The sequence below is a fragment of the Myxococcus guangdongensis genome (genome assembly GCF_024198255.1).
Taxonomy (GTDB): Bacteria; Myxococcota; Myxococcia; order Myxococcales; family Myxococcaceae; genus Myxococcus; species Myxococcus guangdongensis.
Window position 1 is genome coordinate 171,338 of the sequence record NZ_JAJVKW010000001.1, and the last position, 57,671, is coordinate 229,008.

37 protein-coding genes (1 of these 37 cut by a window edge) are annotated in these 57,671 nt (G+C 69.1%); 21 read left to right on the forward strand and 16 right to left on the reverse strand.

All coding sequences use genetic code 11. From position 1 onward, the window contains the following. The 4 genes from LXT21_RS00720 to LXT21_RS00735 form a co-directional block, all read left to right on the forward strand. Positions 1-719, forward strand: the final stretch of a protein-coding gene (locus tag LXT21_RS00720; RefSeq protein ID WP_254036156.1) for an amino acid adenylation domain-containing protein. Its footprint begins 856 nt before the window's first position; the window shows 719 of its 1,575 coding nt (coding positions 857-1,575); its start codon lies off the left edge, out of view; the stop codon is at positions 717-719. A 151-nt stretch (positions 720-870) separates the two neighbouring features. Continuing rightward, the gene (locus LXT21_RS00725; RefSeq protein WP_254036157.1) at positions 871-1,572 is read left to right on the forward strand and encodes a condensation domain-containing protein; all 702 of its coding nucleotides are present in this window, start codon (positions 871-873) and stop codon (positions 1,570-1,572) included. 229 nt (positions 1,573-1,801) lie between these two features. Then, positions 1,802-3,451, forward strand: coding sequence for a signal recognition particle protein (ffh, locus tag LXT21_RS00730; protein ID WP_254036158.1), 1,650 nt, complete (start codon positions 1,802-1,804; stop codon positions 3,449-3,451). Positions 3,452-3,650: 199 nt separating this feature from the next. Beyond that, positions 3,651-5,822, forward strand: a complete 2,172-nt coding sequence (locus LXT21_RS00735; protein ID WP_254036159.1) for an Ig-like domain-containing protein — start codon at positions 3,651-3,653, stop codon at positions 5,820-5,822. 44 nt (positions 5,823-5,866) lie between these two features. Here LXT21_RS00735 and LXT21_RS00740 read toward each other — a convergent pair whose 3' ends face one another. The 11 genes from LXT21_RS00740 to LXT21_RS00790 form a co-directional block, all read right to left on the reverse strand. Continuing rightward, entirely contained in the window at positions 5,867-6,970 is a 1,104-nt protein-coding gene (locus LXT21_RS00740; RefSeq protein WP_254036160.1) for a TIGR04552 family protein, read from the reverse strand. A 110-nt stretch (positions 6,971-7,080) separates the two neighbouring features. After that, complete coding sequence (locus LXT21_RS00745; RefSeq protein WP_254036161.1) at positions 7,081-7,578, reverse strand: toxin-antitoxin system YwqK family antitoxin; 498 nt, start codon at positions 7,576-7,578, stop codon at positions 7,081-7,083. 195 nt (positions 7,579-7,773) lie between these two features. Then, positions 7,774-8,694 carry a hypothetical protein gene (locus tag LXT21_RS00750; protein WP_254036162.1) on the reverse strand — a complete coding sequence of 307 codons (921 nt, stop codon included), beginning with the start codon at positions 8,692-8,694 and terminating at the stop codon, positions 7,774-7,776. A 248-nt stretch (positions 8,695-8,942) separates the two neighbouring features. Further along, the gene (gene gltJ / locus LXT21_RS00755; protein WP_254036163.1) at positions 8,943-11,060 is read right to left on the reverse strand and encodes an adventurous gliding motility protein GltJ; all 2,118 of its coding nucleotides are present in this window, start codon (positions 11,058-11,060) and stop codon (positions 8,943-8,945) included. Between the two features lie 137 nt (positions 11,061-11,197). Next, positions 11,198-23,473 (reverse strand): tetratricopeptide repeat protein, encoded by a 12,276-nt coding sequence (locus LXT21_RS00760; protein ID WP_254036164.1) that lies wholly within the window; start codon positions 23,471-23,473, stop codon positions 11,198-11,200. A gap of 129 nt (positions 23,474-23,602) precedes the next feature. After that, positions 23,603-25,258: a DEAD/DEAH box helicase gene (locus tag LXT21_RS00765; protein ID WP_254036165.1), complete on the reverse strand. Its 1,656-nt coding sequence runs from the start codon at positions 25,256-25,258 to the stop codon at positions 23,603-23,605. 210 nt (positions 25,259-25,468) lie between these two features. Further along, positions 25,469-26,101: an adventurous gliding motility protein CglE gene (gene cglE / locus LXT21_RS00770; RefSeq protein WP_254036166.1), complete on the reverse strand. Its 633-nt coding sequence runs from the start codon at positions 26,099-26,101 to the stop codon at positions 25,469-25,471. A gap of 105 nt (positions 26,102-26,206) precedes the next feature. Continuing rightward, entirely contained in the window at positions 26,207-28,159 is a 1,953-nt protein-coding gene (gltG, locus tag LXT21_RS00775) for an adventurous gliding motility protein GltG (protein WP_254036167.1), read from the reverse strand. A gap of 78 nt (positions 28,160-28,237) precedes the next feature. Then, a complete protein-coding gene (cglF, locus tag LXT21_RS00780) occupies positions 28,238-28,513 on the reverse strand; it encodes an adventurous gliding motility protein CglF (protein WP_254036168.1) in 276 nt (91 codons plus the stop codon). A 128-nt stretch (positions 28,514-28,641) separates the two neighbouring features. Further along, complete coding sequence (gene gltE / locus LXT21_RS00785; protein WP_254036169.1) at positions 28,642-30,102, reverse strand: adventurous gliding motility TPR repeat lipoprotein GltE; 1,461 nt, start codon at positions 30,100-30,102, stop codon at positions 28,642-28,644. Continuing rightward, positions 30,102-33,683, reverse strand: a complete 3,582-nt coding sequence (locus tag LXT21_RS00790; RefSeq protein WP_254036170.1) for a tetratricopeptide repeat protein — start codon at positions 33,681-33,683, stop codon at positions 30,102-30,104. The genes gltE and LXT21_RS00790 overlap by 1 nt, the downstream gene beginning before the upstream one ends. Positions 33,684-33,964: 281 nt before the next feature. Between LXT21_RS00790 and LXT21_RS00795 the strand changes: the two genes are divergently transcribed. The 3 genes from LXT21_RS00795 to cutA all read left to right on the forward strand — a co-directional run bounded on the left by LXT21_RS00795 (position 33,965) and on the right by cutA (position 36,056). Next, positions 33,965-34,627, forward strand: a complete 663-nt coding sequence (locus tag LXT21_RS00795; RefSeq protein WP_254036171.1) for a hypothetical protein — start codon at positions 33,965-33,967, stop codon at positions 34,625-34,627. 58 nt (positions 34,628-34,685) lie between these two features. Continuing rightward, positions 34,686-35,648, forward strand: coding sequence for an ATP-binding protein (locus LXT21_RS00800; RefSeq protein ID WP_254036172.1), 963 nt, complete (start codon positions 34,686-34,688; stop codon positions 35,646-35,648). A gap of 81 nt (positions 35,649-35,729) precedes the next feature. After that, positions 35,730-36,056, forward strand: a complete 327-nt coding sequence (gene cutA / locus LXT21_RS00805; RefSeq protein WP_254036173.1) for a divalent-cation tolerance protein CutA — start codon at positions 35,730-35,732, stop codon at positions 36,054-36,056. Here the strand turns inward: cutA and LXT21_RS00810 are convergent. Further along, complete coding sequence (locus LXT21_RS00810; protein ID WP_254036174.1) at positions 36,051-38,720, reverse strand: ATP-dependent Clp protease ATP-binding subunit; 2,670 nt, start codon at positions 38,718-38,720, stop codon at positions 36,051-36,053. The two genes, cutA and LXT21_RS00810, sit on opposite strands and share 6 nt — an antisense overlap. Before the next feature lie 248 nt (positions 38,721-38,968). Between LXT21_RS00810 and LXT21_RS00815 the strand changes: the two genes are divergently transcribed. Then, on the forward strand, positions 38,969-39,409 hold the full coding sequence (locus LXT21_RS00815) for a hypothetical protein (protein ID WP_254036175.1): 441 nt from the start codon (positions 38,969-38,971) through the stop codon (positions 39,407-39,409). A gap of 9 nt (positions 39,410-39,418) precedes the next feature. Here LXT21_RS00815 and LXT21_RS00820 read toward each other — a convergent pair whose 3' ends face one another. After that, positions 39,419-39,811, reverse strand: coding sequence for a LysM peptidoglycan-binding domain-containing protein (locus tag LXT21_RS00820; protein ID WP_254036176.1), 393 nt, complete (start codon positions 39,809-39,811; stop codon positions 39,419-39,421). 405 nt (positions 39,812-40,216) lie between these two features. On the opposite strand from LXT21_RS00820, the gene LXT21_RS00825 reads away from it, so the two are divergent. Continuing rightward, positions 40,217-41,854 carry a right-handed parallel beta-helix repeat-containing protein gene (locus LXT21_RS00825; RefSeq protein WP_254036177.1) on the forward strand — a complete coding sequence of 546 codons (1,638 nt, stop codon included), beginning with the start codon at positions 40,217-40,219 and terminating at the stop codon, positions 41,852-41,854. A 52-nt stretch (positions 41,855-41,906) separates the two neighbouring features. Here LXT21_RS00825 and LXT21_RS00830 read toward each other — a convergent pair whose 3' ends face one another. Beyond that, on the reverse strand, positions 41,907-43,100 hold the full coding sequence (locus tag LXT21_RS00830; protein ID WP_254036178.1) for an aspartate kinase: 1,194 nt from the start codon (positions 43,098-43,100) through the stop codon (positions 41,907-41,909). A 227-nt stretch (positions 43,101-43,327) separates the two neighbouring features. Between LXT21_RS00830 and LXT21_RS00835 the strand changes: the two genes are divergently transcribed. From LXT21_RS00835 to LXT21_RS00865, 7 genes are all read left to right on the forward strand, one after another. Continuing rightward, positions 43,328-44,050, forward strand: a complete 723-nt coding sequence (locus LXT21_RS00835; RefSeq protein WP_254036908.1) for an ABC transporter ATP-binding protein — start codon at positions 43,328-43,330, stop codon at positions 44,048-44,050. A gap of 42 nt (positions 44,051-44,092) precedes the next feature. After that, a complete protein-coding gene (locus LXT21_RS00840; protein WP_254036179.1) occupies positions 44,093-44,899 on the forward strand; it encodes an ABC transporter permease in 807 nt (268 codons plus the stop codon). A 31-nt stretch (positions 44,900-44,930) separates the two neighbouring features. Beyond that, a complete protein-coding gene (locus LXT21_RS00845) occupies positions 44,931-46,490 on the forward strand; it encodes a GldG family protein (protein WP_254036180.1) in 1,560 nt (519 codons plus the stop codon). Next, positions 46,487-47,944 carry a DUF4340 domain-containing protein gene (locus LXT21_RS00850; protein ID WP_254036181.1) on the forward strand — a complete coding sequence of 486 codons (1,458 nt, stop codon included), beginning with the start codon at positions 46,487-46,489 and terminating at the stop codon, positions 47,942-47,944. The genes LXT21_RS00845 and LXT21_RS00850 overlap by 4 nt, the downstream gene beginning before the upstream one ends. 216 nt (positions 47,945-48,160) lie before the next feature. Beyond that, positions 48,161-49,237: a 4-hydroxyphenylpyruvate dioxygenase gene (hppD, locus tag LXT21_RS00855; RefSeq protein WP_254036182.1), complete on the forward strand. Its 1,077-nt coding sequence runs from the start codon at positions 48,161-48,163 to the stop codon at positions 49,235-49,237. Positions 49,238-49,267: 30 nt separating this feature from the next. After that, complete coding sequence (gene hmgA, locus LXT21_RS00860; protein ID WP_254036183.1) at positions 49,268-50,605, forward strand: homogentisate 1,2-dioxygenase; 1,338 nt, start codon at positions 49,268-49,270, stop codon at positions 50,603-50,605. After that, entirely contained in the window at positions 50,602-50,970 is a 369-nt protein-coding gene (locus tag LXT21_RS00865; RefSeq protein ID WP_254036184.1) for a Rieske (2Fe-2S) protein, read from the forward strand. Before hmgA ends, LXT21_RS00865 begins: the two co-directional genes overlap by 4 nt. 12 nt (positions 50,971-50,982) lie before the next feature. Here LXT21_RS00865 and LXT21_RS00870 read toward each other — a convergent pair whose 3' ends face one another. Together LXT21_RS00870 and LXT21_RS00875 are read right to left on the reverse strand one after the other, a co-directional pair. Continuing rightward, positions 50,983-51,687 carry a metallophosphoesterase family protein gene (locus tag LXT21_RS00870; RefSeq protein WP_254036185.1) on the reverse strand — a complete coding sequence of 235 codons (705 nt, stop codon included), beginning with the start codon at positions 51,685-51,687 and terminating at the stop codon, positions 50,983-50,985. Then, positions 51,671-52,495: a nucleotidyltransferase gene (locus tag LXT21_RS00875; protein WP_254036909.1), complete on the reverse strand. Its 825-nt coding sequence runs from the start codon at positions 52,493-52,495 to the stop codon at positions 51,671-51,673. The genes LXT21_RS00870 and LXT21_RS00875 overlap by 17 nt, the downstream gene beginning before the upstream one ends. A gap of 246 nt (positions 52,496-52,741) precedes the next feature. Here LXT21_RS00875 and LXT21_RS00880 point away from each other — a divergent pair, with 246 nt between their 5' ends. From LXT21_RS00880 to LXT21_RS00900, 5 genes are read left to right on the forward strand one after another with little or no spacing between them, the layout of a single operon-like run. Next, on the forward strand, positions 52,742-53,734 hold the full coding sequence (locus LXT21_RS00880) for a hypothetical protein (protein ID WP_254036186.1): 993 nt from the start codon (positions 52,742-52,744) through the stop codon (positions 53,732-53,734). Between the two features lie 25 nt (positions 53,735-53,759). Next, positions 53,760-54,302: an RNA polymerase sigma factor gene (locus tag LXT21_RS00885; RefSeq protein WP_254036187.1), complete on the forward strand. Its 543-nt coding sequence runs from the start codon at positions 53,760-53,762 to the stop codon at positions 54,300-54,302. Next, the gene (locus LXT21_RS00890) at positions 54,299-55,069 is read left to right on the forward strand and encodes an ACP synthase (protein ID WP_254036188.1); all 771 of its coding nucleotides are present in this window, start codon (positions 54,299-54,301) and stop codon (positions 55,067-55,069) included. Before LXT21_RS00885 ends, LXT21_RS00890 begins: the two co-directional genes overlap by 4 nt. Then, positions 55,066-56,667, forward strand: a complete 1,602-nt coding sequence (locus LXT21_RS00895; RefSeq protein WP_254036189.1) for a caspase family protein — start codon at positions 55,066-55,068, stop codon at positions 56,665-56,667. The genes LXT21_RS00890 and LXT21_RS00895 overlap by 4 nt, the downstream gene beginning before the upstream one ends. 11 nt (positions 56,668-56,678) lie before the next feature. Further along, positions 56,679-57,641: a hypothetical protein gene (locus tag LXT21_RS00900; protein ID WP_254036190.1), complete on the forward strand. Its 963-nt coding sequence runs from the start codon at positions 56,679-56,681 to the stop codon at positions 57,639-57,641. Positions 57,642-57,671 lie beyond the last annotated feature (30 nt).

Here is a 57,671-nt window from a genome sequence, read left to right on the forward strand (position 1 = left end):
CCGTGCTCTTCACCCGCGAGGTCTTCCCACACAAGTACCTGCGCAGGCTCGTGCTGACGCTGCCCAGGCTGCGTTACCTCAACCTCTACGGCACCACCGAGACGAACGTCTGCACGTACCACGTCGTCACGCCCGCGGACCTCGCGAGCCCCGACCCCCTGCCCATCGGCAAGGTCTGCTGCGGTGACGAGGTCATCGTCATCCGGGATGACGGCGCGCGGGCGGCGGACGGCGAGGAGGGCGAGCTGTGCGTGGCGGGCCCCACGCTGATGAGCGGTTATTGGGGCCAGGAGGAGCACACCCGGCAGGTGCTCGGCCCCATTCCGGGCCACCCCAGGGCCTATCGAACGGGGGACCGCGTCATCCGGGAGGCCGGGGGGGTGCTGCGCTTCCTGGGCCGCCGCGATGACCTGGTCAAGGTCCGGGGCCACCGCGTCGAGCTGACCGCCGTGGAGGAGGTGCTGCTGCGCCACCCGGATGTCGAGGAGAGCGCCGTGCTGACGCTCCCAGACGAACTCTCGGGCGGAGAGCTGCGCGCCTTCGTGGTGCTCAAGGACAACGCGAGCGCCAGTCTCCAGGACCTGCGGCAGCACTGCGTGGACTACCTGCCGCGCTACATGGTCCCCACCCGCATCGACACCTGCGAATCCCTGCCGAAGACGACCGCGGGGAAGAAGGACCGCGTCCGACTCCAGGAGCACGCGCGCCAACACGCCTGAGCCGTTGTCCCACCGCGTCGGGCCTGGCCTCTGGCGGCCTCGCTCCCGCCTGGAAACAGGAGTGAGTCGCCATGAACGAGTGCGTGGGACACGTCACCGAGGCGCGGGTCGCGCGGAGCATCCGGCCCCACCTCCACCCGGAGTCAGCCTGATGCTCGTGGACCTCTGGAAGGCCTTCGAGCAGCCGTGGAACCTGGACTCGGCGCCCTCGGAGGGCTCCTCGCGCCACCGGCCCTGGGTCTTCCGGCTGTCCGGCCTGCTCGACTGGCGCGCGCTGCGCCTGGCGCTCGAGGCCCTGGAGCATCGACACGAAGTCCTGCGGACCTCCCTCACCGTGGAGCGAGGACACGTCACCCCGTGTGTCCACAGGCCCGGCGTCTTCGTCCTGCCCACCCTCAGCCTGCTCGATGGAACGCGTGACTCCGTGGCGCGAGAGGCCCGATTGGCCGAGGCCCTGCGCCACGAGGCCCGGCGTCCGTTCGACCTCCGAGGCGCGGCCCTCATCCGGGCGGCGCTGTTCGTCCTCGACGCCCGCGAGCACGCGCTGCGGCTCGAATTCCACCCCATCCTCATCGACGTCCGGTCCCAAGGGGTCCTGCTGCGGGAGCTCTCGGACCTGTATGCCGCGTACCAGCGAGGAGGCCCCGCCCCCGCCCTGCCTCCCGTGGAGTCGAGTGCCAGACCTTCCGCGAATGACGTCGGGCGCGGCCCGCTCGCGGATGACCTGCCGGCGCCCACGCGACGAGGCCCTCGCGGCGTGCCCCTCGCGACCGAGGACGTGCTCGCGGCCCTGGGCATGGCCGACGCCGCGCACAGGGCAAGGACCCTCGAGGACCTCGAACAGGTCCTTTGAACGGAGGCGGCCCCCGGGCCTCCGGCTCGACCGGAGCCCGGGCAGGCTGGAGTCGTCACCCGGGAGCCACCCGCCGGGCCCTGGGGATGCGCCAACCCCGCGGGAGCGTTGATGAATCCAGGGCCCCAGCCCCGGCCAGCCTGGTCCGGGGGTCGGCTCTTCACTCTTCGACGCCTGGGATGCGCTCCACGGTCGCATCCCACCTCCCCCCTGTTATAAAGCGCCCCCCATGCTTGAGACCGTCACCAAGGGCTTCCGCGCCGCCAAGAACCGCCTCGCCGGCAAGAGCGAGCTCACCCCGGAGCTGGTCGACGAGTCGCTCCGCGACATCCGCGTCTCGCTCCTCGAGGCCGACGTTTCCTTCGACGTGGTGAAGAAGTTCGTCGCCCGCGTCCGCGAGAAGGCCGTGGGAGAGCTCGTCCAGACCACCATCACCGATGCCTCGGGCCAGAAGCGCAAGGTCAGCCCGATGGACCACTTCATCAAGATCTGCCACGACGAGCTCGAGGCGCTGATGGGGCCGGTGGACACCGGGCTGAACCTCAAGCCCAAGGGCCAGCTGTCCGGCATCATGATGGTGGGTCTGCAGGGCTCGGGTAAGACGACGACCACGGGCAAGCTCGCCAACCGGCTGCTCCAGCAGGGCCGCAAGCCGCTGCTCGTGGCCGCGGACATCTACCGTCCGGCCGCCGTGGACCAGCTCAAGGTGCTGGGCGAGCGGCTCAAGGTGCCCGTCTACCACGAGCCCGGGGTGCAGCCGCCGGAGCTGGCGAAGCGGGGCTATGCCGCGGCCCGCGAGCAGAAGTGCGACGTGGTGCTTATCGACACCGCCGGTCGTCTCGCCATCGACGAGGCGCTGATGTCGGAGTTGGAGTCCATCAAGTCGAACGTGCACCCGGACAACATCCTGTTGGTGTGCGACGCGATGATTGGTCAGGACGCCGTGCGCACGGCGGCCGAGTTCGACCGTCGCCTGACGCTGGATGGCTTCATCCTGACGAAGCTGGACGGTGACGCGCGTGGTGGCGCGGCGCTGTCCATCAAGGAGGTCACCGGCAAGCCCATCAAGTTCCTCGGCATGGGCGAGTCGATGGACAAGCTGGAGGAGTTCCGTCCGGAGGGCCTCGCCGGCCGCATCCTCGGGTTCGGCGACATCGTCGGCCTGATGAAGGACTTCGAGAAGGTCGTCGACGAGAAGAAGGCCGAGGCGGACGCGCGCAAGCTGTTGTCCGGCCAGTTCTCGATGAAGGACTTCGTCGAGCAGATCCGCATGGTGCGGAAGATGGGTCCGCTCAAGGACCTGCTGGAGAAGTTCCCGCTCTTCGGCGAGATGACGGAGCACCTGAACCCGGACGAGAAGGAGCTCACCAAGATTGAGTCGATGTACGACTCGATGACGGTGAACGAGCGCCTGCGTCCGGACCTCATCAACACCAGCCGGGTGAACCGCATCGCCAAGGGCAGTGGTCGCAAGCCCGAGGACGTGCGCGAGCTGCTGCAGAAGTTCGGGATGATGCAGCAGGTGATGGGGACGATTGGCCAGAACCCGGGGCTTCTGGGCCGCATCCCCGGCTTCAAGCAGCTGGGTCAGCTCTCGCAGATGCGGAACATGGACCTCTCCAGCATGTTCGGTGGGGATCCGAAGATGATGGAGAAGATGATGAGCGGCGGCATGCCGGGCATGGGGTTGCCCATGCAGATGCCGCAGGTGGCGCCGGGCTACACGCCGCCCATGGGCCAGGCCGCCATGGCGAAGGCGCGGTTGATGGGCTACGCCCCGCCGTCCGCCGCGGGCGCCAAGGGCGAGGACCGCGACGCCATCAAGGAGCGCCGCAAGCGGGAGAAGGAGAACAAGAAGAAGAACCGCAAGAAGCGGTAGGCGCTCAGGCCTCCGCTGGCCCGTGAGCCAGAAGCCCGTGTCGCCCGGTGACGTCCGGGGGCACGGGCTTTCGCTTGTCCGGGGTCCAGGGCCTGGGACGGAAGCCCGGGGGTGAGACGGGGCCCGGGGGCCTCGGACGGGCGGAGGGCGTGTCATGGTAGGTGTCTGGCCTGGAACACTCTCTGCACAGCAGACCTCCATGACGAACCGACTTCGCCTGTCCGTCCCCCTCTTCGCGGTCTTCCTGCTGTCCGCCTGTATCGATGTCCCGGACGTCGCGGAGCCGGAGGACATCCCTGATGCGGGGCAGCCTCCTTCTGACGCAGGAAGTCTCCCGGACGGAGGCGAGCAGCCCGCTGGGGACTTCGAGCTCAGCGTCATGCCTACGGAGGACTCGATTCTCCAGGGCGCCACGAGGAGCTTCCAGGTCTCGCTCGTCCGCAAGAATGGCTTCAATGGGAGTGTCTCGGTGATGTTGGTGAGTCCGCCGGGAGGCATCACCGCACCCTCGGTCACGATTCCCGGTTCGAGCACGCTCTCGGCCTTGACCATCAGTGTTTCCGAGCAGGTCACGCCCGGTCCCATGACGCTCACGGTGCGTGGCATCTCCGGAGCGCTCCATCGAGACCGGAACATCTCGCTCACCATCGTTCCCCTGGGAGACCTGGCGGTCTCCTGGGTCGCCCCTTCGGCGTCTCACAGCGCCACGAATGGAGGACTGTCCGTGGAGGTCGCGGTGCAGGGCGGACAGGCCGAGAAGGTCGAGTTGATGAAGGGCGACACGGTGCTGACCACCTGGACCGCGGCGCCCTACACGTACTCCTGGGATACGACGACCGAGGCCGAGGGTGAGTACACGCTGGTGGCCAAGGCCACGAGAGCGGGGTCGACGTTCCCGAGTGTCGCGAGGACCGTGGTGGTGGACCGGACGGCGCCGAGCATCGTGAGCAGGCAGCCGGGGCACGGCGCAACGCAGGTGAGCGCCCGGACCACGGTCGAGGTGGTGTTCAGCGAGGCCGTGAAGGCGGCGACCGTGAGCACTTCGAACGTGGGCCTCACGGGCGACGGAGGGGCGTCCGTTCCTGTCACCCTGAATCTGTCGGCGGATGGACGGACCCTGACGTTGACCCCTGTTGCGCCACTGGCGGCCTCTACGTCGGTGAGCGTGCGACTTGGGACGGCGGAGCAGCCAATCACCGACGCGGCGGGCAACGTCCTCACCACGGGAGGAGTGTGGTCGTTCGCGGTCCCCTTCTGGCTCCCAATGGGAGGCGCCATCAGCGCGTATCCCGGGAACACTCCCGCGGAGAACATGGTGATGAAGGTGGGAACGGATGGGGTACCCGTCATTGCCTGGTCGGAGTCGGATGGGACCAACAAGCACATCCATGTAAGGCAATGGTCTGGACAAGACTGGCGACCACTCGGAGGACCACTTCGAGTGCACGCAATGTCAGGCGCCCACGCAGAACGTCCGGACCTTGCGATCGACAACTCTGGGCGGATCATCATCGCTTGGGATGAAGCCCTTGGGAAAGCGGGTGTCCCTCCAATTCAAGTCATGACCTGGTCGGGAACGCTGTGGCAATCCCTCACGCCACCTCCCTTCCCCAATGATTCCGACACCGAAACGACCATTCCCAAGCTCGCGGTGGACGCATCGGGCACCATCATCATCTATGCCCAAATCTATCACACCACCGCATTCTACGAATCCAAGGCATACACACTTGCAGCCAATCAGCAGGCCTGGACCCAGATAGAACTGTTTTACGGACCCGACTGGCTCAACAACAACCTCAATGCAATAACCAACACAAGCGACACCACGTTCACAGCCCACAGCAGCTACGTCGACTCGCTAGGAACTCGTGCCATCACCATCACGAAGAATCATGCATTCCCCTTTGGAGCCCCGCTCATCTCTAGCCCTACCGACGCCTATGCTGCCCAAGCAGCACTTGCCACCAATGGCGCTGGCGAGCCGCTGACGGCATGGAACGAAATCAAGGGCTTTGGGGCGTCATCCAACGTCTTCTTCTCTCGCTGGCTGGGCAGCGCGTGGCAATCTCCAGAACTCGTGACGCCACACTCGACCAACAACAGCTCTCCATCGCTCGCAATGGGGGCTGATGGTTCTCCGTTGCTGGCATGGAGTGGATTCGTCGAACCGGAACAGATGATTCTCGTCGCCAGGCGCAGCACGACCTCCTGGACACAAGTCGGCCCCGCATTGAGTGCGGAGTCAGGAGCCAGTACTCCAGCCACTCGCCCCGTGCTGGCTCTCGGAAAAGAGAATCGACCCATTGTGGCCTGGCTGGAAACGACGTCCACTGGAGCGCACGTCTACGTCGTGCAACAGAACCAGTAATTCAGCGAGGGCTGGGTATTCAACTCGCTCAGCCCTCCGTCGCCTCAGCTGTTGTCACGCTTCGGGACAACCAACCCCTGACTGAGCCGCTTGAGCACACGTTTCTTCTGGCGACGCTTATAGGCTTCGTGAGCGTTCTCTCCCTGCTCATTCAAGCGAGCGGTCTCTTGATCGACGATCTGGAACTCGACCAGGGAGATGATGACTCGGCCCTTCCGTGACCGCGCATCTTCGTGTGGAACAGGGAGATGGGCATCCATTCGGACTGGCAGGTCCACCACGAAGTTCAGCGCCCGGTAGGTATTTCCCGAGAATGAATTGCCATTCTTGTCCTCACGAGCCTCGTAGTCCTTATCGAGGTGGAGTCGATGAGTGACCTGCTCGAAGTGAGGGTTCTCCTCCAGGACGCTGCGGAAGGGGAGCAGCGTGTTTTCAGTTTGCCCAGGAACGACGAGATGAAACGGAAACAACCACTGCGTCAGGTAGTAGAGGACAGGTAACAAGTCCTCTCGGGCGCGGGTCACAATCCGGAAACGGGTCCGATCATAGACCTGCGCCGCGACCGTCTCCTTCTTGGCCAGGAGCTTGGTCACCAAGGAGTCCTGGGTCTTGATGGAGTGCGCGAACTCGACAACAGGCAACCCTTTCGCCTGCATCTCGCGAGCGACCCCTTGAACCCTCTCCGTCACCAACTCCGCGAGCTCAGCCTCGGAGATGGCGAGCCGGAACAGCAGATCTCTCCCCTCGATGTGCTGGATGACATGCATCACCTTGAGCACGACACAGGCGATCCGCCGATGCCGAACCTCCCCCTTGGCCCCGGAAGCCAGAAGGAACAGGTCATGGATTTCTGTCGGTTGGGCCACCGCGTCCGCAACGCGATAGTTGAACGTCTTCCGCAGATAGACCACCGACTCAGCCAACACACTTCGTGCCCAGGCCTCGTCGTGAGGTTGGGACAGGTCCAGCTGGCAGAGCCGTAGGAAGCGGTCGACCTCGTCTCGCGTCTGGAAGTGCATCCGACGCCAGTCGATGACAGAGCCACCCCGCAGGATGAGACGGATGCGCTCAAGCTCGCGCAAGCCCATCTCCGCCACTGTGCGAACGGGGATCTCAGGAAGGACGAGGGAGAGCAAGGGGGCCTTCACGACTGAGCTTCCTATCCGAGTCGTTCGACGCGGGAAAGCCCTGAAGGGAGCAGGCCCTCCCCCTCCCCAACGAATGGGGAAGGGGCAAGACGAAGCGTGCTGTTCCGGAGCTACCGGTCGGAAACCAGCTTGCCGGACGCGAATCGAGCCTGCGAAACCGTACGGCCATCCTCCGCGTAGATGACCTCTAGGCCATCTTGAAGGCCCTTCGCCCACGCCTGCTCCAGCTTCTTCGAGCCGTTGGCGAAGTATTCGACGCGCTTGCCATGGTAGTCATTGCGCTCGAACTCGGTCTCGCCGGTCTTCACGCCATTCGCGTCGTAGAACGTCCAACGCCCAGTCCGCAGGTTGTCCTTGAACTGCCCTTCGGACTGCTTCTGCCCATTGGCCCAGAAGTCGACGTAGGGACCATGACGGACGACTTTGTCCAGGTCCGAACTTCCTCCGTTCTTGACGCAGAAAACACCCAGGTCCTTCGTGGGCTTGCTGCCCTTCTGGGTAGTCCCGGCCGGGCACTCGAGACGAACTCCCTGACCCGCCGAAGTCTCTCCCGCAAGGGCAGGCGCGGAAACCACTGCAACAGCCAGGACAACGTGACGATAAGCCATCTCATCTCTCCTTCGCGGACGGACGCCGGACGAGCAGCGTCACCATCTATCTCAACGCAGGAAATCTTCCCTTATTCATGGCGGCCTTCACCACCCACCTGCGTTCCGGCCCCAAACGACGAGCCCCACCCCGAGTCATGGGATGGGGCTCATGCGCTACCAGCAGCTTTCAGCTGAGTGCAACGAGGCTGCGAACTACTTCTGGATGACGCCGCAGATCTCGTTACCGTCCCGGAAGTAGAGACCAATGGACAGCGTGTTGATGGCGCCCGGGCAGAAGTTCATGGTGAAGGTCGCGACCTTCCCGTTCTGGCTGGTCGTGTACTCCGAGGGGCGAATCAGGTTCACACCATTGTCCTCGGTGCCGTTGACCTTGACGTAGAGCAGGTTCTGCAGACCGGACCGCTGATCAGGGAACCGGTTGTTGCTGTTCGCCGGCTGGTAAGCCTTCACCTGGACCTTGACCGTGTCCGCAGCGCCGCACCACGGCGTCGCGTTGGTGTCCGGAGCCCAGGACTGCTTGGTGATGCTGAAGATGACCGGACCCGAGCTCGAAATCGTCCAGATGGGCTGCTTGCCACCCTGAGCAGGGTCGAAGTTCGCGCACGTGGGCGCGGGGACCTCGGTGCAGGTGCTGCTGCTGCAGAACTGGCCATAGAGGCACGTGGACTGACCCTCGCCCGAGCAGGTGGTGGGGCCGGTGTCGCCCTCCTCGCACTGACCGGAGGCGGTGTCGCACACGCGGCCGGAGCCGCAGTCATCGTTCGAGTCGCACTTCGACACGCAGACGTTGTCCAGGTCCGAGCAGACCAGGTTGCCGGAGCCGTCGCCGCCGCTGTTGCACAGCGCGTCGGTGGAGCACTGGCAGATCAGCGTGTTCGCCTGGGAGCTCGAGCCACCCAGCGCCGTACAGGTCTTCGCCGTAGCAGGACAGTCGCTGCCCGTCGTACACGTCAGCACACAGACGCTCGCGTCCGGGTGACAGATTTCATTCTCAGCGCAGTCGTCGTTGCTGGAGCACGTCGTGCCGCTCGGGTCGTCGTCGCCACAACCCGCCATCAAACCGCTCATCGCGCCAAGTGCCGAGAGCACCAGCATCATCTTACGAAGCTGCATGTTGGGAATCCCTCCGTGGATCTGCTTGGAATCGTCTGCTGGGGGGCCTCCGGCCACTGAAGTCAGGCCCCGACGTCCATTACAAGCGGTTCGGCTTTAGTCCCGCCCGTCCTGACGTGTCAACGAGTGTCGACACGCCCACGGACGCATCACCCTCGCGGAAATTCAGCCCTCACGAAAGCGAACACTCACATGGGACCTTGGCGTGACACACATGTCGCCAAGGACCCAGATTGATCCTTTCCCGCTCAGAAGGTGAACGGGAAGTCGATGGGCTCGCCCTGCTTCTTGTGCTTCGGGAACGCCCAGCTCTTGATGAGCCCCGTGATGCAGCTCGCCATGTACGTGCTGCGGTACTCGTCTGACTTGCAGGTGACGTTCGACGTCTTGCCGCTCGTCTGGATGGTCCACCGCATCACCAGCTTGCCGCTGAGCATCGGGTCCTTCTTCTTCTGCTCGTTCACGCACTTCACGATGGCGGGCTTGTTGTTCAGCACCACCTCCATGATGTCGGAACGCTGAAGGGTGTCTCGCACCCCACCCCCACCCGGCTCGGGAGGAATGTAGGCCGTGGGACGACTCTCCGACGCCTTCGGCTCCGGCTTCGACTTCTTCGTGCCGAACAGCTCGTCGAAGTCATCATCACCATCGCCCGAGGACGGCTTCTCCGCGCGAGCAGCCGGGCGCTCCTCGGTGTCCTCCCGTCGAGAAGACGAAGAAGACGAAGAGCTGGAGCCACGGCGAGACGTCGTCGGACGCTCGACCTTCGCCACCGCGTTGTCGAGCGGCTGCTTCACTGGCTCCGCCGGCGGCGGCGCGGGCACCTGCCCCGCCACGGGCTGCGCGACCACGGGAGGCGGCGTCGCCACCGGAGCCGTCGAAGGAGGCGCCGTGGGCGCTCCCGCGGCGGCAACAGCGGGGTTCGCCGCGGGCGCGGACTCGGGAGGCGGCGTCGGCGCGCCAGGCGCGGTGGCCACCACGGGCGGAGTCTGAGGCGGCGCCACGACAGGCGCGGCCGCGACAGGAGGAGGCGTCACCACGGGCGGAGGTGCCGCGGGAGGCGTGGCCGCAGCGACAGGCTGCTGGGTGGGCGGTGCCTCGGGAGTGCCGCCCTTCGACGCCAGCGCCCAGGCTCCGCCACCGAGCCCCAGCACACCGACGACGATGCCAACAATCAATCCCACCCGGCCCTTGCCGCCACCCGAAGGCGCTCCACCGCCCTGCGCATAAGCCGGAGGGTAGCCAGGGGGCGGCGCATAGGGCGCGGGCGCAGGCTGCGCGTAGTGCCCCTGCGGCTGCCCGTACGGCATCTGCGCCGGCTGGCCATAGTGCGCCATGGGCTGCTGCGGATAGGCCTGCGGTGCCTGCTGCGGCGCCATCTGCGCGGCCATCGCCGGCCCCGCGCCCATCAGCGACGGGGACGACACCGGCTCTGGAGGCGGCATCGGCACGTCGAGCAGGCGAGACTGCGACACCGGCTCACGGCCCAACGCGGGCGCGGGCGTCGGAGGCGGCTTCGACAGCGCGTCGTTCTCCTCCTTCACCAGCGAGGCGAGGACGCTGGCGGCCGAAGGCTTCCAGCCCACCGGCTCCTCGGAGGACGACGCCAGCACCACCGACTCGCCCTTCGACTTGCCCGCGCTGAACGCGGACTGCACGGGCCCCGGCTGCACCGTGGGCGTCGAGCCCGACACGGGCTCGGGCGCGACGATGGTCGGCTTCGACGGACGCGGCGCCAGCACCGACGCGAGCTCCGCCGTCTCCGACAACGGAATCCAATCGCTGAAGCCCGAACGCCAGCACAGGCTGTCCGGCCCCACCTCGCCGCGGTCCCACGCGTCCTTCACCTTCTCCACGGTGAGCGGCCCGACCTGCTTCTCGTCGATGGCCACGTACCACTCGTGCGACGAGGCCGCGGGCTTCGGCTCGTCCTTGTCGGGCTCGTCCTCGGCCTCTGCAAGCTTGCGCACCGACTCCGTGGTGGCATCGCGCGCGGCGGCCTCGCCGGCGGCTTCACCCGCCGGAATCTTGTGCGTGCCGGAGCTGAGGACCTGGTCGAAGACCGCGCCGATTTCGTCCTCTTCCACATCCGTGAAGAGGCCTCCCTCGGGCGGAGTCCCGAGCGTCGCGGGCAGCGAGGCGGAGGAGGACGAATCGGCCTCCTTGCCCTGGGCGCTCGCGCTCTCGGGAGCGGAAGAAGAGGTGGACGCGGGCTCGGACGGGGAATCCTTCCCCGCCGCGGCGCCCGCCGGGCGCACGGTGATGGTGTGGCCGCACTTCTTGCAACGAACCTTGACCCCCTTCGGGCCAACCTTGTCGTCGCTGATCATGTACTGCGCGCGGCAGCTGTCACAGACGAAACGCATCTTTTCCGCAAGCCTCGGAAATGACGGGAGAAATCCCGTCGGAATCGTAGAAGTGGCCACCCGAGGCGGTCAAGGATCAGTACCTCGACCGCCCGGTTGCTCATCAACGCGTGAACCCTTGCCGGGGTTCTACCGCGTTATCTGCGCACCTGTACCTCCACGTGTGTGCCAACAGCCACACGCAGGTGGTGCAGCTCCTCGGACGTCGCGAACACCAGCAACTCCTTGAGCTTGTTTCGAGGGACGACGCGGAAGGAGGAGCCCGTCTCGCCCTGGACCAGCCGGCGCACCGGCTCCATCTCCCCGGCGACGAAGAGGCCCGCGCGAGCGGCGGTGAGCTCCGCGCCCTCCAGGAACTGACGCACCGACTGCGGCGTCGCCGTGGGGAGCCACGCCCGGGCCGCCTTGGCGAGCCCCGCGCGGTCCACGTCCGTGAGGACCTTCTCCAGGGCCCGCCGCTCCATCTCCACGCCGTGGAGGGACTCGGCGACGCGCACATTTCCCACCACGAGGTTCAGCGCGGCCTGGAGGATGGCCTCCAGTCGCTCCGCGGGCACGTACTGCGCGAAGGCCAGCTCCGGACGCGCCAGCGCCAGTGCGCGGCCCAAGAGGTAGTACACCTCCTTCTGCCCCTGCTCCGCGAAGTACTTCCCGCCCACGCGGACACACGGCGGATGCGTCTGGAGCAGCTCCACGTTGACGAGCGGCTCCGGCGCGGGCTCGTTGGAGCGCTTCGCCATGCGCTCGCGCGTGGCCACGAGGAAGGGCGAGTACAGCTCCACGCCCTCCATGCCCAGCAGGCGCGCAACGTACCGGTAGTGGTGCACGTGGTACTCCTGCGCGCTGGCCACGTCGATGCGGTGCTTCTTCGGCACGAGCTGGTACTGCGTGAAGGGCACCGCGTACAGGTGTCCCGCCTTGGCGAAGAGCAGACCGAGCAGCTCCGCCAGTGGCCCGCGCGCCTTCGGGTGGAACAGGTGCGTGTGCCACAGCCGGTCGTCGACCGGACGCTGCGCGACCTCCTTCTTCTTCGCGTAGGGCCCGAGCTTGGAGAGGATCTCCTTCTCGTCCTCCCCCGCTTCGCCGAGCAGCCCCGAGGCGGCCTGGGCCGCGAGCCACGCCAGGTCGTAGTCCTTGCGCAGCGCCGCGAGCCGGACGAGCTGACCGCAGATCTTCCGCGCGTCGGTCGTGTGAGGCAGCGCGCGCCGGAGCGCGGCGATGGCCTCCTCCTCCTTGCCGGGCATGTTGCCGGCGAGCTCGGCGTACGCCTCCTGTACTGCGGCATCGTCCGGCAGGCCCTTGGCGGCCACACCGTAGGCGGCCACCGCGCCCTCCGGGTGCTTGAGCACCTGGTGATACAAGTCACCGAGCGCACGCCACAGCGCCATCCGCGCCACGTGCGTCTCCGGCGTCTTGGGCAGGCGGCCGAGCATCTTCGTGTAGTTCTCCTCCAGCGACTTCCACTGGCGGGCACCACCGAGCATCGCCTCGAGTGAGCTGAACGCCTCGACGAAGCGCGGGTCCAGATCCAACGCCGCGTTGAACGCCTGGCCCGCACCGTCGACGTCCTTCAGGTCGTCACGGCGCAGCTCACCCAGGGCGAACCAGACGCGCTTGGCCTTGTGCGGCTCCGACGCCAGCGCGGGGAGCGCCAGCATCCGCGCCAGCACGTCCGCGGCCTTCTGGCCCTGACGCGTCTCGCGCAGCAGCACGTAGAGCTGGTCCATCACCTCCAGCGCGTCGGGCTGGACGCGCAGGGCGCCGGTGAAGGCGTCGATGGCCATGTACGGGTCGTGCAGCTCATCGCGGGAGATGCGGCCCAGGTCCAGGTACACCTTCACCTTGGCCTCGCCCTCCAGCACGCCAACCAGCTGCTGGCGCAGGTCCGCGGACTTCTCGAACTGGCCCGCCTTGTCCATCAGCACCACGAGCGCGCGCAGCGTGGGCTCGTGACCCGGGTCGATGGCCAGCGCCTTCTCGAAGTGGTTCTGCGCGCGGTCCGCCTGGTTGAGCGCGGCGTGGATGTCACCCAGCTGCCAGTAGACCTCCACGACCTCCAGGTCCGTGAGCTCCTCGCGGTGGTGGATGAGGATGGTCTGGAAGACCTTGAGCGCCCCCTCGTAGCGGCGCGTCTGCACGAGCAGGTTGCCGTAGCCCTCGAGCGCGGGCAGGTACGTCGCGTCGCGCTCGTACGCCGTCTCGTAGCAGCTGAGCGCCTTGTCGCGCCGGCCCAGCTTCTCCGCCACGTAGCCCAGCCGGTAGAGCTGGCGGCACAGGTCCGCGGCGGTGGCCGCGTCCTTCTCCACCATCGCCTTCTCCGACAGCTTGCGCGTGACGATGTCGAGCATCCGCTCCGCGTCGGACCATTGCTCGTGGGCGATGTACACGTCCGCCAACGGACGCGCGGCCTCGATGCTGTCCGGGATGTGCTTGAGCGCCTCCTCCCAGTAGCCCGTGGCCGTGTCGCGGTCCTCGCGCGTCTCCGCGTGGTAGCGCGCCACGTCCAACAGCGCCTTGCCCTTGGCGACCGGGTCCTCGGTCTGCTCGGCCTCCTGACGCAGCGTCTGCTCGTAGCCGCTCCAGTCCTTCTCCTGCTCGAGGATGCCCTTGAGGGCGCGGAGGCTGGGCAGGTGGCCCGCGTCGATGGCGATGGCCAGCTGATAGGCATTCCGGGCGCTGCCCGTGTCCATCAGCATGTCCTCGTTGATCTTCCCGAGGCGGTAGTAGAGCTCCACCGCATCCTTCGACTGGCCGGCCAGCTCCGCGTCCTTCTGGAGCATCTCCAGCGCGAAGGGCCAGTTGCCGCTGCGCTCGTACAGCTTGCCCAACGCGTGCAGCGCGGGCCGGCTGCCAGGGTCCGCCGCGAGCGCCGCGTGGTAGCTGTTGACGGCCCGGTCCACCGCCTTGAGGTTCTGGTACTGGACGTTGCCGATGTCCACGTACAGCTCCGCCTGCTCCTCGGGGCTGACGGCGAGCGAGAGCTGCCGCTCGTAGGCGTTGATGAGGTCTTCCCAGCGGCCCTGCACCCGACGCAGGCGGATGAGGACCTTGATGGCCTGGACGTTCTGCGGATCGATGGAGAGCACGCTCTCCACGCACACGTCCGCGTTGGCCGGGTTCTGGTACTTGTCCTCCCAGATGGTGGCGCTGCGGAACAGGACGCGGACCTTCTCGCGCCAGTCGTCGCTCAGCTCCAACATCCGCTCGTAGATGGCGAGCAGGTCCGCCGGCTGGTCCAGCTTGGTGTGCAGCCGCTCCAGCGACTCCAGCGCCTCGCGGTTGACCGGGTCCAGCTCCAACGCCTGACGGTAGGCGGCGACCGCGGAGTCGTCGTCCGAGAGGTCCCTCTCGAACACGCCGGCGACCTCCACCTGGATGCGCGCGCGCTCCTCGGCGGTGGCGGCCAGGTCCCGGGTGCGCAGCAACGTCATGGCCACGTCGCGCCACGCGCGCTGCCGCCGGTACAGCGCGGTGAGCACCCCGAGCGTCTCGGTGTCCGGCTCCAGCTCCAGCGCGCGCAGCAGCGCGCTCGCGGCCTCGGACGGGTCCTCGAGCTTCTCGTCCCAGACGCGGGCAATCTCCCGGAGGATGCTCTTGCGCTGCTCGATCGAGCCGGCGGCCTCGAGCTTCTGCTCCAGCGCCACCACGTACTCACGCTCGTGGCCCCGGCGCTGGAACACGGCGGCCAGTCCGTCCAGCGCGGTGGCGTTGGTCGGGTCGAACTCGAGAATCTTCCGGAACGCCCCTTCCGCGGCCTGCGGGTCATCCAGCCGCGTGTCGTGGACTCGCGCGAGCGTCGCGTACAGCCGCTCCGCCAATGGCCCGCGCGGTAGCTCGTCCGCGACCTCCTCGTAGACGGCCGCCAGCTCCTCGTGGCTGCCCGTCTCGTCCGCCAGCCGCTCCACTTCCTCGCGGAGCGTGTCGTCCGAGGCATCCAGCTGCAGCGCGCGGCAGAGCGCCAGGAAGGCCACGTCCTTCTGCCCCAGCCGCTCCTCCTGGACGCGAGCCAGCTCGCGCAGGGCGGCCATCTTCTCCTCGTCCGTGACGAAGTGGGGCATGTACCGGTCGACGGCCGTCGCGTACGCGCGCCAGTCGTTGTACGTCCGGTACAGCTCGCACACGCGCTCGTACGCCGCGCGGTTCGCGGGGTCCAGCTCCAGCACCTTCTCCAGCGCCCCGGTGGACTGCTCGGGCTTGCCGCCCGGCCCCGCCCACAGGTCCGCCACCTCGTAGTACGTGGCGACGGCGCGCTCACGCTCTTCGGCGGCCAGGTGCACCTGCACCTTCAGCTCCAGCGCGCGCACCGCGTCGTTCCACGCGCGCAGCGAGACGAACAGCGTGTGCACGCGCTCCAGCTCGGACACCTGGTGGGGCTCCACCTCCAACGCGCGACGGGCGGCGTCCAGCGCCTCCTCGCGGCGCCCCATTCCGGCGAGCACCTCCGCCAGGCGCAGGCGCAGCGCCTTCACGCCCTCGCTGTTCTCCTGAAGCGGGATGAGGCGGCGCAGCACGCCCACCAGCTCCTCGCGCTGCTCCGTCTCGTCGTACAGCTCGCGCAGCGTGTCCAGCACCGCGCGGTTGCGCGCGTCACGGTCCAACGCCGCCTTGAAGTACGGAACGGCGGCCTCGGGCTGCTTGAGCAGCCGGTACACCACACGCCCCAGCCGCTCGTTGAGCCGCACCACCTCGCGCGGGTCCAGCGTCATCGCCAGACGGCCCTCGAGCAGCGCGCGCAAATCCTCCGGCCGATTCGCCCGCTCGTACAGCGACTCGAGCGCGGAGAAGGCCTGGTCGTTGCGCGCGTTCTTCGCCAGCAGCTCGCGGTACAGCTCGATGGAGCCGCCCAGGTCCGACAGCCCCTCGGCGGACACCTGCGCCATCTTCGCGAGGACGCGGTCCCGCTCCGCCCCCGCCACCTTCTCCGACTGGAGCTTGAGGATGGCGTAGAGCTTCTCCGACGCGGAGGCCGCCTCGTAGATGCTCTCCAGGAGTCGCGCGGACGCCAGGTGCCCGGGCTCCAGCTTGAGGATGCCCTCGTAGGCGCTCGCCGCGCGGTCCGGGCTGTCCAACCGCTCCTGATAGAGCTGCCCCAGGCGGAAGAGGTAGCCCACGCGCTCGGCCTGCTCGGTGGCGCCCGTGACGAGCGCCTCCAGGATGCCCGCGAGCTCCGGCCACGCCTGCAGCTCCAGGTACAGCCGGTCCAGCGCCACCAGCGCCTTGGCCTGCACGGCGACATGCAGCGTGCGCGCCCGCTCGTAGTACGAGACGGCGCGGTCCGAGTCCCGCAGCTTCGACTCGAGCAACTGCCCCAGCTTCAGGCACACCTGCGCCGCGTCGGCGGCCTCGGCCACGCGCGGCAGCGCCTCCTCGTACGCCGCGACCAGCTCGTCGTAGCTGTCCGAGGCATCCGTGGCGTTCTCCAGACGACGGCGCACCTCACCGTCGTTCGGGTCCTCCTTGAACGCGCGGAAGAGCGCCAGGAACGTCAGCTCCGACTCGCCCTGCGACTCGCGCAGTGTCGCCAGCTCGCCCAACAGCGCCTTGCGCTCGAAGGCATCCGTGGACACGCCCACGCGCGTCTCGATGAGCTGCGCCAGTCGCGGCACGTCGCCACTCGCGCGGAAGGCGCGCAGCAACGTCTCCACCGCGAGCAGGTTCTGCGGCTCGCGCGACACCAGCGCCTCCATCCGGCCCACCGCGCCCGGATGGTTGGGCTGCACCGTCAGCACCTCACCGTACAGCGCCAGCGCGCCCGTGCGGTCCAACAGCCGCGTCTCGCGCACCGAGGCCAGGCGGAACTTCAGCTCCAGCCCCGCCTCCGGAGGCATCAGCGCGATGCGGCGGGCCAGCACGTCCGCCAGCTCCGGCCAGCGCTCCTGCTTCTGGCACAGCGCCTCCATGCGCTCCAGGCCGGCCACGTCGTCCGGCTTGAGCTCCAAGAGGCGCCGGAAGGTCGCCAGCGCGCCCAGCGCGTCCTGGAGCTGCTCCTCCTGCAGGTGTCCAATCTGGAAGAGCACCGCCGCACGACGCGCGGGGTCCTCGGCCACCGCGAGCTGACGGCGCAGCACCTCGAGCAGCTCCGTCGGCTTGCCCTGCGACGCCACCAGTCGCACGGTGCCATCCAACGCCTCGGTGTCCGAGGGCCGCAGCTCGAGCACGCGCTTCCAGGACGTCAGCGCCTCGGAGGGCTCGCCCAGGTCCGTCTGCAGCCGCGCCAGCGCGCGATACATCTCCGCGCGCGCCGCGTCCCCCGCCTTGGGCGCCACTTCCATCAGCACCGCGCCCAGCTCCTCGGGAGCCTCGGCGCGATCCACCAGCGACACGCACAGCTCCAGCGAGCGCAGGTCGTCGGGCAGCTCGCGCAGCGCACGCGTCGCCGCCAGGAAGCCCATCTCCGCGTTCTCCAGCGGACCGGCGTACATCTCGGCGATGCGGCGCAAGAGCGCGGCGCGCTCCTGGGGCACCGCCTCCGCCGACGCGCGCGACTCCAGCATCTCCACCTGCTTGAGGTGGTTGCCGACGGCGACGAAGACAGGCTCCAGCGCGCTCGCGGCCGCGCCACGCAGCGGGCTCTCCGAGCGGGCCATCTCCTCGAGCGCGCCCACCGCGCCCGCGTGTCCCGCCCGCCGCTCCAACACGGACTGGTACAGCTCCAGCGCGCCACGCGGGTCGTCCAGGCGCGAGAACTTCAGGCGCCCCAACCGCACGCGCAAATCGGACGATTCCTCCTGAGCACCGCGCGCGTCGGCGAGCTGGATTTCACGCTCGATGTGCTGCGCCAGCTCCGCCCAGCGCTCCATGTCCGCCAGCACGCGCCCCAACAACTTGAGCGCGTTCGCGTTCTCCGGACGCAGCAGCAGAATCTCGCGGTAGGCCTGCGCCGCGAGCGCCTTGTCCGCGAGCGTCTCCTCGGCCAGGTGCGCCAGCTCGAACAACAGATTCACCTGCGACGCGGCGCTCGGCTCCGCCGCCACCTGCCGCCGCATGACCAGCGCCAGCTCTCGGTGAGCCCCGGTGCGCCGATGGACGCGGGCGATGGACTCCAGCACCGCCTTGTTCTTCGGGTCCCTGCGGCTCACCTCCTCCAGCGCGCGCACCGCGAGGTCGTAGCGCTTGAGGCGGTTGTCGTAGAGCGTCGCCAGCCGGCGCCACAAATCCCCGGCGAGCGGCTCCTGGGTGTCACGCTCGAGCTGGTCCTCGTACGCGCCAGCGACCTCCTCGAACGAGCCGGAGTCCGCCGCGAGCCGCTCCAGCTCGTCGCGCACCGACGTCTCCTGCGGGAACTCGTTGAACGCGCGCAGCCGCGCCACGAAGGCCAGCGACGTCTGCCCCAGCGCCTCGCGCAGGGTGGCGATCTCCTGGATGTGCTCCAGCCGCCGCTCCGGCGCCACGCCGGGCAACAGCACCTCCATGACCTCCACCAGCTTCCGCGTGTCGTTCAGGCCCCGGTAGACGGGCTCCAACAGGCGCGCCGCCTCGACGCGAGGCCCATCGTGCGCCATCAACCGCTCCAGGCCCGCCACCACCTGGCCATCCCCGGGCGCCAGCTCCAACAGCCGGCGATACACGGGCAGCGCCTCCGCCGGGCCCACTTCCTTCTCGAGCAACTGCGCGCGCTTGAGCAGCCAGCCCCGCCGCGCGCCATCGTCGGCCGCGCCGTCCGCGAGCTGGTCCAACACGTCCGCCTGCTCCACGAAGCGCCGCGCCTTCGCGTACAGCCGCTCCAGCGCCAGGAGCCCCTCGGGCAGCCGCCTCAGCGCCAGCGCCGAGCGGTACGTCTCGATGGCCCGCGCGTCCTCACCGGCGTTGGCGTAGGCCTCGCCCGCCTTGAGCAACAACCCCACGCGCTCCTCTGCGTCCTGGGAGAGCTGGGCCTGACGCGTGTAGACCTCCGACAGGCTCTTGGCGTTCTGGCCCTTCTCGTACAGCCGGGACAGCGCCTCCAATGCCTGGCGGTCCTGCGGCGCGTCCGCGAGCAGGTTCTTCCAGAGGCGCGCGGCCTCCTCGGGCTGGTCCAACGACTCACGCAGCTCCGCGGCACGGCGCAACAGGTCCAGCGCGGCCGAGTCGCCCTCGGTGAGCTCCACCGTGGCCGTCTCGTAGATCTCCGCGAGCACCTCGTGCGAGCCCGTCTCGCGCGCCAGGCGCTCCAGGTCGGGGCGCACACCGTCCCGGTCCAGGCCCTGCGCGAAGGACTTCACCGAGGACATGAAGGCCAGCGACGGCTGGCTCATGTCACGCTCGTAGATGCGACGAATCTCCCCCGCGAGGAGGATCTTCTCCGTGGTGAGCGCGGACTCCATCCGCGCCTCGCGCAGCGACACGCGGCGGGCATGGTCGCCCACCTGCACGAGCACCGGGTCCAACACATCCAGCGCGGCGCCACTGGCGGACACCGCCGCCTTCACCCACGCCTCGAGCGCGGCCCGAGCACCGGGATGGCCCGAGTCCTCCGCGAGGATGCGCTTGTAGAGGCCCAGCGCCGCGTTCGAATCGTCGAGCACCGTGCGCTGCAGCTCAGCCAGACGGAAGGAGACCTCGCGCCCCTGAGGGCTCTGGCCTTCCTGATTGCGGCGCAGTGCCAGCGCCCACGCCAGGTCCTGATGCCGCCCGAGCTCCGTGTAGAGCCGGTCCAACGTGGCCGCGGCCTCGCGGTTGGCCGGGTCTCGCTGGGCAATCGCGCGCCACGCCTCCGCCGCGCTCTCCAGGTCCGACAGGCGAGCCTCATGCAGCAGCGCGGCCTCGCGCAGGAACACGAGCTGCTCGGCCGGCTCCGGCGACGCGGCCGCCAGCTTCTCCAGCACCTCCGCCAGCGCGGCCCACTCCTCGCCGCCGCGGTGCAGACGCTGCAAGGCGCGCAGGCTGTCCAGGTTGCCCGGCTCCAGCGCCAGCAGCGCGCGCAGGGCCTTCACCGCGCCCGCCTTGTCGTCGAGCTTCTTCTCCTGCACCTCGGCCAGCTCGCGCAGCAGCGCCGCGCGCGCGGAGCCCACGTCGCCTTCCTCCGCCAGCTCCTCGATGATCTCCGCGTAGCTGTCCAGCGCGTCGGCGTCCTCCGCCGCCTGACGCGCCGTGGAGCGAAGCCCCGCGTCGCCGGGCGCCAATCGGAGCGCACGGGCCAGGGCCGCGAACGCCAGCTCCGGCTGCCGCAGATGCGCCAGATGCACCTGCGCGGCCTGCCGCAGCACCTGCACCCGCGCCGTGTCGTCCTTGGCCACCTCCGCCAGCACATCCAGCGTGGCCACCAGCTTGCGGTAGTCCTTGGTCCGCTCGAGCGCGGGCAACAACACGCGCGCCGCGGCCTCGCGCGCCGTGCCCGACGCCAGCATGGCCTCCAGCGCCGCGAGCGCGTCCGGGTCCGAGGGGCGCTGCAGCAGGATGTCCGCGTAGCTGCTCACCGCCTCCGCGCTGCCGTCCTGCAGGCCCTGCAGCAACTGCGCGCGGCGGAGCTTCAGGCGAGAGACCTTGTCCGACTCGCCCGCCGACTCCGCCAGACCAATCATCCTCGCCAGCGTGTCGCCCAGCTCCCGCGTGCGGCCGGCCTTTTCGTACAGCTCCGCCAGGCGCGGCAGGTGCCGGCCCTCTTCCGCGCCGTGCGAGAGCGCGGACTGGAGCGCCTCGGCGGCCTGCGCCGGTCGCCCGAGCTCCGTGTTCAGGTCCACCAACTGGAGCAGCAGCTCCAGCTTCTCCGCGCCGCGAGCGCCCTGGATGCGCTTGCGCAGCAGCTCCTCCGCGTCCGCCGCGCGGCCCGCGCGCCCATACAGGCGCACCAGTCGCTGCAGCACCGCGCCCGACTCCGGAGCACGCTCCACCGCCGCCTCGAGCGCGGCGATGGCCTCCGCCACCAGCCCGCCCTCCTCCGCCAGGCCCGCCGCCTCGGTCAGCAGCGACAGCGCCACCGCGGGGTCCTCGGCCTCGGCCGCCAGCGTGCGCAACACGCGCCCCAGCTCGGCGTGCGCCGACAAATCCCTCGCCAGCCGCAAGGCCTCGCCGCGCGATGACTCGTCCCGCGGGTCCTCGCGCACCACGCGCACGCGCGTGTCGAAGGCCGCGCGGCTGTCCGCGAGCTGCTTCTCGTGGATGCTCGCCAGGAGCGAGAACAGCCGCTTGCGCGCGGCCGCGTCCGTCGTGGACTCGAGCTGCTGCTGCAGCGCCGCCACCTGTCGCTGGTGGTCACCCGCGCGCCCGTAGTGCGCCGCCAGCGCCTCGGTGACCTCCTGCGTCCGCACGCCCGAGGCCGCCAGTCTCTCGAGGCCGCCCACCACCACGCCCGTGGACACGTTCTCCGTCAGCAGACCCAGGAACAGGTCGGCCGCGTCCTCCTGCCGTCCCAACCGCTCCGCGTACAGCTTGGCCTGGCGCGCCGTCCACTCGTTGCGCTCCAGCTGCGTCTCCGCCAGCGAAGCCAGTCTCCCCGCCAACGCCGCCGCCTCGTCGAAGCGGGACAACGCCACGCACAAGGCCTGCAGCCGCTGCACCGCGCCCACTTCATCGGGCGCCAGCTGCGTCCACTCACGGACCAGCGGCTCCAGCTCCTCGGGCGGAGCGCCCGCGGCCTCGCGCCGCGTCACCTCCGCCTCGATGCGCGCCTTCGGATCATCCGCGAGCGCCGCGGCCGCCTGCAGCGACTTCACCGCCTCCGCGGCGGCCTCGTCACCGGGCACGCGCACCAACACCTCGCGCCACGCGGCCTCCGCGCGCACCGGGTCCGCCAACGGTCCCTCCAGCAGCTGCGCGAGCTGCCGCCACAGCGTCGCGGCGACCTCCACCACCGGGGCCGCCTGCGCCGCGCGCTGGAGCGCCAGGGCCAGCGCGGGCCTCGCGTTCGCCTTCTCCGCGTGCTCCACCACCGAGCCGAGCAGCAGCGGACGCGCCGGGTCCAACTCCAGCGCCCGCGACAGCACCTCGAAGGCGCCGCGCGCGTCGTCCTTCTCCTCGAACATCAGCGCGAGCGCCTCGCAGAAGGCCACCCGCTCCGCCCTCGGCCGGGGCGCCAGCAACGCCAGGTCCAGGAGCGGCACCACCGCCTCCAGCTCCTCGTCCTCCGCCAGGAGCCGCGCGAGCTGGAAGGCCGCCAGCGCGTGCGTGGGGTCCAGCTTGAGCGCCGCCTCCAGGTGCGCGCGCGCCGCCGAGCCATCCTTGAGCTGCGTCAGGCACAGCTCCGCCAGCCGCAGGCGCATCCCCGCTTGTCCCGACTTGTCCTTCACGGTGCCCAGGTAGCGCTCCAGCACCACTACCGCGTCCTGAGCCCGGCCTCCCTCCAGCAGTTGCTCCGCCGTGAGGCTCGCCGCGTCCGCGCGCGACGGGTCCGCCGCCACCGCCTTCTCGAAGGCCGCCAGCGCGCCGGGCGCGTCGTTCAGCCTGCCCAGGCGCAGCGTGCCCACGCGCAGCCACAGGTCCACCTGTGCGCCGCGGTCCTTCACCTCGCCCGCCATCGCCTCGATCTGCTCGATGGCCGGCGCGAAGTCCGTGCCCGCGCGCGCGGCCATCTTCTCGATGAGGGACAGGCCCTCCGGCATGCCCGGCCACAGGAGGAAGCAGCGGTCCAACGCCTCCTTCACCTTGCCGGCCGAGCCCGGGTCGTACCAGGCGAACAGCTTCGCCACGAGCAGCGACAGCCGCGCGGCGCTCTTCCGGTCCCGCTCCTCCAACGACATCCCGCGCAACATCCGCACGCGGTCACGCCACGTCTGCTCGAAGCGCTGCAGCGCCCGGGTGGCCTTCTCCACGCGCGCGTTCTGCGGCTCCAACGTCCGGGCGACCTCGAGCACCCGCTGCGCCAGCTCGTGCTCGGTGGGGTCGTCCACCAGTCGCTCGGCGAGCGCCGCGTACTCCTCGGCCATGCCCGCGTCGCCCAACGCCTCGCGCTCGCGCTCCAGCGCCTCGAACGCCGTCTGGAAGCGCTCCTCGGACAACAGCAGCTGCCGCACCCGCCGGAAGATGGCCCGGTCCGACTTCGCGCGCGCCGCGCGCTGCAGACACAACACCGCCCGGTCGCGACGGAAGAGCTTCTGCTCGTAGAGGTCCGCCGCCTTCAGGTAGTGGCCCGCGCTCTCCTCGCCCTGGGTCGCGCTGCCCAACTTCTCCAGCACGTCCGACAACGCCGCGGCGTCCTGCCGCGACTCGTGGAGGCGCTTGAGGCCGCGCAACGCCGGCAGCGGCTCCTTCGCCACCAGCAGCGCTCGCTTGAGCAGCTCCTCCGCCCGAGGCGCGTTGCGCTGCCGCTCGTGCGCGAGCTCCGCCGCGCGGCACAACAGTCGCACCGCTTCATCACTGGCGACGTCGCGCGAGCGTCCCTCGTACAGGCGGATCAACTCCTCCACACGGCCGGCCTTCTCCAGGGCGGCCTCGGCTTCGACGAAGCTCCGGTCATCGGACACGCGCAGCGTGGGTCGAGCAGACGTGGGCTGTTGCATGGGGACGGCGGGCCTCGGGGGTGAAAATGGAACGCAGCGGGGGCGCCAGCCGCCGGACTCTACCGGCCGCGAGCGCCCCCGAGCAATCGTGCAAAACCCGCCAAAGGGCGGGAATCATTGGCCTTCTTGCTACTCGGCCGAGGAAGCGTCGGGGGGTACGTCCCCGTCCTCGCCCCCCGCGGACGCCTCGGTGGGCGCCGGAGCAGGGGCCGCCTCGGGCAGCGCCTTGGCCCGCTCCACGCCCGCGCTGTCATTCAGCTGGGTGTAGAGGGCCACGGCCTTGTCGCGCTGCTGCAGCTCCTCCGCGAGCTGGGCGGCGCGCGGCAGGTTGCCGAGCTTCTCGTGGAGCGGAAGGGCCTTGTCCTTGCGCCCCGCGGCCTCCCACGCCTCGGCGGACGCGGCGACGTCGCCGAGCAGCTCCAGCCACCGGGCACGGCCCGCGGGCTTCTGCTCCGACTCGGCCCGGGCCAGCTCGCGCTGCGCCAGCTCCTTCGCCTCTTCATCCAGCTTCAGCCGCTGCATGAAGTGGAACGCCTTGGGAGGAGGCAGCGTGCCGAGCACCTCCACCGCCTCGCGGCGCTGGCCGGCCGCCACGAGCAGCGTGGCCGCGCCCAGACGGTCGCCACGCTCCACCAGGCTCTTCACCTCGAGCCCGCGGATGCGGTTGGCGCTGGCCATGTCCCGCGAGCGCTCGTACGACTTGCGCGCCAGGGTCAGCTTGCCCGCGCGCTCGTAGGCGAGCGCGGCCTGGTCGAACTGACGGGCCCGCTCGTACAGGCGCGCCACGTTCTCGAAGTCACCCTTGCCCACGTAGTGCTCCATGAGGAGCTCGTAGGCACCGGCCTTCTCCAGCGTGGGGGCGAGCTGATCCGCCGGCAGCGTGCTCACCAGCTTGCGCGCGGAGTCGTTGTCCCCACCCGCCAGGGCGTTGCGCAGGGCGCTCTTGAGGTCCCCGCCCGCCTCGAACAGGCGCGTCGCGTCGGCGAAGCCGCCGTTGCGCTCGTAGAGCCGGCCCGCGTCACGCGTGCGGCCCATGGCCTCCAGCTGCTTGGCCTGCTCCTTCCAGTCCCCGGTCAGCTCGGGCACCGGGCGGCGCTCACCGGGCGCGCCGCGCTCGGGACGCTCAGCGCGCTCCCGACGCTCGCCTCGCTCCGGGCGCTCGCGACGCTCTCCGGCAGCGCCGCGCTCGGGGCGCTCACCACGCTCCCGACGCTCGCCTCGCTCCGGGCGCTCGCGACGCTCTCCGCGCTCCGGACGCGACTCGGTCCGGGCCTGCGGCGCCGCCTGGGGCTCCTCGACCTCGGGACCCGGCTGACGGCCGCTGGCGGTGAAGGCCACCTCGGCGCGCTCCTTGTCACCCGCCGCGCGCCAGACCTGTCCCACCAGGAACAGCACGTCCGTCCACGCGTCGAACTTCTCCTTCGCGGGGTCCACCGCGGGCGCCGCCGGAGCAGCCGCCTCCGCGGGAGCGCCCTCCGTCGCGACAGCCTCCGCGCCCTCGGCGGGAGCGGCGGCCTCGGCCGGAGCCTCGGGGGCCTCGACCGGAGCGGCGTCGGCGGCGGCAGCCTGCGGCGCGGCCGGCTTGGGCTGACGCTGCACGCGCAGCATCGTGGTGATGAGGCGACCGCGCGTGTTGAGGTCCAGATCATCCAGGGACTTCAGCCGCATGGGCCGCAGCGAGCGGACAATCGCTTGCAGCGGGGCCTTCTCGGCCGAGAAGTCCGTCTTGGAAAGCGCCTTCTCCAGCACGCTCAGCTCGGAGATGACCCGCTGACCCGGGCCCACGGGCCCCTCGTCGCGGCCACGCCCCCGGCCATCGCCACGGCCACGCCCCTCGCCCCTGCCACCACCAGGGCCTCCGGGACCGCCACGGCCACCAAATCCACCGCCAGGACCATCACGGCGCGGGCCCTGACCCGGCGCACCCCCGTCACGACCGCGCCCACCCTGGCGCGGCCCACCGCTTCCATTCTCCTGAGGCACGTCTATCTCCCGCTAGAACGCGTAGCGAATGTTCGGCGCCACAGCGAATCCGAACGAGCCTCCGGAAACGAGGTAGTTCCCCGTGACCTCGAGCCCCACGGAAAAGTGGCGCAACCGTGTGTAGTACTCCACTCCGGGCCCGGCAAACACAAGAATGTCGGAATCCGGAAGGAGACGCTTCGGCGAGAACATCGCATAACCCGCGCCCGCGCGGACGTAGAACCACGTGCGCTTCACCTCCTGGCTGTCGGCCAGGCCCACCAGGCGCGCGCGCAGCACCGCGCCCGGGACGAAGGTGGAGTAGTCCCCGGACACCGCGCCACCGGACTCGCCGATGTACTCGGCGCTGGTGCGGATGCTGGAGCCCATGACGAACAGGCCCACGGAGATGCGCTCACCCAGGTCCACGCCGACTTCCACCTGGGCCATGGGGCCCGAGGAGAACGGCCGGGGCGTCCCCTCGGCCGCGGGCGGGTTCGTCACGAAGAGCGGCCCGCCGAGCAGCGCGAAGTAGAAGCCCCGCTCGATTTCATCGAACGTGGTGGCGGGCCGGTCGCCCGTCGCCGTGGAGGGTGGTTGCTGTGCGCTCGCGGCCAGGGGGAGGACGAACGCGGCACACAGGGCAATGGGGGCGAGGGCTTTCATGCGGTCCTGAGGTTGACAGGGGCTCCCTCGGGGGACGGGAGCCGGGGTGACTGCGCGGGCGACCCTGGGGAAGGGCCGCCCGTCCAACGGTGAACACCCGGCGCGCTACTCGCCGGACTGCTTGAAGATGAACGGATAGGTGACGACCACCACGCCACCACCCTTGGGCTCCGGGAACTTCCAGGTGCGCACGCGGCCCGCCACGCACGTCTCCAGCTCCGCGTTGCCCGCCGTGGACTGAGCCACCGAGGACGACGCCACGGAGCCGGTGGCCGTGATGACGAACTTCACCGCCACCTTGCCACCCAGCTTCGGGAAGCGGTTGAGCATGCTCTCGTAGCAGTAGCGGATCTGCGCGCGGTTGGCCTGGATGACCTTGCGGATGAGCTCCTTGTCCAAGGAGCCCATGACCTCCGGGTCGGACGAGGTGATGCCCACGTCCACGCTGGACTTGCCGCCCAGCACACCCACGCCGGTGCCGTAGCTGCCGGTGCCACCGCCGCGGCCCTTCGTACCGATGCCGCCGATGCCCACGGTGTCACCCGTGCCGCCGCCGCCGCCGCCAGAGCCGCGCAGGCCCAGGCCGCCGAAGCCGCCCGAGTCACCCGCCTTGGCGCCGAACATGTTGCCCATGGCGCTCTTCAGGTCGCCGCCCAGGCCCTTGCTGCCGAAGACGGTGGAGATGCCGCCCTTGCCGCCGCCGAAGATCTTGGCGGTCAGCGCGCGCGCCTCGTCCTTCTTGTTCGGGTCGCCCTTGGGCGCGGTGCGGTTGTTGGTCTTGGGCGCGTCCTTCTTGCCCATCTGACCCTCGTCACCGCGGCTCTTGGCCGCCATCTCGCCGCTCTTCTTCGCCTCCTTCTGCTGATTGAGGCGCTCGAGGAACTTGTTCTTCTGCACCTCGGGCGGCTTGATGATGAGCTTGGCGATGCGCGCGGAGTTGGCGGACAGCTCGTCCGCGTACTCGTCACCCTCGCCCGTGCGGTTCATCGCGGTGATGACGAACGCGGTGGCCGCGAAGAACATCACCAGGAAGATGTTGAGCGCGGTGTAGTCCAGCGACTCGCCCAGCGGCGCCACGACGCGCTTGGGGACCGCCTGGAAGACGGCCTCCATCGTCACGCCGCCCAGGTCCACCCAGAAGAAGTCCTCCGCGTCGAGCGTGAGCGTGTACGCGTCACCCTCGTGCGAGGCCTTGCCGGACTCGATGACCGCCTTGAGCTCCTGCGTCTCGCCCTTGCGGACCAGTTCGCCCTTCATCTTCCCCGTGAAGCGCACGGTGAAGGACTGGCCGTCGGTGCGGAGCACCTCGAAGCGCGGGCCGCCCAGCTTGGCGTCGCCCATGACGAAGTCGACACCCGCGGCGCTGCCCACGGCCACGGCGCGCTTGGCGCCCGGGCCCACGAAGAACTCGCCCACCCGCTGGTCACCCCAGGAGAAGCGCAGCGCCACGCCCTGCGGACCGCTCGACTTGGAGCGGCGCACGGTGCGAGCGCGCGGCGCGACCTCGGCGGCGGCCTCACGGGCCACGGGAGCGGGCTCCTCGGCGGCGACGATGGCGTTCTTCTGCGTGGCGGCGACCGAGGCATCCAGCGCGCCCGTGCTCGCGGCGGCGGCCGGAGCGGGAGCCTCTGGCTCGGCGGCCACGGCGGCGGCCTGCGCGAGCCCCGCGGCCGGAGCGCCCGGGACCAGCACGGGGTTCTTCTCCGTGGTGGCGTCGGTGCTCGCGGCGGCGACCGCCAGGTTCACCGCGGCCACGGCGGCCGGGTTCTCCAGGTGGATGGTCGTCCCACCCACGCGAATCCTGTCACCGAACGAGAGCTGGCCCTTGTTGACCCGCTTGTCGTTGACGTACGTCCCCTCGACGCTGCCCATGTCGATGATGGACATGGAGCCGTCGCCGGCGACCTCGATGACGGAGTGGATGCGGCTGACCTTCTCGTCCTCCAGGCACAGGTGCGCCGAGGACAGACGGCCAATCTTGATGATGTCGCGCTCGTAGTCCTTGGAGGCGACCAACGTCTCGCCCTTGAAGACCTTGAGTGTCAGCGGAACGGCCATGAAGGCTCCTGCGTGGGGTCAATGCTCGCTATGACAACGCTCGCGCCGGCAGGTTCCCACCGGCGCAGGAAGGCGGAATTACAGCTCGCCCACCGACTGCATCACCTTGTCCTCGAAGTCCTCGCGGATGCGGATGAGGTTCGAGTGCTTCACCTTGTCGCGCGCCTCGATGTACTCGCCGTCCGGCTTGGTGAGGTCGCCTTCGATGGTGTCGTCCTCGAAGTCGATACTGGTCGTCTTCGAGTAGCGCACATTGCCCTCGCCCGCCCCACCGCCCGCCGGCTTGGCGGCGTCATCCTGGGCGAACGCAGTCCCGGCCGAGAGCACCACGCACAGCATCAGAGCCTTCCGCATCACTGTCTCCCACGCGGGCCCCGCCGGGCCCGTTCCACACCGTGTGTCCACTGACGCGGACACCGCGAAGGTTCGCATCATCGCCCCGGGGCCCGCCACAGCGAAGGCACCCGGGGACGTCCCAACTTTCACAGCAGGTCGTCTTCCGGCTCACCCGGCTCGGAAGGATCCGCCGTGCCTGCATTCTTCTTCTCCGCGGGCGCGGGAGCAGGTGCGGGCGACGGGGGTGGAGTCCCACCCGCGGGCGTGGCCTGCGCGCCCGTACCGGAGCCAGCCGCCGGAGCCACGGCGCCACCCGGAGGCGGGGGCGCGTTCTTCTCCTGGTTCTTCTTCTCCGCGGCCTGCATCTGGGTCTGCTGCTGCTTCTGGAGCTCCTCCATCTTCTTCGCCTGCTGCTCGGCCATGGAGGCCTCGCGCTTGGCGTTGACGATGGTCTCCGCCTCACGCAGCAGCCCGAAGACAGGGGACTCACCGGAGAGCCCCACGCCGTCACCCGCCATGGCCACGTACTTCTTGTAGAGCTCCACGGCGCGCTCGGGGGCGTCCTTCACCTTGTGCAGGATGATGGCGCGGTTGAGGCTCACCGCCGCCAGCTCCGGATCCAGCTTCTCCGCCTCGTCGTACTCCTGCATCGCCTTGTCGTACTGACCCTGGCCCTTGTAGGAGAGGCCCAGGTTCAGGTGCGCGGTGGCGTTCTTCCCATCCGCCTGCAGGATGCGGCGCAGGTGCTCCTCAGCGCCGGGATAGTCCTCCGCGTCGAGCGACAGCTGGGCCAGCTCCACGTGCGAGGGGACATAGTCCTCGCGCGCCTCGAGCGCCTTCTTGAAGGACAGCCGAGCGTCGTCCGCGTTGCCCTCGCGCAGCTGGATGATGCCCACCAGGTGGTGCAGCTCCGGGTCCGCGCCGTCCAGCTTCACGCCGCGCAGCGCCACCAGCTTCGCCATGGAGAGCTGCTTGCGGTCCAGGTAGCTGCGGATCATCACCTTCAGCGCGGTGGTGGACGCGGGGTCGCGCATCAGCGCGCCGCGCGACAGCTCCATCGCCTTGTCGTGGTCGTTCTGCTGCCGGTAGATCTCCGCCAGACGGGCGCGCGACTGCGCGTCATCCGGGTAGCGCTGGAGGACCTCCTGGTAGAGGGCCACCGCGCCGGCCACGTTGCCCGCGTTCTGCTCCATGACGGCCAGGTTCTCCGACGCCTGGCGCAGCGAGGGCTTCTTGGTGAGCGCGGCCTTGTAGCGGGCCTTGGCCTCTGTGGTGTTGCCCTGGCGCTCGGCGATGACGCCCAGGTTGTACTCGGCCTCGGCCAGGTTCGCGTCGGACTCCAGCGCCGACTTGAACTTGCGCTCCAGCGCCGGGTAGTCGAACGCCTTGGCCTTCTTCTGCGTGTCGAAGGACTTCACCGCGTCCTCGAAGCGGGCCTTGGCCGTGTTCGAGATGGGCGGCGGCGGCGCGTCCGACGGCGTCTTCGCGATGGGGCCCTTGGACGGAGCCGCGGGGCCGGTGGCCTTGGACGAGGAGCAGCCGGCGGCGATGAGCGCCGCGGCGGCCAGCAGGGGGAACAGGCGCATGGTACGGGTCGTCCGGTTCATTAGAGGAAGTCCTCCGGCTCCTCGTCGGCGCCGCCCGTCTTGGCGGGCTTGGTGCCGTCCGGGGTGGAGGCGGTGGACTTGGTGTCCACCTGGGTCTCGGTCTGCGAGCGCAGCTGCGCGGTGAGGTCCGTGAGGTCCTCCTGCAGCGTCTCCTTCTTCTTGACCTCGGCCACCGCGGTGGGCGCCGGGGGCGGCACGTCCTGGATGCCCGCCAGCACGTCACCACCGATGAGCTGGCTGCGGCTCTTCAGGGCGACCTTCTCCTCGTGCATGTCCGGGTAGCGGTCCGGCTGGTACGTGGTGCGCAGCATCTTCAGCGCCTCGGCGGCGCAGTCGTTGAAGACGTCCAGCTCGCGGCTCTTGGCCACCGTGGCGGCGAAGGCCTCCGTGGCCTTGTCCTTGAGCGGCTGGGCCTGGTTGGAGAACTCGTCGCGCAGCGCCTGCTGGGACTCCTCATCCAGGCCGCGCGGCATGGGCGCGTTGGTGACGCGGTCGGCGAAGTGGTCATACGCCAGGCCGATGCGGTTGAGCGCGCACAGCGACGGCTCGGGCGCGCCCAGGGCCACCGTCTGCACGTACTTCTTCTCCACCACCTGCAGCGCGCGGCTCTTGTCCTGGATGCTGGCGCGGAAGCGGTCCGGCGACGGCGGCGCGCCCCAGGCCAGCTTCAGGCGCTTGTACTCGGCCCAGTCCGGCTCCACGCCCAGGAAGTGCGCCTGCGCGGCGGTGGCCAGCGCGGGCTTCTCCAGCGTGCCCTGCACACGGCGCGGCAGCTGGTCGAAGTGCTCGCCCACGCGCTTGTACATGCGCACCACGTCGCGCGTCTTGTTCATCTTCTTGTACAGGTCGATGATGCGACCCTCGGCCGTGAGGAACTTGCTGGCCGAGCGCATGTTGTCGCGCTCGTACTCCTCCAACATCTTGATGGCCTTCATCCCCGCGCCGCTCTTGCCGGTCAGGTCGATGATGGACAGCCGGATATCGTCCGCGTCCTTCGCCTTGGGCCACAGCTCCAGGTAGCGCTCGCGGTTCTTCAGCGCGGCCTTCGTCTGGCCCAGGCCCTCGCGGTAGGTGGACGCGTTGAACAGCGCCACCTGCGCCTTGGACTCGTCCCACTTCTGCACCACGGCCGGCTTGTCGTCGCCGCCGCCCTTCTTGGCGCCCTTGGCGTTCTTGCCGCGCGCCTTGGCGCTGCCGCCGCCCTTCTCCCCCACGCTGCGCTCGTAGCCCTTCACGTACAGCTCGTACGTGGTCGCGGCCTGCTCGAAGTCGCCGATGGCCTCCAGCGCCTCCGCGTTCGCGTAGATGGAGTCCGGGACGTACTTGGAACGGGGGTACTGCGCGAAGAGCCGGGCGCGGACCTCGATGGTCTTATCCAGCATCTTGGCTTTGTAGTAGTCGACGGACGCGTTGTAGAGCGCCAGGTCGGCGATCTCCGTCTGCGGGAAGTCGTGCACGAAGTTGAGGTACGCCTCGGCCGCCTTGGCGAACTCCTTCTTCTCCTCCAGCTGGCTGACCAGCTTGAAGGACGACTGCTCGATGAGCTTGGCCAGGTCGTCGCGGAACTTGCCCGTCGCCAGCTTGTCGTTGGCGTAGAAGCGGCGCGCCCACTCGTTCACCTTCGCGAAGTCCTGCAGCAGGTTGTACGAGTCCAGGATGAGGTTGGCGCTGATCTCCGCCGCGCGCGAGCCGTCCTCGAACTTGTACTCGGGGTAGCCGAGCGCGATTTCGCTGAAGCGCAGCACCGCCTCGTCGAAGTGGTTGTGGCGGTAGTAGATGTTGGCCGCCTTGAAGGCGATCTCCACCCGCTTGTCGCCCTTGGGCACGTACTTGAGGTAGCGCTCGCACGCGTCCAGCAGCGCCTTCTTCAGCGTGGGGATGGTGGCCTTCTTGGTGATGTCCGAGGACACACCCTCGCTCTTCGCCTCGCCGCGCGACTCGGCCGTCTTCACGACCTCGTCGTAGGCGAGCACCGCGTTGTAGGCGGCGTTCTGCAGCCACTTGCCCGGCTTGCCCGGCTTGGGCTTGCCCTTGTCGTCCTTGGCCTCCAGCACCTTGGCGTCCTGCAGGACGACCAGCGTGTAGTTGGCGGCGGACTTCTCGTAGTTCTGCAGGTTGTCGTTGAGCAGCTCCGCCCAGAAGAAGCGCAGGTCATACGCCTTGGGGTTGTCCGGGAAGAGCGTGAGGTAGTCGCTGTAGACGGCGTCCGCGTAGCGGAACGTGTCCTCGTTGCGCGTCTTCTTGCCCTCGTTGTGCCAGGTGACGGCCAGGTTGGACAGGGTGCGCTCGGACAGCTCCTTCGCCTCGGCGAGCAGCTTCTTGTCCTTGTCCTCCTTGATGACGCCGGAGCCCTCGACCTCCTTCATGATCTTCACGAGCCGGCGCACCTGGGCCACGGTGCGCTCCTTGTTGCCCATGCGCAGGATGCAGTCGACGATCTTCCCCTGGAAGCCCGGCGCCTCGGGCGACAGCGGCTTCTCCTTGATGAGGGAGTTGAAGGTCAGCGCCGCTTCGCGGTCCTTGCCGTCGCCGTAGTACATGTTGGCGAGCTGCTTCATCATCGTGAAGCGATCATCCGGATTGGACGCGACCTTGCCGAAGTCCGCGCGCGCCTGGGCCACGTCACCCTGATGCGCGTACGCGCGCACGTAGTCCGTGCGGGCCTCGCGCACCAGCGAGCCACGGCCGCTCTTGCCGCCGTCCTTCTCCACCGCGTTGGCGCCGGCGAGCTCACCGTAGAGCACCACCGTCTTGAACTTGTCCTTCGCCGCCTCGTAGTCGCCCAGGTTGTAGTGGCACCAGCCCTGCTTGTAGAGGGCGAACGCGTACACCTGGCTCTCGGGGAACTCGGCGGCCTTCTTGTAGGCCACCAGCGCCTTCTCCAGCTCCGGGCGCTTGCCCTTGGAGTTGTTGAAGTAGTACTCGCCGAACGCCAGGTAGGCGTCGGGGATGAACTTGGACGTCGGGTGCTTCTCCACCAGGCGCTTGAAGGCGACGAGCGCCTTCCTGTCCTGGCCCTCTTCCATCAGGTACTGACCGAGGAAGAAGAGCACTTCGTCCGTGCGCTCGAACTTCGGGTGCTCCTGGACGATCTTCGTGTACTGCTCGACAGCGAGCTTGCCGTACTCCTTCTGCTTGAGGACGAGCTCGGCCTTCTCCGCCTTGGCGCGCTGCTGGCCCGCGGCGTCGTTGGCGTTCATCGCCTTGAGCAGGTCGTCGTCCTTGCGGTTGGCCTCGAAGAAGTAGAACTTCGATTCCTCCCAATAGAACTCACCCAACCGGAACAACAGGCTGGGGACCTCCTTCGGGTCCGGCGACAGGGAGATGATCTTCTTCAGCGAGGCGATCTGCTCGCGCCGCTTGGAAGCCACCTGGAACTCGACGCCGAGACGGAACTGGTCGTACTGGAGCGCGGGAGCGACTTCTTCCTTCTTCTTCTCGCGCGTGATGTCTCCGGCAAGGGACTTGTCCACCGCGGTGGCGGACTTCCTGCCGAGGTCGGCGTCACGCGGCGCTTTCTTCTCCTGAGCGGCGGAGGCCGTGGCCAGGAGCACGAGGCAGACGAGGAGCGAACGGCGCATGGTCTTCCTAAGCGGGGGGGACCGGCGTCCCCGGTTGCTTGCCAGACAGCCAAGTGGCCGGGAATCTTCGGGAATTTCCATTCGGGGAGAACCACTATGCGCGGTTTCCAAGGGCAGGGTCAACCCTGACTGGCTGGCCGCTCCAGAAGTGGAAAGCATGCCGGCAAACTTCCAGAACGACTGTGAAAAGGACGACAAGGTGGTTGCCTTGTCGGACCCACCGGGTATGGGGGAGCGGACGGCCGGCTGTCCGGTCGCCCTGCTGGGAGTCGTGCTGGATCATGAGCCTGTTGCCGGAGAGCGCCAGCTTCGAGGAGCTGGTGCAGGACTACTTCCTCGCGGTGCGTGGCGCGGGGCTCATGTTGTCGGCGTTGGACACGGAGCTGCTCACGGCGTGGGCGCGGGAAGGCGTGCCCTTCGAGGTGGTGGCGCGAGGCATCTCCCGCTCCGCTGAGAAGGCCCTGTGGGATGCGCGTCCGGGTGAGCCGGTGCTGCGCAACCTGCGCGCATGTCGGCGGCAGGTGGACGCGGAGATCAAGAAGTACCGCTCGCTGGCGGCGGGCGCGGGCATGGCCGCGGAGCCGGAGGCCCCCTCGCGACGTCGCAAGGCGCTGTCGTGGGAGCAGACCCGACACGCCCGGCTGGTGGACGCGCTCCAGGACCTGGCGGGGCGGGAGTCCCTGCTGGCGCCCCGGGTGGCGTGGCTGCGCGGGACGGTGCTCGCCCGGATTCCGGAGGAGCCCTCGGCGCTGGATGCCCAGGAGTCCCTGAGCTTCCTGGTGCTCCTGCGCGCCCTGCCCTTCCCACAGCGGCGCCAGGTGTGGCGTGACGCGCTTTCGGTGGGTACCGAACAACAGGTGATGTCCGTGCGCGCGCGGAAGCTGTCGCGGCGCTTTCGCCTGGTGGCGGCGGTGCGGCGGCGACTGGGCGTGAAGGAAGTCTGAGAAGCACCCGACACTGCTCGTGCGTTCAGTTCACGAGGCGACGGGGAAGGGCTCTGCTATGGCGATGCGCGAGACGGGTGTGGGAGCGAAGGTGGGCGGCGACGGCTGCCGTGTCTGTGCTGGCCGGACGTACGTCATCGAACGGCAGGGAGACCAGGCCCAGGCGCGCGTGTGCGTGTGTTCGGAGAACTGCTCCGTCTGCGAGGGACGGGGTCATGTGCTCGTCGAGCGCGAGAACGTGTTCAGCCAGAAGGTGGGCCCCAAGCGCTACGAGGTGATGGAGCCGTGCACGTGCACGCGGCGGCGCAAGCGCGTGGCGAACTACAACGAGGTGCGGCTGCCCGGCGTGGTGGCGCATGCGTCGTTCGACAACTACCGGGCCTTCAACGAAGCGCAGGACCGGGGGCGCGGCGTGGCGATGCACTTCGGCCACCAGTACGTGAAGGGCGCGACGTCCAAGGGCTTCATCCTGAGCGGGCCTGTCGGCACGGGGAAGACGCACCTGCTGGCGGCCACGCTGGGCCACCTGGTCATCGAGGTGGGCGCGCGGGCGCGGTACGTGGAGATCTCGCTGCTGTACGCCACCATCCGGCGCGGCTTCCAGGAGGGCAAGAGCGGCGGGGAGATCATCGGCCCGCTGTCGGAGGTGGAGGTGCTGGCCATCGACGAGCTGGGCAAGGGGCGCGGCAGCCCCTTCGAGATGGAGACCCTCGATGAGCTCATCGCCCGCCGGTACAACGCGGGGCGCACCACGCTGTTCGCGACGAACTACTCGCTGGAGCCGGAGAAGAAGCAGCGCGCCAACGGGCCCACGGGTTACCGGACCACGGAGGACGCGCGCGCCACGGTGAAGGACTCCGAGCTGCTGCGTGAGCGCGTGGGCGAGCGCATCTACAGCCGCCTGTGCGAGATGTGCACCTTCGTGGAGCTGCCGAGGGACACGCCGGACCGACGGCGCACGCGTCAGGAGATGGACTCGCTGCACAACCCGCCCCCCGGAATGCGCAGCGCGGGCCGGTGAGGTCTCCAGGTCGGAGCCGTGATGTCCGGCTCCGGCTCACGACAGTGGACGCGCCCACGTGTCCTTTGCGTCAATGCGCGGATGACCGACGCCATCCTCGTCCTCGTCACCGCGCCCTCCGCCGACAAGGCCGCCGAGCTGGCGCGAAGTCTCGTGGAGGCGCAGCTCGCCGCGTGCGGCAACATCCTCCCCGGGCTTCGCTCCATCTACCGCTGGGAGGGCAAGGTGCAGGACGAAGCAGAGGCGCTCATCCTCTTCAAGACGCGCGCCTCGCTCTTCGACGCCCTGCGCTCGCGAATCGTCGAGCTGCACCCCTACGACGTCCCGGAGGTGCTCCGCTTCGACATCGCCGATGGCCATGCGCCCTACCTGGCCTGGATTCTCGACAGCACCCGCGCGCCGTCATGACGTCGCCGGCGTCGGCTCAGGAGCAACAGAGACACCGGCATCCGCGGTGAAGACGAAGTGCCCGTCCTGGAAGTCGACGAGGATGCGCTGGCCCTCGCTCACCGTGCCTCGGAGCAGCATGCGGCTGATCTCCGTCTCCAGCTCCCGCTGGATGACGCGGCGAAGCGGCCTCGCGCCGTAGCGCGGCTCGAAGCCCCGCTCGGCCAACGTGTCGCGCGCCGCATCCGTCAACTCCAGGCGCAGGTTCTGCCCGTGCAGCTTGCGGCGCGTGGCCTCCAGCATCGTGTCGACGATGCGCCTCAGCTGCGTCGGGTTGAGCGGATGGAAGACGATGATCTCGTCGATGCGGTTGATGAACTCCGGGCGGAAGTGGCCGCGCAGCGCATTCATCACCGCCTCACTGGCGCGCTCACGACCCGTCTTCTCCTCGTCCTCCGAGCGCTGGAAGCCCAGCGCGGCCCTCGCGGCCCCCATCGCCTCCGAGCCCAGGTTGGACGTCATGATGATGACCGCGTTCTTGAAGTCCACGGTGCGCCCGCGTGAGTCCGTGAGCCGGCCGTCATCCAGGATTTGCAGCAGCAGGTTGAACACGTCCGGGTGGGCCTTCTCCACCTCGTCGAACAGCAGCACCGAGTAGGGCCTGCGCCGCACCGCCTCCGTCAGACGTCCCGCCTCCTCGTAGCCCACGTACCCGGGCGGCGCGCCGATGAGGCGGCTCACCGTGTGACGCTCCTGGAACTCGGACATGTCCAGGCGGATCATCGCGGCCTCGTCGTTGAACAGGTAGTCGGCCAGCGCGCGCGCCGTCTCCGTCTTCCCCACGCCCGTGGGCCCCAGGAACAGGAACGAGCCGATGGGGCGGTTCGGGTCCTTCAGGCCCGCGCGGGCACGACGCACCGCCTCGGCGATGGCCCGGAGCGCGTCCTCCTGCCCCACCACGCGCTGCTTCAGCGCGTCCTCCATCTCCAGCAGTCGCTGGCTCTCCTCCTGCTGCAGCTTGCGCGCGGGGATGCCCGTCCACTCGCTCACCACCGTGGCGATGTCCTCCGGCGTCACGGAGGGCTCGGTGACACCGCGCTTCAATTGCCACTGGGTCCGCAGCCCCTCCAGCTCGGTGCGCAGGGTCTCGATGTCACCCTTGAGCCGGCTGGCCTCCTCGTAGTGCTCCCCCGCCACCGCGGCGCTCTTGTCCTTCTCCTTCTGCTCCAGCATCGCCTCCACTTCGCCCAGGCGGTCCGGCGCCGTGCGCGCGCCCAGGCGCACCATGGCCGAGGCCTCGTCGAGCAGGTCGATGGCCTTGTCCGGCAGGAAGCGGTCATTGACGTACTTGTCCGACAGCTCGACGGACGCCGTCAGCGACGTGTCCAGGATCTTCACCCGGTGGTGCGCCTCGTACGCGTCACGCAGCCCGCGCAGGATTTCGATGGCCTGCTCCGGCGTGGGCTCCGCCACCATGACGGGCTGGAAGCGGCGCTCGAGCGCGGCGTCCTTCTCGATGTTCTTGCGGTACTCGTCCAGCGTCGTGGCCCCCAGACACTGGAGCTCGCCCCGCGCCAGGGACGGCTTGAGCAGGTTGGACGCGTCCACCGCGCCCTCCGCGCCGCCCGCGCCCACCACCGTGTGCACCTCGTCGATGAAGAGGATGATCTGCCCCTTGAGGGCGCGAATCTCATCCATCAATCCCTTGAAGCGCTCCTCGAACTCGCCCCGGAACTTCGTGCCACCCAGCACGCTGCCCAGGTCCAACGACAACACACGCTTGTCCTTGAGCACCTCCGGCACGTCCCCGGAGATGATTCGCTGCGCGAGCCCCTCCGCGATGGCCGTCTTGCCCACGCCCGGCTCGCCGATGAGCACCGGGTTGTTCTTCGTCTTGCGGCTCAAGATGCGGATGACGCGGCTGATCTCCTTCTCGCGGCCGATGACGGGGTCCAGCTCCCCGGCCCGCGCGAGCGCGGACACGTCCCGCGTGAAGCGCGTGAGGTTCGGCGGCAGACCTCCTCCTCCCTGACGGGCTCCGCCACCCGGAGTGGGCGTGGCCGGGCCACCTATCGAGGCCATCAGGCGCTTGCGCAGCTCGTTGACGTCGACGCCCGAGAGGAACTGCGCGGCGAAGCTCTCCGCCTCCATCAGGATGCCCAGCAAGAGATGCTCGGGGCCGATGAAGCTGTGCCCCATCTGCAGGGCCTGGAGCCGCGCGATTTGAAGCACGCGCTTGACGCCGGACGACAGCGCGACGACGGCCGCCTTCCGAGGCTCGCGGCGCGGCATCACCGCGTCCAGTCGCGTCTCGAACTCGTCCACGGGCGCGCCCAGGTGCTTGAGCGTCTCGCGCAGCTCTGGCACCGAGTGCAACAACGACAACAGCAGGTGCTCGATGCGCATCCGCTCATAGCCCGAGTCGAGCGTCATCCGCGCCGCGCGCTCCAGCACCTGCTGCGCCATCTCCGACAGCTGCGTGAGCAGGTTCTCCCGGCTCCGGGGGCGCGGCCCCATCAATTGCTCGATGAGGCTCTCCAGGCTGCCGAAGCCATTCGCTCCAGCCAGTCCCACGCCCATCGCGCTCGCGCAGTGGTTGCAGAGCTGGAGGGTCGTCTCCTGTCCCTCCATCCGCTTCTTGAGCTGGACCGCGGCCGGGCGCGTTCCACAGTTCTGACACAGCATGGTCGACGACCTCCGCGCTCCACTCCCTCGGGCAAGCTAGGAACGGAAGCGAGCGCGGTCGCGGCCCCGAGCGGGCATGCGGACGAGGCCCCCTCCTGCTCCTCGGCGGGAGGTCACGCCTGGGCGCATCCCCTCGTCCTCCAGGACGTTGCCCCCGGATGAAGCCGGCCGCAGATCTTCCCTTCGAGTCGAGCGCAAGAGAACATCGGTCCGAGCGCTCATGCCCCGCGCTCCGTGTCCGGAGAGCCATGGTGCGTCCCCTGTCCTTCCCAGCCCGTCCCGCACGTATCGCGCTCCTGGGCGCCACGGTGCTGTGTGCGTGTACTTCGGGGCGTGTCGCGACGCGGGACGAGGGCACCGAGCGCATCGCGGCCATCATCGGGACACCGGAGCGCGAGGAGCCCATCCCCGAGGGCCTCGTCTTCGTGCCGGACACGACGCCGCTGCCCGAGGAGGACTCGCTCGCCCTCAACGACGAGCCCGCGCCGCCCCCTCGTCCAGAGAGGGTGGACCGTGGGTTGCCCTGGGCGCCCTACTCCGCCGGACCGATGCTCGGCATGTGCACGCGGCCACCGCACGGGGCCATCCTCCCGGCCCCCGTGCCTCCGGCGTGTCTGCTGGCGCCAGGCTCCATCCGCTTCCACCTCACGCCCAGGCCCGGCGGCAGCATCCCGGGCCTGTTGCCCTGACGGACTCCGTCAGGCCGTCGCAATCGTCTTCGGCGGGAGCTTGAGCTTCTGGCCCACCTTGATCTTGTCCGGGTCCGTGAGCTGGTCCTTGTTGATCTCGAAAATCTTCGGGTACAGCTTCGCGTCCCCGTAGATGTCCTTGGCCAGCTTCCCCAGCGTGTCGCCGGACTTCACCGTGTAGAGGCCATACGGCTCCGCGTTCGTCACGGTGAGGTTGACCATGATCTCCTGCTGCCACTTCGCGTGCTTCGCCTTGATCTGATCCCAGATGCGGTCGCGGTCCCACGCGTAGTCCACCGAGCCCTTGAGGATGAGCTTCCCGTTCTCCTCTCGGGACTCGACCTTCGCGCCAACCGTCTTCGCCACATCGAGCACGTCCTGATAGTCGTTCTGCAGGGCCATGGGCGCTCCTCCTGTCGGGTCCGGTCGCACGATGTCCACGCATCGGCCAGCGTGCGAGGCAGCGCACTGTAGGCACGCCCGCCTCGCCCCCTGTCTCGCCCTCCAGGCCCTCGTGTTCGCCGCGCAACGGACACCGTCGCCCGTGACTGCTTCGTCGCTCGACGGCAGGCCTGTCGAGCCACTGCCGCCCGTCAAGTGGACGAGCACGAGTGACGTTCCATCCGCGCGGCGCTTCGTGGTACCGGAATGGACCGAGCCACGGCCCTCCTTCACCAGTGCTTCTCGCGCGGGAAGGAAGACAGGTCGCCTGCTTCACGAGGGAACGGACGGCGCGGGGAGGCAGAATAGCGCTCGCCCTCCCGGACGTTCATTGGCTCGCTCAACCCCCAGAGGAGTCAACCCCCCATGTCCACGCTGCGCAGCCTGTGCCTCATCGGAGCTTTCTCCGTGGGAGGCCTCGCCTGTACCGGAAACACGGAGTCCACCTCCCCATCGGGCGCCATCCCCAGCCCCACCCGCCCCACCCTCCCGTCGACCGGAAATCCCCAACAACCCGAGCCGGACCCCACGCCCCCCGTCACGGAGATTCCGACGCCCTCTCCGACGACGCCCACCACTCCGGACACGCCCGCACCCGAGGCGCCCAGCGAGCCCCAGTACTCCCGCGAGTGGTTCGTGAGCCCGTCCGGCAACGACACCGCGGCAGGCAACGCGTCGAGGCCGCTGCGCACCATCTCCAAGGCCATCACCCTGGCGGGACCGGGCGAAATCATCCGCGTCCAGGCGGGCACCTATGCGGAGAAGCTGGTGTTCGACTCCAGCGTGCGCGCCGGCACCGCGAGCGCGCCCATCACGCTGCGCGGTGAGGGCAAGGCGAAGCTCGTCCCCACGTCGGGGGGCTGGTACATGGCGCTCGTGCAGCGGCCGAACTGGCGCATCGAGGGCTTCGAGTTCGACGTGCGCGGCCAGCGCCAGGTCGCGGTGACGTTCGCCGGGGACACGCAGGGCACCGTGCTGGCGAACAACGACCTGCACCACGGCACCTTCGGCAGCGGCATCAGCACGGACGCCGGCGCGCGCGGCATCACCATCGAGAACAACCACATCCATCACTTCGCCCAGGGGACCACCGACTCCCACGGCGTCGTCATCGCGCCCACGTCGAAGAACATCACCGTGCGCGGCAATGACATCCACGACAACTCGGGTGACTCCGTGCAGTGCCTGGGGCCCGAGGGCTTCAGCAACGACGCGCCCGCGGCCGGGGTCCTCATCGAGGGCAACGACATGTATGACAACCGCGAGAACGCCGTGGACATCAAGACGTGCCACGACGTCACGGTGCGGGGCAACCGGATGCACGGCTTCACCAAGTCCTCCACGTCACGTGGCGAGGCGGTGGTGGTGCACTACTCCGCGAAGAACATCACCATCGAGGACAACGACATCTCCGAGTCCTCGCTGGGCGTCGCCATCGGCGGCAACCGCTTGAATGCCCCGCCCACCAACGTGTCCATCCGGCGCAACCGCATCTTCAACCTGAAGACGCCCGAGGGCTCCGCCATCCGCATCGAGAACGGCGTGGACGTGCGCGTGCTGCACAACACCGTGACGGGGACGAACGGCTTCGCGCTGGTGCTCGGCCACGGCACGGGGGGCAACTCCACCAACGTGGCCGTGCGCAACAACATCTTCGACACGAAGAACGCGGTGCACCTGGGCCACAGCGCGCCGGGCCTGAAGATGGAGTCCAACCTCTACCGGCCGGGCGCCAACTTCACGACGGGCAACTTCTTCGTCCCCGAGCTCTCGTGGGTGGGGACGCTGTTCGCCGCGTGGAAGCAGCAGGAGGGCCAGGACGTGACCTCCATCGAGGCGCTCAACGCGCTGGTCGACGCGGACTCGCTCGAGCCCGGACCGGGCGCGGTGGACAAGGGCATGGACCTGGGCCTGCCCTACTGCGGCGCCGCGCCGGACGTGGGCGCCATCGAGTCCGACTGCCCCACCGCCATCCAGACGGCGACGGCGGAGCTCACCGAGTAGTTTGGGGTGAGGACCTCCCACGCGCGTCGTCGCGTGGGAGGCTTCTCCAGGGCTACGCGCCGAGCAGCTCGCGGTGCAGCCTCGCCGTCAGCGGCTTCAAGTGCGGCTTGTCGACCAGGAGCGTGAGCTGGAGCGGAGACGTGTGCGCCGCATGCACCTTCGCGCCCAGCTCCTCCGCCGCCGCCAGCGACTGACGCAGGGGCGCCCAGTCCGCGTTGAGGCCCACGCCCACGCACGTGACGGTGCCCAGCTCCTCGCGCCACGTCACCGCCGCGCCGAAGCGCGTGGCCAGCTCCTTGCGCAGCGCCTCCGGCCCGTGGATGTCCGCCAGCGGCACCAGCAGGTACGAATGCCCGGCGCCGCCCGTCAGCCCGTCGTACCCGAGCGAGCGGCCTCGCACGCCCCGGGCGTCGAGGAACTCCAACAACTCCGCCAACGCAACCGTGGAGCCCGCCGCGAGCACCGCCAGCTCCGCGTCCGCGGTGACGCCCTTGATGCGACTGTCCGACGGCGCGGTCAGCTCGCGCACCACCGTGCCGCTGCCCTCCGCATGCGCCGTGCGGGCGAGGATGGCGATGCCACGCGACTTCGCCCACTCCACCGCCTGCGCGTTGAGCACCTTCGCGCCCGCGCTCGCCAGCTCCTGCATCTCGTCGTAGCTGAGTGACTCCAGCTTGCGCGCGTCCGGCACCACGCGCGGGTCCGCGCTGAAGATGCCATCCACGTCCGAGTAGATTTCACACGCCTCCGCCTCCAACGCCGCGGCCAGCGCCACCGCCGTCGTGTCCGAGCCGCCACGCCCCAGCGTGGTGACCTCCTTCTTGTACGACACGCCCTGGTAGCCCGCGACGATGACCACCTTGCCCCGCGCCAGCTCGTCGTGGATGCGGTAGGGCCGCACCTCCACGATTCGCGCCTGCGCGTGCGCGTCCGTGGTGATGATGCCGCTCTGGCTGCCCGTGAAGCTGATGGCCGGCACCTCCATCTCCTGGAGCGCCATGGACAGCAGCGCCATGGAGATGCGCTCGCCGCACGTCAGCAGCATGTCCAGCTCCCGCCGCGCGGGGTCCGGGGACACCTGCTTGGCCAACGCCAGCAACTCGTCCGTGGTGTCGCCCATGGCGCTCACCACCACCACCACCTGGTACCCGGCGTCGCGCTTGTCCTTCACACGGCGCGCCACCTTGCGAATCTTCTCCACGTCGGCCACCGACGAGCCGCCGTACTTCTGGACCACGATAGGCATGAGCGTCTCACTACCCTTCTTGGGCGTGTCCGGGGAACCACACCGGAGCGGAGTCTTGCAGGAGCCCGGCCAGCGAGGGGAAGCACCCAGGCCACTCGCCGGGCGTCGCCTTGACACCCCGAAGACCCCTCCTATAGTCGGCGGCGGTTCTGCCCGGGCCGTCCGAGACACACCTCCACGGCCGGCGGCCCAGGTCGAGCACGTCTTCCTGGAGCCTCCCCATGGCGATGATCGAGGTGCAGCACCTCACCAAGCGGTATCGCGACCGCGTGGCCATCGACGACCTCACCTTCAGCGTCGAAGAGGGCGAAATCCTCGGCTTCCTCGGGCCCAACGGCGCGGGCAAGTCCACCACGATGAAGATCCTCACCGGCTTCCTCCCCGCCTCGGAGGGGGTGGCCCGGGTGGGCGGGTTCGACGTCCACCAGCATCCGCTCGAGGTGAAGCGCCGCATCGGCTACCTGCCGGAGACGCCGCCGCTCTACCCGGAGATGACCGTGGAGAGCTACCTGCGCTTCGTCGCCTCGCTCAAGCGCCTGCCCTCGCGTGAGCAGAAGACCGAGGTCGAGCGTGTGGCCGCCCTCACCGGCGTCACCCAGGTGTTGGGCCGCGTCCTCGGGAACCTGTCCAAGGGCTACAAGCAGCGCACCGGCATCGCCCAGGCGCTGCTCGGCTCGCCGCCGGTGCTCATCCTCGACGAGCCGACGGAGGGACTCGACCCCGCCCAGCGCGCCGAGGTGCGCGCGCTCATCAAGGGCCTCGCGGGCAAGCACACCGTCATCCTCTCCACGCACATCCTCCCGGAGGTGACGATGACGTGCCAGAAGGTCCTCATCCTCCACCAGGGGCGCATCGCCGCGTACGACGACCTTGGCAAGCTGGCCGGAACCCAGGGCACCGCCGAGAGCGCGTCGCTGGAAGAAGTCTTCATCAAGCTGACCGCCGCCTGAGCGCGCGCCTTTCGTCCCCCTTCCAAGGAAACCCGTCGGCCCATGCGCATCGCCCTGGCCATCGCTCGCAAGGAGCTGTCCCTCTACTTCACCACCCCGTGGGCCTATGGCGTCTTCACGGCGATGGTGGCGCTCTCGTCGTTCTTCTTCGTGGGCCTGCTGGAGCGCTTCCAGCAGGTGCAGGAGATGGCGCGACGCACGAGCTGGTCCCAGCTGCCCGAGGACTTCACCGCCTACCGCAACCTCACCGACGGCGTCGTCGTGCAGCTGTGGGGCATCGTCATCATCATCACCCTGTTCGTCGCCCCCTTCCTCTCCATGCGCCTGTTCGCGGAGGAGAAGCGCAACAAGACCTTCGAGCTGCTGATGACCGCGCCGGTGCGCCCCATCGAAATCGTGCTGGGCAAGTACCTGGGCGGCGTGGGCATCATCTGCGCGACGCTGGGCCTCACGCTCGTCTTCCCCGTGGTGCTCTCCGCGTTCGGCAAGGCGGACTCCGGCACCGCGCTGGAGTGGTCCACCGTGCTGCTGGGCTACGGCGGCATCCTCATGTGGGGCGCCACGTGCATGGCGGTGGGCATGTTCATCTCCGCGCTGACGGAGAGCCAGATGCTCGCGGCCTTCCTCACCTTCGCGGTGCTCTTGCCGTGGATGCTGCTGTCCGGCGTGGCGCAGGGAGCCGAGGAGCCAGCGCGCTCGGTGCTGATGTACCTGTCCTTCGACGCGCAGCTGCAGAACCTGCTCAAGGGCATCCTGGACGTGAAGAGCTTCGTCTTCTTCGCCTCCGTCATCGTCTTCTCGCTGGTGCTCACGCACCGCACCGTGGAAGCGCGACGCTGGGTCTCGTGAACCGCCCCCACGTGAAAGGCCATCCCCGGACATGAACGCGACCCTCATCGGCAGGTACCTGGGCGCCTTCGGGCTGCTGCTCCTGGTCTCCAGCCCCTTCACCCTCTTCGTCACCTCCGGCAGCCCCATCGCCTCGGGGGTGAAGGCGGGCGTGGGCCTGGTGCTCGTCGGCGTGTACCTGGCCACGAACCTGAAGCAGTTCGGCCAGCTCGCCACGCGCAAGTCGAGCACCTTCTTCATCACCTCCGTGCTCACCGTGCTCGGGGTCCTGGGCGCGCTCGTGGGCATCAACTACGTGGCCCACCAGCAGGCGCCCCAGTGGGATTTGACGAAGGAGCGCATCCACACGCTGGCGCCGCAGACCATCGCCACGCTGGGCACGATGCCGGAGAAGGTGAAGGCCATCGGCTTCCTGCCCCCGACGCATGAGTCCTACGCGCTGCTGGAGACGCTCTTCCAGCGCTACCACGCGGAGGCGCCGGCGAAGTTCGAGTACGAGTTCAAGGACCCGCGCCGCTCCCCCGAGATGGCCGCGAAGTACCAGCTCAAGGAAGGTCAGGCGAGCGTGGTGCTCGCGCGCGGCGAGTCGCACACGACGCTCGCCGCCGTGTCCGAGCAGGACCTCACCAACGCGCTCATCAAGCTGGGCGCGGTGGGCACCCAGCGCGTCTACTTCATCACCGGGCACGGAGAATGGCCGCTCGACAAGGATGAGGCCGCGCCCTCGGACCCGGGAGGCTCGCTGTCCGAGCTGCGCCGGCAGCTGCTCCAGGAGGGCTACGCCGCGGAGGCCATGTACCTGGTGGGCACCACGGACATCCCTCGCGATGCCTCGCTCGTGGTCATCGCGGGCGCCCGCGTGCCGTACACGCAGCCGGAGGTGGCCGTGCTGCGCAAGTACCTCGCGAGCGGCGGACGGCTCGTGTACTTCACCGACGCGGGACTGGTGGATGGCCTGGGCGAGCTGCTCGCCGAGCACGGCATCCTGGTCGACGACGGCGTCGCGGCGGATGCGCAGTTCAACAGCGGCAACCCGTATGTCGTGCTGTCGCCCTTCTACAGCACCCACGCCATCGTCGCGCCGCTCAAGCAGCGAGGCATGAACGTGGAGCTGCCCACGCCGCGCAGCCTCACCGTGCTGCGCGAGGGCATGGCCGGGGGCGTGCACGTGGAGCCGCTGGTGCACACCTCGCAGCACGGCTGGGTGGAGACGAAGCCCGACGAGAACGCGGTGCCTTCGGATGGCGAGAAGACGGGCCAGCTCACGCTCGCGGCCGCCATCACCCGCGACACGAAGGACGCCGCCGACAAGCGCTTCGATGAGGCGCGGCTCGTGGTGGTGGGCGACTCGGAGCTGCTGTTGGACCCGAACTGGGGCCACGAGCCCAATCGCAACCTGGTGATGAACACGCTGGGGTGGACCTCCAACCAGGTGAGCAAGGTGACGATGCGACCTCCGGACCGCGAGGTGTCCACGCTGGAGCTCGACACGGATGCGATGGACCCCATCCGCTTCATCTCCACGGACCTGATTCCCCTCTCCATGATGGGCCTGGGGCTGGCCATCTGGCTGACGCGGCGGAACAAGTGAGCACCTCGCGCGGAGGACTCGTCGCGCTGCTCGTCCTGGGCACGGCCGCATTGCCCGCGTGCAAGGAGTCCGGGCCGCGCGAGCCTCGGCAAGGCGCGGTGGCCGAGCAGCTCTTCGCGCCTCCACCAGGGACGACGAGCAAGGACGCGGCGCCCGTGTTCACCCGCATCACCGTGCGCGCGCAAGGTGACACCACCGAGCTGGAGCGCGGGCCGGAGGGTTCGTGGCGCATCGTCGCGCCCGTGCAGGCTCGCGCGGAGCCGGCGGCCGTGGAGGCGCTGCTCGAGACGCTGGAGCGCTCGAAGTCGAGCACCTTGGTGGCCGAGGCCCCCACCGACGCGGACCTGAAGAAGTACGGGCTCGATTCGCCCGTGTTCACCGTGACGGCCCAGGCCCAGGTGTCGGGCTCGCCGCACACGGTGACGCTGCATGGCGGCGTCGAGAACACGTTCGATGGCTCCGTCTACGTGCGCCGCGAGGGAGACCCCAAGGTGTACGCCGCGCAGGGCTCCGTGCGGTGGAGCCTGGACAAGGACACCTTCGCGCTGCGCTCGAAGGAGCTGCTCGGCGAGCTGGAGGCCACCGCGCTCTCGGGCGTCGAGGTCCGCGCGCGGACGCACACCTACGTGCTGGAGCACGAGAAGGGGACCTCGCGCTGGCGGCTGACGAAGCCTATCTCCGAGCGCGCGGACGAGGCCCGGGTGTCCGCGCTGCTCAAGGCGCTGAAGGAGCACCGCGCGCTCTCCTTCCCCAAGGACACACCGGAGACTCGCAAGAGGCTCGGTCTGGAGACGCCGCTGGTGGACGCGCGCTTCACGCGAACCTCGGGCGACACGGTCCGCATCCGGATGGCGCAGGTGATGGAGGACGGAGCGCCTCGCTTCCACGCGCTGCGTGAGCAGGGCTTCGTCGCGACGCTGGCCGAGGTGCCCGAGGGCGCGCTCGACGTGCTGGACGTGGATGTGCTCGAGCTGAAGGACAAGCACGTGCTGAGCTTCCGCCGCGAGGACGTGCGGCGCGTGGTGTTCCACCCGGGCGGAGGCGCGCCCGCCATCATCCTGGTCAACGCGTCCGAGGGTGACGGCGGCACCGAGTCCTGGCAGGTGGAGTCGCCCGCGAAGGGCAAGGCGCAGCACTTCCGCGTCGTGTCGCTGCTGCGCGCGCTGGGCGCCATCAAGGCGACGAGCTTCGGTGAGGCGAAGCCCCGCAGCTGGGCGAAGTACGGCATCGACGACGCCTCGCGCGGCGCGGTGCTGCTGGGCGCACAGGGACAGGAGTTGGCCCGACTGTGGCTGGGCGCCGAGGTCCCGGAGTCCTCCGAGCTGCGCTACGCCCGAGGCTCCGGCCCCGAGGTGATGGAGGTCTCCGTCGAAGGCCTCGCCCTGCCCCAACGGGCCGAGGACCTGATGGACGCCGCGCCCGCGACAGAGCCCGCCAACGCACGCGGTCCGTGAGGGCGCACACGCCCGCATCGTGACAATCCACTACGTCGGAAAGGTGACGCGACGCGCCGCCGGCTTTGACGCGCGCCTCGCGCACATTCGCGCGCGGCTCCCCTCGGGAGATGGTGCGGACCGCTGACATTCTCTGGCAATCCTTTGTGCTTTCCTCCTCCCCCGCCCCTCCCTACCTTTTGGTCACACTCGTAGATGATGTTCGGAGGCAGTGTCATGGCGACCACGGCGGAAAACCCGATTGGGCTGAATGGCTTCGAGTTCGTGGAGTTCACGAGCCCCGCGCCCGAGGCGATGGTGGCGCTGGTGGAGAAGCTGGGCTTCACGGCCTACGCCAGGCACCCGACCAAGGCACTGGTCCGCTACAAGCAGGGCGACATCAACCTGCTCATCAACCAGGAGCCCACCGGCCAGGCCGCCGAGTTCCGCGCCGAGCACGGCCCGTCCGCCAACGCCATGGCCTTCCGCGTGGCCAACGCCCGCGCCGCGTACGAGCTGGCGCTGGAGCGTGGCGCCGTCGCCGCGGACCCCGCCGTCAGCTCCCTGGGCGAGGGCTTCTATGTCCTGCAGGGCATCGGTGGCAGCCTGCTGTATCTCATCGACCGTCACGGCCCCGCCGGCACCCTCTATGACTCCTGGGTGCAGATTCCCGGCGCCGCCGAGGCCGAGGCGAAGAACAGCGTGGGCCTGGAGTCGCTGGACCACCTGACGCACAACGTGCGCCGGGGCCAGATGCGCACCTGGTCGACCTTCTACAACCGCATCTTCGGCTTCACCGAGCAGAAGTACTTCGACATCAAGGGCCAGGCCACGGGCCTGTTCAGCCAGGCGATGATCGCCCCGGACCGCGCCATCCGGATTCCGCTCAACGAGAGCCAGGACGAGAAGTCCCAAATCGAGGAGTTCCTGCGCGAGTACAAGGGCGAGGGCATCCAGCACCTGGCCCTGTCCACCCAGGACATCTACGCCACCGTGGAGAAGCTGCGCGCGCGCGGCGTGGACCTGCAGGACACGCTCGAGGCGTACTACGACCTGGTCGACAAGCGCGTGCCCAACCACGGTGAGGACCTGGAGCGGATGCGCAAGAACCGCATCCTCATCGACGGCAACGAGCAGGAAGGCCTGCTGCTGCAGATCTTCACCAACAACCTGTTCGGCCCCATCTTCTTCGAGATCATCCAGCGCAAGGGCAACGAGGGCTTCGGCAACGGCAACTTCCAGGCCCTGTTCGAGTCCATCGAGCTGGACCAGATCCGCCGCGGCGTCATCAAGGTGGAGAAGTCCCGGAAGTAGCTCCCGGCCCGACTGCGGAGGAACTTCACGGTGACCCTCGAGAATCGAACCGCGGTACCTCCGAAGAGCGGGCTGCGCAAGGCGCCCGGCGACTACCTCTCCGGATTCGGCAACGAAGTGGCGACGGAGGCCGTCCCCGGTGCGCTGCCCGTGGGACAGAACTCTCCGCAGAAGGCCCCCTTCGGGCTGTACGCGGAGCAGCTGTCCGGCACGGCCTTCACCGTGGCGCGCCGGGAAAACAAGCGCTCCTGGATGTACCGCCTGCGTCCGAGCGCCAACCATCCCGCGTATCAGCCCCATCCCCAGGGGCTGGTGCGCGGGGGTCCCTTCGACGAGGTGCCGCCCTCGCCCAACCGCATGCGCTGGAGCCCCCAGCCCGTGCCCACCGAGCCCACCGACTTCGTGGAGGGACTCATCACCTACGCCGGCAACGGCGACACGGCCACGAGCAGCGGCATCTCCATCCACCTGTACCGCGCCAACCGGTCCATGACCGACAAGGTATTCTACAGCGCGGACGGCGAGCTGCTCCTCGTCCCGCAGGCGGGGCGGCTGACGCTGGTGACGGAGATGGGCGTGCTGGAGCTGCGCCCGGGTGAAATCGCCATCGTGCCACGCGGCGTGCGCTTCCGCGCGGAGCTGCCGGACGGCCCCGTGGCGGGCTACATCTGCGAGAACCACGGCGCGCTCTTCCGCCTGCCGGACCTGGGGCCCATCGGCTCCAACGGCCTGGCCAACGCGCGCGACTTCCTCACGCCGGTGGCCGCCTTCGAGGACGTGGACCGTCCGACGCTGGTGGTGCAGAAGTACCAGGGCCGGCTGTGGGCCTCCCAGTTCAACCACTCACCGCTCGACGTGGTGGCGTGGCACGGCAACCTGGCGCCGTACAAGTATGACCTGGCGCGCTTCAACACCATCGGCACGGTGAGCTACGACCACCCGGACCCGTCCATCTTCACGGTGCTGACGTCGCCCAGTGAGTCCCCCGGCACGGCCAACTGCGACTTCGTCATCTTCCCGCCCCGGTGGATGGTGGCCGAGGACACCTTCCGTCCGCCCTGGTTCCACCGCAACGTGATGAGCGAGTTCATGGGGCTGGTGCAGGGCGTGTACGACGCCAAGGTCGGCGGCTTCGCCCCGGGCGGCGCGTCGCTGCACAACTGCATGAGTGGCCACGGTCCGGACCGCGCCAGCTACGAGCAGGCCATCAAGGCGGAGCTCAAGCCGCACAAGATTCAGGACACGATGGCGTTCATGTTCGAGTCGCGCTGGGTCATCCGCCCCACGCGCTTCGCCATGGAGACGTCCACCATGCAGCTCGACTACGACGACTGCTGGGCGGGCTTCGAGAAGGCCCGTCTGCCTTGAGCCTCCCGCCGCGGCAGCGCGTCTGGACGACGCCGCCTGACGTCACGCTGTGCCCGGTGGACTCCCTCACGGACCCGGGCGCGCGCAACTTCGTCCTCCAGATAGAGGAGGCCTTCTTCCACGGCTTCCTCGTGCGCCACAACGGTCAGGTCCACGGCTACGTGGACCGGTGTCCTCACGCGGGCCTGCCGCTGGCGCGCGTGCTGGACCAGTACCTGACGCCGGACAAGCAGCACCTGGTCTGCGGCTGGCACGGCGCGCTCTTCCGCCCCGACGACGGCAAGTGCGTGGGAGGTCCGTGCAACGGCGCCTCCCTGACGCCCTGGCCCGTGAAGGTGGAGGACGGCATGGTCGTCACCACCTGAGCCGCGGCGGCGCTACACCTCCAGCAGCATGTAGCGCTGGTCCGGCGTGTGCTTCGTGAGCAGGGGCATGGCGACGTTGAAGACGGGGATGCCGCTCTTCGTCTTGCCCTGCAGCGAGCCGTGGTGCGCGTGTCCGTGGAAGACCGCCTCCGCGCCGTAGTGGTCGATGGGCATCGCCAGACGGCTGGTGCCGAGGAAGGGGCGGATCTCGATGTTCTCCCCCTCCAGCGTCTCCGGAATCGGGGCGTAGTGCATGATGATGACCTTGCGCGGCGTGTCCAGGTGGCTCAGCGCCGCCTCCAGCTTGAGCGACTCCGTCACCGCCTCCTGCACGAAGGCCTTCGTCTGCCCTTCACCGAAGGCCTGCAGCGTGGCGTTGCCGTAGCCGCCGCCGAAGCCCTTCACCCCGGCCACGCCGAGCACCTTCTCGAAGATGAAGTGGTCCCCGTCGAGGATGTGCACGCCGGCCTTGGACAGCTCCGCGCAGATGTCCTTCACGTGGCCCTGCTCGTAGTCGTGGTTGCCGAGCACCGCCGCGCACGGCACGCGCAGCGCGGACAGGTCCTCGGCGAGCACCTTGCCCTCCTCCACCATGCCGCGGTCCGTGAGGTCGCCGCACAGCACCAGCAGGTCCGCCGTCGCGTTCACCTGTTTGACGAGGTGCCGGAACCGGCCGTGCTGGTCCTCACGACAGTGAAGGTCACCGACCGCCGCCAATCGAATCTTCGAGCTCGGGTCCCTCGCCACGCGCGCCCCCCTGTCGTCGTTCGTTCTCGTCCCAGGCCCGCCCGTCCCCGAACCCCCAGTGGTGGATGTCCACGTGGTAGTTCACCTTGGAGACGAGGTTGCCCCGACACAGCTTCTGCTCCCAGCCGCCGTCGCGCATGCTGTCCAGCGTGCGCCGCATCAGCTCCGCCAGCACCCATTCGGGGATGACATCCCTCTCCGAGGGATAGGCGAAGCGGAACATCATCACGTGGCTGAGCAGCACCTCCCAGTACCGGTCGAAGCGGCGCATCAGCCGCTCCCAGTCCATCTGCTGCCCCGCCTTGAGGATGAGGTGGTTGACGTCCGCGCCGTCGAAGCGCTCGCGCTCCGCGACGAACGCCTTGGACCAGATCATCTCCTCGGCGGGCGCGACCAGGCACTCGTGGCCGAAGATGGTGGAGGTGCGCGCGTGCTCGAACCACTCGTCGTCCACCACCGCCACGCCGTTGCCGGACGAGAAGATGAAGTCGACGAAGTACTCCCCCTTGAAGGCCTTGTAGAGCCACACCTCGTCGGTGCGCTCGGTGCGCCAGCCGTCCTTCTCCAGGACCTCTAGCGCGCGCGCCGCGTCCGCCTTGCGGGGGAACAAGTCCAGGTCCTTCGTGTCCCGGTAGATGCCGGTATAGGTGGCATACGCGTACGCACCGCCCACCACGAAGGGCACCCCCGCATCACGCAGCAACCCCACCGCGCGCGCTCGGGCGTTGAGCTCGTCCGAGCTGCGCTCGCGCTCGGCCAGCGCCGCGTCGGTGCCCATCTCGCCAGGATGGTTGGGGTGTCGTTTTTCCATGGGCGAAAGGTAGGGACGCTGCATTTCCAGCGTCCGAAAGCCCGTTGAAGTCGCCCGAGGAGCAGCCAGGCGGCCCCCAACCCCCTGGAATCACGAAGCCTTTCAAAGTCAGACAGCTCCCTTTTCTGTTTTCCGACGGGGCTGTGTCCATAGGAGCGAACACGCTGCCGCACGGCCCGCCGGGGGCCATCCGAACAGGAAGGAAGAAGGACCATGCTGCGCAAGAGCCTGCTGTGTGCCGCCCTGATGCTGGTGGGTTGTGAGTCCGAGGACAAGAAGCCCCAGGACGTCGAGTCGTTCCGTCAGGGCGTGCCCTCCAAGCAGATGGTGGAGGTGTCGTCGCCGGGACCGATGGGCGAGGAGCAGGGCAAGACGTCCGCGTACTACGGCGAAGGGGAGCTGTCGGGGAACTACTTCCTCACCGCGACCGCCGCCTTCAGCATGAACAGCGCCACGCTGAGCGTGCTCGGGTTGGTGGCGGAGATCGTCAAGCACCCGCCCTCCTCCATCGAGGGAGACATCGCCGTGTGGGGCCCGCACGCCGACCCCCTGGACCCCATCTCCTGGAGGCTGACCGTCCAGCACAAGGAGGGCGACACGTATTCGTGGGTGCTGGACGCCAAGGGCCGCAACGCGCCGGACGCGAGCTTCAAGACGGTGCTGTCCGGCTCGCACACGGCGGGCGTGGATGGGGATGGGGAGCGGCTGTCGGGCTACGGCTCTGGCCAGTTCCTCGTCGACTTCGACAACGAGCGCGGGCTGCCCGGCAACGAGGAGGACGTGCAGCCGCTGGCGACCCTGGAGGTCCGCTACGCGCGCACCGGGCCGGACGCGACGGCGTCGGTGGAGGCGGACCTCGAGTACACGGATGAGCAGGACCTGGTCACGAACACGAAGTACCGCTTCAAGCAGGCCCCGGGCGCCGGGGGTGAGCTGGACTTCGTGTCGCAGCAGGACATCGACGCGGACCCGACGCGCGCGCAGTTGGAGCGGCTGGCCATCAAGAGCCGCTGGGAGCGCAACGGGGCTGGTCGCTCGGACATCAAGCTGTCGGGCGGGGACCTCTTCGGCGAGGCCACCGTCAACGAGTGCTGGGACCAGGGACACATGAGCACCTACTACGCGGCCAGCTTCAACCCGGTCCTCGGCTACGGGGCGGTGAGCGCCTGCGGAAGCTTCAGCACCGCGGTCTACTCCTCGTTGTGACGCGGCTCGCGGTAGTCTGGGGCGCGTGACAGCTCCGCGCCAGCCGGCCCTCCGGGTCATCCAAGGCGGTCCCCTCCCGGACCGGCGAGACTTCCTGCGCGAGCTGTACACGCGGTACGGCGGCAGCGTGATGGGGCGCTGCCGCTATCTGTTGAAGGACGCGGCGAAGGCGGAGGACGCGATGCATGACGTCTTCGCGCGCGCCCTGAGCCACGCGGACGACTTCCGCGCGGACGCCTCGCCGCTGACGTGGTTGATGAAGATCGCCACCCACCACTGCCTCAACCAGCTGCGCTCGGAGCGCGCGGGATGGAGGCAGTGGTTCGAGCGCGACGCCGCCGCGCGCTCGGAGGGACACGGTGGCGACGGTGAGATGGAGACGCGGGATCTGGTGCGCCGGCTGCTGTCGAAGGTGGATGAGGAGACGCAGGCGGCGGTGGTCCACTACCACGTGGACGGGATGACCCTGGAAGAGGTGGCCGCGTTGCTGGGACGCTCGGTGCCCACCATCCGCAAGCGGCTGGAGCGCTTCGCCGAGCTGGGCGGAGAGGAGCTGAGGGTTCGATGAGCGCGCACGAGTCGGAGTGGACACTGCGCCGCCTGCGGGCCGGCGAGCTGGCCTCCCCCGAGGCCCACCGAGTCCGGGCCCACGCGGCCGGCTGCACGACCTGCGGCGCCGTGCTGAAAGGGCTCGAGGAGAACCAGGCCCGCTTCGAGGCGGAGCTCCCCTTCGAGCGCTTCGAGGCCGGCGTCGAGCGCGCCCTGGAGCGCCAGCAGCGGCAGCCAGCCACGCGCCCTGCGCCCCGGCGCTGGGTGCCCGCGACGGTGGCCCTGGCCGCGTCGCTGCTGGTGGTGGTGCTGGCGAAGCCGCTCCTGGAGGAGGGGCCTGGGAGGAACCGGCTCAAGGGTGGCGGCGACGTGGCGGAGCTGCGCATCGGCGGCGGCACGGGTCCGCAGCGAGAGGCGCGTCCGGACAGGCCCGAGGCGCTGGAGCCCGGTGAGCGGGTGATGCTGGGCTACAAGGCGGGCGCGCACCGGTACATGGCCGCGGTGTCCGTGGATGCCATCGGCGAGGTGTCGGCGCTGCATCCGGAGTCCGGCGCCAGCGTGGCGGTGGAGCCCGGCGAGGAGGTGCACTGGCTGGAGGGGAGCTGGGAGCTCACCGGCTCGGGCGCCGAGCGCGTGGTGCTGGTGCTGGGTGACGAACCCTTCGCGGTGGAGTCGCTGGTGGAGGCGACGCGGCGTGCCTTCGCGGCGGCGGGCGGCGAGGTGGAGCGGATGGCGCCGCTCGACGTGAAGGGCGCGCAGACGCACTGGGTGCTGCTCAAGCCATGAGCCCGTCCCTCTTCCCTCTCGGGCGGGCCCTGGGCCTGGCGCTCGCGCTCACCGTGGCCTCTGCGGCGCACGCGGACAGCCTGCGCCGCTTCGCGCTGATTGCCGGCAACGACGAGGGCGGCGACGAGACACGGCCCCTGCGCTTCGCCCGAGACGACGCGCGCAAGATGCACGGGCTGTTGGCGCGGCTGGGCGGCGTGGCGCCCGGCGACGCGAAGCTCCTGCTCAACGAGACGTCGAAGGACTTCCTCGCGGCGCTCACGGAGCTGGAGGCGCGGGCGAAGGCGGCGCAGGACAGAGGCGAGCGCACGGCGCTGCTCGTCTATTACTCCGGCCACGCGAAGGACGGCACGCTGCGGCTGGGCAACACGCGCCTGGGCTTCGACGATTTGAAGCGCCGGCTGTCGAACGCGCCCGCGGACATCCGCATCGCGATTCTGGACTCGTGCCGCTCCGGGGCGATGACGCGCACCAAGGGCGCGCGGCGGGCCCCGGCCTTCGAAATCGAGTCCGGCGCGCCACGCGACGCGCGGGGCCTGGTCATCCTCACCTCCAGCGCGGCGGATGAGGACTCGCAGGAGTCGGACGCGCTGGGTGGCAGCTACTTCTCCCACCACCTGGCCAGCGGCCTGTTGGGTGACGCGGACCGCAGCGGCGATGGGCGGGTGACGCTGTTCGAGGCGTACTCGCATGCGTACGCGCGCACGGTGGCGGACACCGCGGCGAGCAGCGGCGGCGCGCAGCACCCCACGTTCAGCTACGACCTGGCGGGCAACGGCGACCTGGTGCTCACGGACCTGCGCGCGGGCGGCGACGGGCTGGTGGTGCCGCAGGTGGCGCCTCCGGGCATGTACTACTTCGTGGACCCGGCCGGGCTGGTGGTGGCGGAGCTGGACAAGACGGACGGCGTGGAGCGCCGCGTGGCCCTTGCGCCCGGCACCTACCGCGTGAAGCGCCGGCTCCCGGACAAGTTGCGCATCGGCGAGGTGCAGGTGTCGCGCGGCCAGCCCGTGGTGCTGGAGGAGTCGCGCTTGAGGGACGCGCCCTTCTCCGATGATCCGGTGAAGGGCGTGAGCCTGGATGGAGGGGCGTGGTGGACCTTGGGCCTGTCCGGCGCGGTGCAGTCCTACTTCGACGCGCCCACGCGACAGTCGCTGTTCCTCTCGGTGGGCATGTTGGGGGTGGAGGCGCAGCTCCATGACTACTTCCGGCGCGACTGGGTGTGGGGCGTGGACGTGGCGATGGGCCGCAAGCAGGCGCTGCTCGACTTGCCCACGTTGAGCGGGCCGCCGTACCGGTACTCGGTGACGAGCCTGGGCACGACGCTCGCTTCCGAGTGGCCCCAGGGACGCATCACCCCCTTCGTGGGCGCGCGAATGGCGTACCTCGTGATGCGGCGCGACTTCGAGGAGGCCGCGTATCCGGACCAGAAGTACGCGATGTTCTCGCCGGGACTCGTCGCGGGCCTGCGCTGGCAGCCCCTGCCGCGCCTGCACGTGACGGGACGTGCCCGGCTCCACTACCTGCTCTACACCGTGGACGAGCAACGCTCCCTGGGCTTCTGGGAGCTGGGCGCGCTCCTCACCTACCGGCCATGAAGGAGCGTTCGATGCGATACCTGACGCCCATCTGCCTGTGTCTGGCCCTGGCCGCTTGCGGCGGCGACTTCTCCAACGACGACCTGGAGTTCCAGAACGCCATCCCCCTGCGCGAGGACCTGATGGCGAAGGTGCTCGGGGAGGAGCAGGCGAAGGCGCGGGCCCTGCGCGCGGCGTCCAAGGTCCAGGCACTGCAGCTGGGACGGCTGGGAGAGGTGTCCAGCATCGTCGGCGACACGAGCGAGACGGGCCGAGACTTCAACGACTCGGTCGGCAACATGCTGCAGGCCATCGACAACATCCGGACCCTGCCCGCGACCACCCGCGGCCCCAACCGCCGGGTCTGGGGGCCCTTCCTGGGCAAGAACGACATGAAGTTCGACACGCGCTTCGTGATGACGCGTGAAGGGGGGCGCTTCGACTACCACCTCCAGCTTCGCGACGTCGGAGAGGGCGAGGACGACTGGTGGAGCTTCCTCTCCGGCTCGTTCGAGGCGAGCGGCGGCGTGCGCCGGGGGACGGGCAGCCTCATCCTCGACCTGAAGCGCTCGCGCGAGGAGGATTACCTGGGCGTGGACTTCATCGACCGGGAGGAGATCCACTACCAGACGAAGACGTTCCCCACGCGGGTGGAGCTGGTCTGGGTCTTCGCGGAGAACACCCTGCCCCTGCCCTCGCGCTACGTGTACCGGGAGGCAGAGAGCGGCGTGGCGGAGATGACCTTCGAGCTGGTCCAGACGGACTTCGTGCTCGGGGGCCAGAAGGAGGACATCGCGCTCACCACGCGCTGGGCGCCGGACGGACGGGGCCTGGGGGCGGTGGAGATTCTGCGCGGCGACATCCCGGGCGCGAAGTACACCGAGTGCTGGGACGCCCAGGGGAAGGTGACGTTCCTCTCCCGCTCCTGGGACATCTTCAATCCGACGGAGGGCGTGCGCGCCTCCTGCCCGGACCTGTCGGCGCTGGACCGGTGACCGGCCAACCCTCCGAGCGCAGGAGCGCGG

Bases quoted from the DNA above. Each gene is read 5' to 3' on its own strand.
- LXT21_RS00725 (WP_254036157.1), top strand. From the start codon at position 871: ATGCTCGTGGACCTCTGGAAGGCCTTCGAGCAGCCGTGGAACCTGGAC.
- ffh (WP_254036158.1), top strand. From the start codon at position 1,802: ATGCTTGAGACCGTCACCAAGGGCTTCCGCGCCGCCAAGAACCGCCTC.
- LXT21_RS00735 (WP_254036159.1), top strand. From the start codon at position 3,651: ATGACGAACCGACTTCGCCTGTCCGTCCCCCTCTTCGCGGTCTTCCTG.
- LXT21_RS00745 (WP_254036161.1), bottom strand. From the start codon at position 7,578: ATGGCTTATCGTCACGTTGTCCTGGCTGTTGCAGTGGTTTCCGCGCCT.
- LXT21_RS00750 (WP_254036162.1), bottom strand. From the start codon at position 8,694: ATGCAGCTTCGTAAGATGATGCTGGTGCTCTCGGCACTTGGCGCGATG.
- gltJ (WP_254036163.1), bottom strand. From the start codon at position 11,060: ATGCGTTTCGTCTGTGACAGCTGCCGCGCGCAGTACATGATCAGCGAC.
- LXT21_RS00760 (WP_254036164.1), bottom strand. From the start codon at position 23,473: ATGCAACAGCCCACGTCTGCTCGACCCACGCTGCGCGTGTCCGATGAC.
- cglE (WP_254036166.1), bottom strand. From the start codon at position 26,101: ATGAAAGCCCTCGCCCCCATTGCCCTGTGTGCCGCGTTCGTCCTCCCC.
- gltG (WP_254036167.1), bottom strand. From the start codon at position 28,159: ATGGCCGTTCCGCTGACACTCAAGGTCTTCAAGGGCGAGACGTTGGTC.
- cglF (WP_254036168.1), bottom strand. From the start codon at position 28,513: ATGCGGAAGGCTCTGATGCTGTGCGTGGTGCTCTCGGCCGGGACTGCG.
- gltE (WP_254036169.1), bottom strand. From the start codon at position 30,102: ATGAACCGGACGACCCGTACCATGCGCCTGTTCCCCCTGCTGGCCGCC.
- LXT21_RS00790 (WP_254036170.1), bottom strand. From the start codon at position 33,683: ATGCGCCGTTCGCTCCTCGTCTGCCTCGTGCTCCTGGCCACGGCCTCC.
- LXT21_RS00795 (WP_254036171.1), top strand. From the start codon at position 33,965: ATGAGCCTGTTGCCGGAGAGCGCCAGCTTCGAGGAGCTGGTGCAGGAC.
- LXT21_RS00800 (WP_254036172.1), top strand. From the start codon at position 34,686: ATGGCGATGCGCGAGACGGGTGTGGGAGCGAAGGTGGGCGGCGACGGC.
- cutA (WP_254036173.1), top strand. From the start codon at position 35,730: ATGACCGACGCCATCCTCGTCCTCGTCACCGCGCCCTCCGCCGACAAG.
- LXT21_RS00810 (WP_254036174.1), bottom strand. From the start codon at position 38,720: ATGCTGTGTCAGAACTGTGGAACGCGCCCGGCCGCGGTCCAGCTCAAG.
- LXT21_RS00815 (WP_254036175.1), top strand. From the start codon at position 38,969: ATGGTGCGTCCCCTGTCCTTCCCAGCCCGTCCCGCACGTATCGCGCTC.
- LXT21_RS00820 (WP_254036176.1), bottom strand. From the start codon at position 39,811: ATGGCCCTGCAGAACGACTATCAGGACGTGCTCGATGTGGCGAAGACG.
- LXT21_RS00825 (WP_254036177.1), top strand. From the start codon at position 40,217: ATGTCCACGCTGCGCAGCCTGTGCCTCATCGGAGCTTTCTCCGTGGGA.
- LXT21_RS00830 (WP_254036178.1), bottom strand. From the start codon at position 43,100: ATGCCTATCGTGGTCCAGAAGTACGGCGGCTCGTCGGTGGCCGACGTG.
- LXT21_RS00835 (WP_254036908.1), top strand. From the start codon at position 43,328: ATGATCGAGGTGCAGCACCTCACCAAGCGGTATCGCGACCGCGTGGCC.
- LXT21_RS00840 (WP_254036179.1), top strand. From the start codon at position 44,093: ATGCGCATCGCCCTGGCCATCGCTCGCAAGGAGCTGTCCCTCTACTTC.
- LXT21_RS00845 (WP_254036180.1), top strand. From the start codon at position 44,931: ATGAACGCGACCCTCATCGGCAGGTACCTGGGCGCCTTCGGGCTGCTG.
- hppD (WP_254036182.1), top strand. From the start codon at position 48,161: ATGGCGACCACGGCGGAAAACCCGATTGGGCTGAATGGCTTCGAGTTC.
- LXT21_RS00875 (WP_254036909.1), bottom strand. From the start codon at position 52,495: ATGGGCACCGACGCGGCGCTGGCCGAGCGCGAGCGCAGCTCGGACGAG.
- LXT21_RS00880 (WP_254036186.1), top strand. From the start codon at position 52,742: ATGCTGCGCAAGAGCCTGCTGTGTGCCGCCCTGATGCTGGTGGGTTGT.
- LXT21_RS00890 (WP_254036188.1), top strand. From the start codon at position 54,299: ATGAGCGCGCACGAGTCGGAGTGGACACTGCGCCGCCTGCGGGCCGGC.
- LXT21_RS00895 (WP_254036189.1), top strand. From the start codon at position 55,066: ATGAGCCCGTCCCTCTTCCCTCTCGGGCGGGCCCTGGGCCTGGCGCTC.
- LXT21_RS00900 (WP_254036190.1), top strand. From the start codon at position 56,679: ATGCGATACCTGACGCCCATCTGCCTGTGTCTGGCCCTGGCCGCTTGC.